Raw genomic sequence first — 56807 nt, 5'->3', positions numbered from 1 at the left:
GCGACAGCGGGGGCGCTGAGCAAGTCGGGCCCCCGGGTGTCGTACGCCGAGGCCACCGACGTGGTCGGCGACCTGCGCCGGCTGACCGACGAGGCGGCCGGTCACGTCGCCGACTACACCGGCCTGCGCGCGCAGGTCGCGCACCCGCCGGTACGCGTGGTCGACCGCCGGGACTGGGCGGCGGCGAACATCGCCGGGCTGCGTGAGGTCGTCTCCCCGCTGGTCGAGCGCCTCTCCGGCGACAAGCGGCCGGGTGCGCTCACCGAGGCGATCGGCTCCCGGGTGACAGGTGTGCAGGCCGGCACCGTGCTGGCGTACCTCTCCGGCCGCGTGCTCGGCCAGTACGAGGTCTTCGCCGGCGACCCCGGCCAGCTGCTGCTGGTGGCGCCGAACATCCTCGAGGTCGAGCGGAAGCTCGGCGCCGACTCGCGCGACTTCCGGCTCTGGGTGTGCCTGCACGAGGTCACCCACCGCACCCAGTTCACCGCCGTGCCGTGGATGCGCGCGTACTTCCTCGGCGAGGTGCAGGCGTTCGTGGACGCCTCCCAGGGCGGCGAGCACCTGCTGGAACGGCTCCGCCGCGGTGTGGCGACGCTCTCCGACGCGGTGAAGGACCCGGAGAGCCGGGCCAGCGTGCTGGACATCGTGCAGACCCCGGCCCAGCGCGCCGTGCTGGACCGGCTGACCGCGCTGATGACGCTGCTGGAAGGCCACGCCGAGTTCGTGATGGACGGCGTCGGCCCGCAGGTCATCCCCAGCGTCGAGTCGATCCGGGCGGCGTTCAACCGCCGCCGCGAGTCCGGCAACCCGCTGGAGAAGGCGATCCGGCGGCTGCTCGGCATCGAGGTCAAGATGCGCCAGTACGCCGAGGGCCGCAAGTTCGTGCACGGCGTCGTCGACCGGGTGGGGATGCAGGGCTTCAACAAGATCTTCTCGTCCCCGCTGACGCTGCCCCGCCTGGACGAGCTGGGCGACCCGGACGCCTGGGTGTCGCGCGTACACGGGCCCGCCGGTGCCACCCCGCCCGTCGGCTGATCCGGCCGGTCCGGCCGGGCCGCTCGATCCGGCTGATTCTGCGGGCTGGGCTGATTCCCCTGGTCCGCTCGGTTCGGCTTCTTCCGCGGGCCGGGCTGATTCCGGCGCTCGGTCGCGCCGCTCGCCGTCGCCCGCTCCCGTCGTCGCCGGGGTGCGGCTCGCCGTCCGCCGGATGCTGACCGGCCTGCCCGGCGGCGGCCCGGTGCTGGTGGCCTGCTCCGGCGGGGCCGACTCGCTCGCGCTCGCCGCCGCCACCGCGTTCGTGGCCCCCCGGCTCGGGCGCCCGGCCGGCCTGGTGACAGTCGACCACGGCCTGCAAGCCGGGTCCGCCGAACGGGCCGAGGCGGTCGCCGGCTGGGCCCGCGCCGCAGGGCTCGACCCGGTCGAGGTGCTTCCGGTACGCGTGGACGGCCGGCCCGGCGGACCCGAGGCGGCCGCCCGCGAGGCCCGGTACGAGGCGCTGGTCGCTGTCGCCCGCCGCTACGACGCAGCCGGGGTGCTGCTCGGGCACACGCGCGACGACCAGGCCGAGACCGTCCTGCTCGCGCTGGCCCGGGGCGCCGGACCGCGCGGGCTGTCCGGGATGCCGGAGCGGCGCGACGTCGACGGGGTATCCCTGCTCCGCCCGCTGCTCGACGTCACGCGCGCCGACACCCGGGCCGCCTGCGCCGCGCTCGGGCTCGACCCGTGGGCGGACCCGCACAACGCCGACCCCGCGTACGCCCGGGCCCGGGTCCGGTCCGACGCGCTGCCGGCACTCGTCGACGCGCTGGGGCCGGGGGTGGTGGCGAACCTGGCCCGTACCGCCGGGCTGCTCGCGGCCGACAACGCCGCGCTCGACGCGCTCGCCGACACCGCGCTCGCCGACGTCCGTACCGCTGACGGTGGGCTGTCCGTAGCCGGGCTCGCCGGGTTGCCGGCCGCCGTCCGTACCCGGGTGCTGCACGCCTGGGCCCGTGAGCTGGGCGCGACGCCGGCCGCGCTGTCGCACAGTCACGTGGCGGCGCTGGACGCCCTGGTCACGGCCTGGCACGGACAGGGCCCGGTGCACCTACCCGGCAACCACAAGGTGCGCCGCCACACAGGCCACCTCCTGCCCTGACCCGCGCGCCCGCCCACCCCGCCCTTGCCCGTCCCCCGTCCCGTTGATCAAGGACTTTTGGTCACTTTCCGGCCCTCTCCAGCCCGCAAACTCCTTGATCACCGCTCCAGGGGGTGGCGGGCGGGGGCGTCGATCATGAAGTTGACCGGGAGGAAACGGGCGGGAAAGTGCGGTCAACTTCATGATCGACGGGGTGGGCCGGGGTGGGCGAGGTCGGCGGGGCGGGGCGGGGCGGGGTGGGTCAGGTGGTCTGGCGGTCTCGGAAAGTGGTGCGGTAGGCCAGCGGGGTGGTGCCCACGCGACGGGTGAAGTGGTGCCGCAGCGCCGCCGCGTCGCCGAAGCCGGCCTGCTCGGCCACGCCCTCCACGCTCAGCGTGGTGTCCTCCAGCAGGTGCCGGGCCAGCAGCACCCGCTGGTTGGTCACCCAGTCGTGCGGAGTGGTGCCGGTCTCGGCGCGGAACCGGCGGGCGAACGTCCGAGGCGCCATCCCGGCGCGCGCCGCCAGCTCGTCCACCGTCACCTGCCGGCGCAGGTGTCCCATCAGCCATTCCAGCACCGGTTCCAGCGTGGGTGCCTCCGGTGCCTTGGGGATCGGCGCCTCGACGTACTGCGACTGGCCGCCGTCGCGGTGCGGCGGCACCACCATCCGGCGGGCCAGCCGGGTCGCCACCGCGGAGCCGTGCTCCTGGCGTACCAGATGCAGGCAGGCGTCGATGCCGGCGGCGGTGCCGGCGCTGGTGAGCAGCCGGTCGTCCTGCACGTAGAGCGAGTCGCACTGGACCCGGGCGGCCGGGAAGCGGCGCTGCAGCTCGTCGGTGTACCGCCAGTGGGTGGTGCAGTCGCGCCCGTCGAGGATGCCCGCCTCGCCGAGGACGAACGCGCCGGCGCAGACGCTGAGCAGCCAGGCGCCCCGGTCGGCGGCGCGGCGCAGCGCGGCGAGCACCGGTTCGGGTACCGGGGTGCCGTCGGCGTGCGCGGGCACCGCCACCAGGTCGGCGTCCTCGACCGCGCCCAGGTCGGCGGTGGGGCTGAGCAGGAACCCGGAGCGGCTGCGGACCGCACCGCCGTCGGCGGTGCAGACGTCGAACCGGTATCCGGGGAAGTCGTCGGCGGTGCGGTCGGTGCCGAAGACCTCGGCGAGCACGCCGAGTTCGAACGCGGCGACCTGGTCCATGGCGATGACGGCGACCGAGCGGAGCATGTGACGAGGGTAACCCGACAGGTGGCAGGAAATCGATGCCCGGTGACATTCCTGCCACTGTCCGGATCGGTCGGTGGCCCGCAGAATCAATGGTGTCCGGTGCGCACCGGCGGCGAAAACAGTCTCAACCATGCGAAAGCGAGCGCCGCCATGACCGTTCTGCTGCTTCTGCTGTTCCTGCTCCTCCTCGTCGGCGCCAGCGCCTTCGGGTTCACCGCCGACACCCGCGACTCGGCCGACTGGAAGCCGAGCGACGACGGGCAGCGCTGGCGCTCCCGTACCTGCTGAGGTGATTTATTCAGTTCGCGCCGAAAATCCCCGGCGGGACCGCGCCAAAAGGGGCGGCCCCGCCGACGGCGGCGCGGGGGCGTACGGCAGGCTAGGAGCATGGCTGACGGCTCCTGGTACGACGCCGACATCGACCACGTGATCATCTCGGAGGCGCAGATCCGCGACAAGACCGCGGAGCTGGCCAAGCAGGTCTCGGCGGACTACGCCCACGTCGAGGACGGCCTGCTGCTCGTGTGTGTGCTCAAGGGAGCGGTCATGTTCATGGCCGACTTCGCCCGCGCGCTGGGCCGCCAGGGCCCGCCCGCCGAGCTGGAGTTCATGGCCGTCTCGTCCTACGGCCAGGGCACCACCTCGTCCGGCGTGGTCCGCATCCTCAAGGACCTGGACCGGGACATCGCCGGCCGCCACGTGGTGGTCGTCGAGGACATCGTCGACTCCGGTCTGACGCTGTCCTGGCTGCTGCGCTACCTGGAGTCGCGCTCCGCGGCCAGCGTCGAGGTGGTCGCGCTGTTCCGCAAGCCGGACGCGGTCAAGGTGCAGGTCCCGGTCAAGTACGTCGGGTTCGACATTCCCACCGAGTTCGTCGTTGGCTACGGGCTCGACTTCGGCGAGCGGTACCGCGAGGTGCCCTACGTCGGGGTGCTCAAGCCCGAGGTGTACGCGCGGGCCTGAGGCTTTGCCGAGCCCTTCGTCAGCTGACATTCAGCGGGCTCTCAGTCTTCCGGTCTACGGTAGGAGTCGGTGACGTGGAGGCACCCTCCACGCCCGGCCCCTCGAACCGCGTGACCGTGCGGTGTGGGCGGGCCGGGTGGGAGCTCCCCGCCACGCCGGCTCGAACCCGGGTTCGCCCTACGCGTAAGTGCCGGGCTCGCAAGCTCACTCGTCGCGCGCGCCGAGGTTCCGGATGTGCGCGACTGCGGGGCTCGCAAGCTCACTCCTCGCGCGCACGGTGTACCGTCGAATGACCGTGGTGCGGCAGTTTGCGTGCCCCGGGGGTCGGGCCGGCCCGCACGGCGGCCCCGGCTGCCGCTCAAGGCGGCGACACCATTCAGACGGTCAGGACGTCGATCAGGAGGATGCGGGCGCCTCGGCACCCGACTACAGCATGGAACGTACGCGTTTCTTCCGCCGACCGGTGGTCTGGATCATCCTGGTCATCCTCGGCGCCGTTGTGCTCAGTCAACTGTTCACCGCTGGTCCCAGCTACCACCGGGTGGACACGTCCGTCGCGCTCGACCAGCTCAACAAGGGTGGCATCGAGAAGGTCGTCTTCCAGGACAAGGAGCAGACGCTCCAGCTCGACCTGAAGGACAAGGCCAAGTTCGACGGCGACACCACCACTGACAAGATCGAGGCGCAGTTCCCGTACGAGGTCGGCGGCCAGGTCTGGAACCAGGTACGCGAGGCCGAGGCGGCGGACCGCATCACCGGCCCGGTCGACACCAAGGTGTCGTCGGACAGCATCTGGGTCAGCCTGCTGGTCAACCTGCTTCCTATCGCGCTGCTCGTGCTCCTGCTGCTGTTCTTCATGTCGCAGATGCAGGGCGGCGGCTCCCGGGTGCTCAACTTCGGCAAGTCCAAGGCGAAGATGATCACCAAGGACACGCCGAAGACCACCTTCGCTGATGTCGCGGGTGCGGACGAGGCCGTCGAGGAACTGCACGAGATCAAGGACTTCCTGCAGAACCCGGCGAAATACCAGGCCCTGGGCGCCAAGATCCCGAAGGGCGTGCTGCTGTTCGGCCCGCCCGGTACCGGCAAGACGCTGCTGGCCCGCGCGGTCGCCGGCGAGGCCGGGGTGCCCTTCTACTCCATCTCCGGCTCCGACTTCGTCGAGATGTTCGTCGGTGTCGGTGCCAGCCGCGTCCGCGACCTGTTCGAGCAGGCCAAGTCGAACGCTCCGGCGATCGTCTTCGTCGACGAGATCGACGCCGTCGGCCGCCACCGCGGCGCCGGCATGGGCGGCGGTCACGACGAGCGGGAGCAGACGCTCAACCAGCTGCTTGTCGAGATGGACGGCTTCGACACCAAGGGCGGCGTCATCCTGATCGCCGCCACCAACCGGCCGGACATCCTCGACCCGGCGCTGCTGCGTCCGGGCCGGTTCGACAGGCAGATCCCGGTCGACGCCCCCGACATGGAGGGCCGCAAGGCCATCCTGCGGGTGCACGCCAAGGGCAAGCCGTTCACGCCCGACGTCGACCTCGACGCGGTCGCCCGGCGTACCCCGGGCTTCAGCGGCGCCGACCTGGCCAACGTGATCAACGAGGCCGCGCTGCTCACCGCTCGTAAGGAGCAGCGGGCGATCACCAACGACTCCCTGGAGGAGTCGATCGACCGGGTGATCGCCGGCCCGCAGCGCCGGACCCGGGTGATGAGCGACCAGGAGAAGAAGATCACCGCGTACCACGAGGGTGGGCACGCGCTGGTCGCCTGGGCGCTGCCGCACGCCGCGCCGGTGCACAAGGTGACCATCCTGTCCCGGGGTCGCTCGCTGGGTCACACGCTCGTGCTCCCCACGGAGGACAAGTACACCCAGACCCGGGCCGAGATGATCGACACCCTGGCGTACGCGCTGGGTGGCCGGGCGGCCGAGGAACTGGTCTTCCACGAGCCGACCACCGGCGCCGGCAACGACATCGAGAAGGCCACGCAGCTGGCCCGCGCGATGATCACGCAGTACGGCATGAGCTCCAAGCTCGGTGCGATCAAGTACGGCACCAGCGGCGACGAGCCGTTCCTCGGCCGCAACATGGGCCACGAGCGGGACTACTCCGACGCGGTGGCGGCCGAGATCGACGGCGAGATGCGTGCGCTGATCGAGCTGGCCCACGACGAGGCCTGGGAGATCCTGGTGGAATACCGGGACGTCCTGGACAACATGGTCCTGGAGCTGATGGAGAAGGAGACGCTCTCCACCGCCGACATGGCCCGGATCTGCGCGCGTGTGGTCAAGCGCCCGCCGATGGCGCCGTACCACGGCTTCGGCAAGCGTCAGCCCTCCACCGAGCCGCCGGTGCTCACCCCGGCCGAGAAGGAGGCGCTGGCCGCGCAGGCCCGCGCCGACGCCGCCGCCTCGATCGGTGGTTCCAGCAACAACTCGGACGGTACGCACTGAACAGCGATCCGACGACGGCCGGTTCCCACCACAGGGAGCCGGCCGTCTCCGCGACCGAGCCCGACGGGGACGACGCGCTCGACTACGTGGCCGCACGCCTGATCAGCGGCAAGCTCACCGGCGGCCCGGTGGAGGACAGCGTCGACCTCGCCCGGATCGAGAAGGCGGTCCGCGAGATCCTCATCGCGGTCGGCGAGGACCCGGACCGCGACGGCCTCCAGCAGACGCCGGCCCGGGTCGCCCGCGCGTACGCCGAACTCTTCGCCGGCCTGCGTGTCGACCCGGCCCAGGTGCTCCGCACCACGTTCGAGGCCAACCACGAGGAACTGGTGCTCGTCCGGGACATCGACGTGATGAGCCTCTGCGAGCACCACCTGCTGCCGTTCCGGGGCAGCGCGCACATCGGTTACATCCCCGGCCCGGACGGCCGGATCACCGGCCTGTCGAAGCTGGCCCGGCTGGTCGAGGTGTTCGCCCGCCGGCCGCAGGTGCAGGAGCGGCTCACCTCGCAGATCGCCGACCTGCTGATGTCCAGCCTCGCCCCGCGCGGTGTGATCGTGGTGCTGGAGTGCGAGCACATGTGCATGGCGATGCGCGGCATCCAGAAGTCGGGCGCGAAGACCATCACGTCCGCCGTGCGCGGCGGCCTGCAGAACGACGCGAAGTCTCGGGCCGAGGCGATGGCGCTGATCATGGCCCGCTGACCCTCGACCGGCACCGACGGCCGCGTACTCCCGCCCGGGAGGCGCGGCCGTCGTCAGTCGGGCAGCATGGCGAGCAGCAGTCCGGCGGCGGTGAGCACCGCCGGGACCAGGCAGACCAGGGCGCCGAATCGGGGCGTCCGGTCCACCCGGTCGGTGGGCCGCGGGCGGAAGATCCGCCCCACCGCGAGCCAGCCCAGCATGAACGCGACAGCCGGCAGCGGCAGCCCCACGAGCAGCGCCAGCACTGTGACCGGCCCCGGGCCGGCGACCGCGTACAGCAGCAGCTGGAGCAGCGGCACCACGAGCGCCAGCGGCCCGTACACGAGCAGGTTGCGGGGCCGGGACGGCCACCGGGCCAGCCGCGGCAGGCCGCGCGCGCTCAACGTGTCGTCCGCCGCGTCCGCCCAGTCCCCGGCCGCGCGCAGCGCCGCCAGCACCGCCGACGGCCCGCCCGCCATCGACCGGGCCGCCTCGGTCACCTCCGGCGGCGTCGGGACCAGCGACATCGCCGGTACGCCCAGATCACGCAGCCGGGACTGCTGCGGCGCCAGCCGTTCCCGTACCGCTGTCAGCTCCTCGCGGGCCGCGGCCACCGACCTCGCCTGCTCCCCGGCGGCGGTGGCCGCCGCGCGGCGTACCCCGTCGAGCGCCCGCGCGGCAGCGACGTACTCCGCCCAGGCCGACTCGGCGGGGTCCGCCACTGTGGTCGGGCCACCCGCGCGGGGTCCCGGTACGGTCGTGCCGGTCTCGCTCATGCGGCCCCCTCCCCGGTGCGGCCCGCCGCCCGCGGGTCCGGCTCGACCCGCGCGGTCGCCACTTCGGCCGTGCCGAAGGGCACGAAGACGGTGCCCTGCTCGTCCGGGCCGTCCCAGAGCACCGCGCGACCGGGGCGGGGCCGCCACCAGACCGGACGGTCGAAGAGCTGCTCCAGCCGGCCGCCCGGCACGTCGGTGACCGCCACGGCGGTGAGCTTGTCCACCTCGCCCTCCGGGCCGAGCAGTCCGGCCAGCGGTGCTGGTGTCCGCCACCAGCCGAGCAGGTGCCGCCCGGCCGGCGGGCCCTCCAGCAGCAGCGTCCGCAGCAGGTCGGGCGGCAGTTCGGTGGCGTCCGGCACGTCCAGCCCGAACACCACCAGGTAGCCCGGCTCGTCCGAGTCCATCGCGGTCCGCAGCCCGGCGGCGTCGACGGTCTCCACCCGGTGCCGTCCGGCAAGATCGGCGGCGAGCACCCCGGCCGGCTCGGCCGAGCCGTTCGCCAGCGGCGCGAGCACGAACCGGGCCGAGCCCGGATGCGCCGCAGCCGCGCTGCGTACCGCAGTGACCAGCAGCCGCTCGGCCTCCTCGTCCCGGCCCAGGACGGCCAGGTTCCGCCCCGCGCCCGGCCCCAGCGGCACCGTCACCGTGGACCGTCGCACGTCCACCGCCCGGCCCAGCAACGCGGCGGGCGCGTGGGTCCGCCCGGCCAGCGCGGCCCGGTGCCGGGGGTCGTTGGCGAGCAGCGGGCGGGCGTACCCGGCGAAGACCACGGGCGGCGTCGCCGACTCGCCCCGCGTCTCCCAGAGCCGTCGCCGCAGGTCGGTCAGGACCTCGGGATCCTCGTACGGATCCGGGAAACGGATCATCCGCTCGTGCCCCCGGGTCGCGCCGCGCGGACCGCCCAGACCACCCGCCGTGTTCACCACCGCGCTGCCCACCGGCAGCCCGGCCGCCGAGTCGTTCGCCGGTTCCAGCACCGCCGAGCCGCCGGGCAGCGCCACCCGCACCGGGAACTGGCCGAGCAGCGGGTCGCGCGGGCCGCCGATGCCCAGGTCACCCTCGCCGGCCAGCACCAGGTGGATCCCGTACGACCGGCCGGCGCGGGCGAGCGCGTCCAGCCGGGCCAGCAGGTCGGCGGCGAGCCGGTCCCGCTCGCGCAGCGCCAGCGGGAAGTTGTCGACCACGCAGACGATCCGGGGGAGCGGCTGGTGCTGCCGCAGCTCGGCGTAACGCTGCCCACCGGCCCGCCGGGACGCCTCCTCGCGCCGGCGCAGCTCCGCCTCCAGTTCGCCGAACAGGTCGGCCACGTACTCCCGGTCGGCGGCCATCCCGGCGGCACGCACCTGCGGCACCCAGGAGCGGTCCCGCTCGGTCTGGAGGAACTCCACGAACGACTCGCCGTCGGCCAGGTCGGCCAGGTAGAGCGCCAGCTCGTCCGGGCCGTACCGGGCGGCGAGGCCGAACAACGCGTCGGTCAGGAACGCCGACCGCCCCGCCTGACCCCGGCCGCTGACCAGCCAGTGCGGGGTCAGCTCGGTGAAGCCCAGGCTGACCGGACGCCCGGCGGCGTCACCCACAGTGGTGCTCAGCCCGTCGGCCGAGCCGGCCGTCCAGAAGCCGTCGGCAGGCAGCAGGTCACGAAGGGAGAGACGGGAGCCGTCCTCGATCTGCCGGGCCAACCGCGCGCAGACAGCGGCGACCAGGTCGGCGGGCGGATCCTCGTCGAGGAACACCGGCGAGTTCAACCCGCCCGGCGGCTCGGCGCCCGGACTGCTGAAGCCGGCGCCGGGCGGGTCACCGACCAGCGCGTACGCGGTGCGAACAGTGACCGCTGTGGCGCGCGGCAGCGGGCCGCCGTCCGGCCAGCCGGCGAGCACCAGATGCAGCCCGGCGCGCGGCCCGCCCTCGGCCAGCCCGGCGAGCCGGTCCAGGTCGGCGGTGGTCGTACCCTCTGGCAGCGCGGCGACTATGAGCAGCAGCGTCCGGTCGTGCCCGCGCTGCCGGGCCGTGCCGGCCGCGACCCACTGCTCCGCCTCGGCCAGCACCGCACGCATCCCGGCGAGGTCGGTGGCGGGCGGGGGCAGCAGGCCGGCGTCGGCGAGCGGCGCGTACCCGGCGAAGGTGTCACCGGAACCGCCGTCCACCGCGCGAGCCAGCAGCGCTCCCGCCGGCGTCGCAGCGAACACACGCAGCAGCAGCGCGCGGAGCAGCCCGGCCACCCGGGCGTCCGAGGCGTCGGCGTCGAGGCTCAGGTGGCCGCTGCCGAGCAGCGGCACCAACGCGGGGAAGCGGGCGTCGTCGAGCGGCGCGGCCGTGCCCACCCGGACCAGCGGCGGCAGGCCGTCACCGGGAGGCGTCGTCGCGCTCAGCGCTTCCAGCGGCCCGCCTGCCCAACCGGGCGCCGCCACGTCGGCCGCCGCTCGCAGGCGCTCGGCCAGCTCGTACTGCCGGTGGTGGTCGGCCGGCGCGGGCCGGATCTCGTCGAGGATGCCCGCCGCCGCCGTCGCGGCGGCCTCGGCCCGGCGGTGCAGCGCGGCGGCCCGGCCGGCGCGCGCCTTCGGAGTCGCCACCGCGTCCACCTCTCTTTCCGAGGCCGACATGTCCTCCCCGAGGTGTGACGGTAACCCAGGCGGCGGCCGTCCACCGGGATGTCGGTCGGCGCGGTGAGCTGGTCGGCGGTGAGCAGCCTCACCCCGCCGCCGGTCGGTGTCCGCCCGGCGGTTCGCCACGATCCGCCGGTTCCAGGCATTGGGTACGCGCGGCGCAGCCGATAGCCTCAGGAGGTGGAATCAGTGCAGCCCCCCGCCGGTTCCCAGGTGTCCCGAGTACCGGCGCAGCGAACCCCGCCGGAGCAGTTGGCGCCCCCCGCGCCTGCTCCCGCACCGGTACGCCAAAAGCGTCCGGTGCGCACAGTGCTCGCTGTCGTCGCGGGTGTGCTGGCGGTGCTGTGCACCGTCGGCGGGGTGGTCGGGTTCGTGCTGTACGACCGCGCAACCGCCCCGGACCGAAGCGCCCCCGACGTCGTCGTTGCCAACTACATCCGGGCCTACCTTATCGACCGGAACGACACGAAGGCCCAGGAATTCACTTGTAACGACAGTGACGGGACCGGTGGCATGCGTGATCTCAGGACCGAGCTTGAGCAGCGCGAGGCCAACTTCGGCGTCTCGATCAAAGTGAGCTGGGGCCCGTTGCTCCAGGACGACAATGGATCGGGCGAATCGGTTACCACGACACTTGCCATCTCCAGCTCGAAGGATGGCCAATCGGTAAGCAGCCGTCGGGAAACGTGGCGATTCGACTTGACGGACAACAAAGACGGCTGGCGCGTCTGCGGTGCGAGTAAGGTCGGCTGAGGCCTACTCCAGCCAGAGCAGGTGCACCGGCACCTCCAACGTGGTCGGTGCCTGGCCGCGCCAGGCCCACCGGTACCACTCCAGTTCCGGGGCCACCCGCACGCAGATGTCGCCGTCCGCGCCGGAGTAGGTCTCGGTGACGGCACGCAGGTCGCGCCGTTCCACGCCGTTGTCCACGTGCACCACGCGCCGCCCGGTCACCGCGTCGGCCTCGAACACCGGTGTGGGCGGCCGGCGTTCCGGCACGTCCAGCGAGACCAGCCGGAGACCCGGGGCGATCGTCCCGGCCGCCGGCTGCCGCTCACCGATGGTCTCCACCCAGACCCGCTCCACAGGTACCAGCGGCGCGAACACCTCCACCTGTTCGGCCTCGGCCCGGTACCACTCGTGTTCCGGGATCACCGGTACGTAGGTGCGGCTGCCCTGCACCACCCGCTCGTCGGCCCGCAGGTCGCCACGCCAGCCGAGGCCGGGCAGGCCCACGAGCACGCGGCGGCCGCGCAGCTCGGTACCGCCGGTGGCGGGCACGGTCTCCACCGGCCGGGGCGGGAGTGGCGCCCAGTCGGGCCGGTCGGCGAACGGGTCGGGCAGGGGGTTGCTCATCCGCCCGGCCTCACCCGGTCTCGCCGAGGGGGGCGCCCCGCTTGCGCATGAAGGGCACCGGGTTCTCCGCCCCGTTGCTGGACCGGTCGCCATTGCGGTGCACCTCGAAGTGCAGGTGCGGGCCGGACGAGTTGCCGCTGCTCCCGGAGAGCCCGATGACCTCGCCCGCCTCGACCGACTGACCCGGCACCACGCGGGGTCGCTCGACCATGTGGCAGTAGCGGGTGATGAATCCGCCGGTGTGCAGGATGTCCACGAACCATCCGCAGCCGCCCTTGTTCGGCCAGCCGTCCCGGTCGCAGTCCCGCCGCCCGGAGCGGTCGGGGTCGCAGCGGGCCACCAGTACCCGGCCCGCCGAGGCGGCGTGGATCGGCGTGCCCTTCGAGGCGGCCAGGTCCACGCCTTGGTGGCTGGGGCGGGCCGTGGTGCGGAAACCGGAGACCACACCGCCGGGCAGCGGCGCGGTCCAGCCGGAGGCGGCGATCCGGTCTCCGGCCGCGGCGTCGCACACCGCCTTGCCGGCGATCTCCACGGTCCGGGCGGCGCCGCCGGCCAGCGCGTCGACGATGGCTCCGGCTAGTTCCTCGTGCTTGGCGTAGGCGTCGGGGTAGGCGCTGACCTGGACTTTCTGGGCGACCACAGTGAGCGGGCGCTGCTGCCAGTTCGGCACCTTCTCCATCTTCTGGTAGAACTTGCGGGCCGCGTACGAGGGCGTCATCCGCTGCTCGACGCTGCCCCATCCGGGCCGCTGCTGGAACAGGCCCAGCGAGTCGTGATCGGCGCCGACCCCTTCGTGCGGCAGCGCCAGCGACGCCGGCACCGTGCTGTTGGCGAGGTTGCGCAGCGCTGATTCCTGCATCGCGGTGGCCAGCGCGATCACCCAGCCGCGCGCGGGGAGCTTCATGTCCTGGCCGACCTTGATGATGACCGCGGCGTTGCGCAGTTGGCGCTCGCCGTACTCGGCGAAGCGCGGCATGTCGCCGGTCAGGTTCACCTGGTAGGTGGGATCGCAGTTCAGGGCCGCGAGCTTCGGGTCGTCCTCGTCGCCGCCGAGTTCGGTGAGAAGGAAGGCGCCGGCACCGCCGACGCAGCAGAGCAGGGCGAGCACGCTCGTGACGGCAGTGGCGACCACGCCCAGGCGCAGCTTCCGGCGGACCTGTCCGGCGACGGCCGGGCCGGCGGTCACGACCGCTCCCAGTCGATCGCGTCCACCAGCCAGGGTCCGTCCGGTGCGACGAGCTCGAGCCGGAGCGTGCCGTTGTCCAGCGGAACCACCGCCTCCACGAAGGACTCGGTACGAGGCCGGAGCGTCGGGGTGCCGGCGGTCCTCCGTGCGGGCACCGTCTCCGGGTCGGCATCAGTCATCTTCTCGGCCAGCGCCGGCGTGGAGAGCGGCCGCAGGCGGGCCTGCCACGCGTCGCCGCTGCTGCCCGGGCCGCTCAGCCACGCGGTGGTGAAGCGGCCGGCGACCTGCTCCGGCGTGTCCTCGCCCGGCCGGGTCTTCGGGGCGACTGCGGTCGGCGGGCTGGCGAGCACGCCGTCGTCACCGGCCTCCGGGTCCGCGGTGCTGATCGGCTGGGTGGGGCGGCTGGTCAGGCCGAGGCCCGGATCGCCGGGGCCGGCGACGAGGCGGGCCGCGCCGATCACCCCGAAGACCAACACGGCGATCACCAGGGCGATGCCGATCCGGGACCGGAGGACCCGGGTGAAGAGGAATTCCAGCGCGCGTCGCACCGGACTCACCGGGCCTCGGAGCGAATGCGCGGCGCCGGCCGGGCCGGTGCGGTGCGGCGGCCCGCCGAGTCCGGCCGGTAGACGGCGTAGGAGGGCGCTTCCTCCGGCACGTCCGGCTCGGTCCAGGTCGACGGTGCGCGCCGGGGGCGGGGAGTGCCGCCGGGACGCTCACCCGGCCGTCCAGTCGCGGGCGCCTCCTCCGGCCGTTCCCGCCCGTCCGGCCGTTCCCGCTCGGCGGGTGTGGCGCTGTGCGCCGGATCCTCGTGCCGGGCCTCCGGCCGGAGACTGCGCTGGTCGGCCGTGACGGTGCGGCGCTTGCCGATCGCCGGCTCGTTGGTGCCGCCGGGCTCCGCCACGTCCAGCCGCGCGGCGATCCGCATGTCCCGGAAGAACCGCCGATGCCAGGAGCCGGCCGAGCTGACCGCCTCGCTGCTGTCCTTGCCGCCGAGCTGGGTGATCCGGCGGTACGGCCGCAGCAGCAACCAGCCGACCACCCCGCAGAGCCAGACCAGGACCACCTGGAGCCAGCCGGGCAGCGTGGCGGTGTTCATGATCAGGTCGACGGCGAAGAGGTAGATGGCCGCGCCGGTGCCGAAGATGGCGATGTTGAAGACGGCGGCGACCACCGCGTTCGCCAGCCGCCGGAGCCCGGCGCTGGCCGGGCGCATCAGGCCGACGGTGCCGAGGATCGGCGCGGCGATCACCGCCCATCGGAAGATCAGGAAGCCGAGCAGCACCAGCAGTGACGCGGTGAGGTCGAACATGGCGAACAGCACCGAGGCCAGCACCGCGATGAACCCGGCGCCGATCCGGTCCATGTCCCGGGTGCCCTGGAGGTACTCGTACGCCTCCGGGTCCTCGGTCTTGATCTGCTCGGCGACCTTGGCCCACTGCTGCTGCTTGGCCTTGATGACCACGTCGCGGGTGGCCGGGTTGGACCGGATCGACGCGGCTTCGTCCCAGGTGAGCGACTTCGCGTCGTAGAGCGCTTGGCCGTACTTCTTCGCGGTCTCGCTGTCGGCCGAGCCGAGCACACCGCGCAGCCAGTTCCGGTAGAGCATCGTCTCGGTCGCCGTATCACTCGCGCGTACGGCAGGAGGACGATGATCCTTGCACGCCTGCGGATTCGGGTCGTCACATTGGCCAGGCGGCGTGTCCTTGGTGGATGGGCCGACCGCGTCGTGCACGACGCCCAGCGTGGTGATCAGCGTGTTGTCGGCGATGTTCGCGGACTTGACCGGCCAGGCGGCCAGCGCGGTCACCGCCACCATCACCAGCAGCGCCCAGCCCGCGGTGGTCATCGCGTTGCTCATGTCCGACTGGCGGGACCGCCAGAGGAGGTAGAGGCCGACCACGCAGACGGTGATGATGCCGAAGACGCTGAACACCTTCTGGTAGACGGCCTTCGTGGCCTGCTCCACCAGCGGGTCGGCCCAGCTCCACATCGTGCGCGGGTCCCAGGCGCGCTCGCGCAGCGCGTTCGAGGCGCCGATCACCGCGTTGGCGAACATGAACTCGCCGTTGGCGACCATAGTCGTGAAGCGGTAGTCCGGATGCAGCACCGAGGAGGCGCAGCCGCCGTCCACGTCGTACGTGTTGTAGCTGTACCCGGCGTACCCGTAGTCGCTGTAGAGGCCCTTCGGGCCGGGCTCCTTCGCCGAGTCGGGCCGGGACGCGAACCAGCCGGCCAGGCCTGAGTCCGGCGCGGCGGGCACCGGCGCGTTGCGGCACTCGACCTGGTCCTCGCTGACCGCCTTGAGCTTGCCGACGCAGGACCGGAAGTCGGCCTGCCACTCCTTGGTGCTGCACAGCTCGGCGCGCGCCTGGGTGACCGGCGCGGCGGCGTACGCGGGTGTGGCCGCTCCGATCACCGGCCAGGAGATCGTGGCCCCGGCGAGTACGCCGAGCGCGAGGAGGAGCGCCGCGATCCGTGCCCGGGCCCTCGCCATGTCACGCCTCCAGATCAGCCAGGACGGTCGGCAGTATCCCGGCGGCCTGGGCGACCGCGGCGGGGGTGGTGTCCAGGTGCTCCAGCAGCCCGTCGACGTACGACACGTCGACCCGGACCTTCTGCACGCGTCCGTCGACGTCGCGCATGACGAACTCGCGGAAACCGAGCCGGTTGGCCGATCCGCTGTCCGCCTGGGAGAGCGAGGCGAGTGTCGCCTCGTAACCGTCGTCGACAGGTACCCGCAGCAGGCGCAGCGCCTCGGAGGCGATCTCACTGTCCTCGGCGATCCGGCCGACGAAGACGGTGGAGACGAGGTTCTGCACGTCGAGGCCGAGGATGTCCTTGGGGTTCTGCGAGGCGACGAGCGCGGCGAGGTTCCACTTGCGGGAGTCGCGGGCGAGCCGGACCAGGAACGAGCGCCCGGACCGCCAGCCCTCCATGAAGTGCGCCTCGTCGAGGCCGACCAGTTTCCGGGAGGACATCGAGCCGCCGTAGCAGCGGCGTACGGCGAGCCGGTGCGCGGTGTGCAGCATCGGCAGCGCGAGCGCCTCCTCGGCCGACCAGTACTCCCGCTCGATCTTGAGGTCGGGGAGCCGCAGACCGGCCATGGTGATGACGGTGAGAGCGGCGTCGGCGCCGAGCAGCCCCTCCGGCGGCCGGCCGAAGAAGAGCATGGCCAGCGGCATCTCGGCGGTGTCGAGGAGGAGGTGCGCCAGTTCGCGCCCGGCGTCGTCGTCGAGCCCTTGGAGGCAGGTCACCACGTCGTCGAGCGTGGAGGTCTCCTCGGCGGGCACCTGGCGTACGGCGTGCCGGAACAGCGTGGCGGTGGACGCCTCCCGGGCCACCTGCGGCGGCACCAGCATCATGCAGATGTCCTGCACCAGCATCCGGCGCTCGGCGCGGGCGTTCGACACGGCGATCTCGAACTCGCGGTCGCCCGCCGGGCCGGCGCCGAACTCGCTGCGTAGCGGTGTCGGGATCAGCGCGTACGGCGCGAGCGTGCCCTGCTCCGAACCGGTCAGGTTGAGCACCCGGGAGTACGGCGCCAGCTCGGGCATGGCGCAGAGCCGGGCCAGCGGGCCGGACGGGTCGAGCAGCGTCACCTGCACGCCGCGGCGGGCGGCCAGGTAGCCGAGCGCGCCGAGCAGCGTGGACTTGCCACCGCCCGGTTCGGCGACGAAGACGGCGAGGCCGGAGCGCTCGCGTACCTCCATCGGGAAGTGCAGGTCGAGGAAGACCGGCCGGCGGCAGGTGCCGGCGGTGCGCCCGATCAGGTCGCCGCGCCGGTCGCCGACTGTGGACGCGGCCTGCGGCAGCGCGGCGGCGAGCAGGTTGACCGGCATCCGCCGGACGTAGCCGGTGTTGGCGATCGGCTCGCCGGGGATGAACTCGCGGGCCAGCCAGTCCTGGTTCTTCGGGTGCTGGAGCGAGATCCGCAGCTCGCGGGAGTAGAGCTGGATGAGCCGCCGGGCCCGTTCCAGGCACTCCTCCCGGGTACGGCCACCGACCGCGATCCGGTGCCAGCCGTGTGCCCGGGCCGAGTCGACGGGCAGGCCGGTGGTCATCTCGTCGCCGATCACCAGCGCGCGCTTGGCCAGTCGTTCCAGCTCCGGCGGCGCGTCGATGCCGTGCTCGGCGTAGTCGAGCTGTTGGGAGCGGATCATCCGGAGCCGGTGTTCGAGGTTCCGGAAGGAGTCGTTGGGGCCGAGGATGTCGACCCGGGTGGACAGCTCCATCGGCCACGGCAGCCGCTCGTGGAAGTGCAGCCAGGGCTCGTGCCGCTCGGGGATCTCCAGCGGCTCCATCCGGCCGACCGCGAGCACGGCGACGTGGCGTTCCTCGCCGGTCATCCGGTTGACCAGCTTCACCGTCGAGCCGTACGGGGTGCGGTAGCGCTCGACCTGCTCGGTGAGGGCCAGCAGGTCGCCGCGTTCCCACCGGCCGTTGGTGATCGGGGACAGGACGCCGGGCGGCGCCATGCACAGCGCCACCGAGCGGTAGAGCAGCCATTCCAGTTCGGGCGCGGTGACCCGGCGCCCGCGCATGCCGAACGCGCCGAGGACCTCGTCGAACTGCTCGACGGTACGGCTCAGCCGGCGCCGCTCGCCGTCGGCGGTGCCCCGGCCGAACGTGCGCAGGAGCCGTTCGGTGAGCGAGTCGCCGAGCGACCGGCGGGCGAAGGTGACACCGAGGTAGGTCTGGCCCTCGGCGTGGTTGACCGCCATCAGGTGCCGCTGTGCGGCGACCAGGTGGTCGGCCCAGCCGGTGGTGCCCGGTACGTCGGGCAGCGGGGCGGCGGTGTGCGCGTCGATGGTGCGGGCCCACTCGTCGGCCGGGAAGGGCCGGGTGGTGCGGCGCAGGTGCAGCCGGAACCCGGCGAGTCCGGCGTACTGCTCGGAGATCGCCGAGAGCAGCGCCTCGCGTTCGGCGTCCGGCCGGAACGCCCATCGCACCTCGGGCAGCCAGTACCAGGCGGTGACGGTGTTCGGGGTGAAGGTGAGGTGGCCGGCGATCTCGGTGATGGCCAGCTCGACCGACGGGTCCCGGTCACCGAACTTGATCTTCGGGGCGCGGACCCGGACCGGCTTGGTCGGCCGGTTGCGGCGTTCCGGCGTGCGCTGCCGGGGCGGTGCCACCTCGCGGTGCGCCGGGCGGCCGACCTCACGCGACGGTGCCGCGCCGGTCGCGATCGGCTCCGCCGGAGTGACATCCGGTTCCCGGTGGTCGGCGGGAGCGGGAGCGGGGATCGGCGGGGGAGGCGGGAGTGCCGGCTCGGGCTCGGCCGGGGGGCGGAGCGCCGGCAGCCGGTCACCGGCCTGCTGCGGCACCCGGCTCCGGGACGGCGGCGGGGCGAGCGCGGCGGGCGGGTCGGGCAGGGCGGGCTCGACCGGCGGCGGTGCGGGCTCGGGCCGGGGGCGGCCGACCGCGCGTACCCCAGGGGTCTGTTCGCGGATCGGCGGTTCCGGCTCGGCCCGGGGCGCCGACTCGACCGGCACGGCGGGCTGGTGCGGGATCGGCAGCGGCTCCCGGCCGACGCCACGACGCGGCGGCGCCACCACCGGCTCGACCGGCGCGGGCGGCGTGGACGCGGCGGGCCGCCGCCGGGGCTGCGCGCCGCCGAACAGGTCGAGGAAGGGCGAGTCGATGTCGCCGTCGGGGCGTACCGGCTCGCGCGGAGTGAGCGGGCGCGGCGGCTGGAAGACGCCGACGCGGCCGTGCCCGGGGCTGGTGACGAGCGCGCTGTCGAGGACGACCTCGTCCAGATCCTCGTCCGGTGGGTAGTCGAACGATCGCGCACGGTTACCGTTGGGCCCGGCCGGGCGTCCGGCCGGGGAACCCGGCATGGAAGAGCGACTCATGCGACCGCCTCACCCGCGTCGTTCGTCTGCACGGTTGTCGTACGCCCGGTCATGCCAGTTCCTCCCGGATCCTGATCCGGCTCGCGACGAGCCGCGGATCCCGCTGCTCGGTGGCCGGTTCCCGGGTGCGTCGCCAGTCGGTCAGCGCGGTCCGGATGACCATGCGCGCGGGCCGGTCCGGGTCGACGTACCGGAAGATGAACGAGGTCGTCACGATCGCCAGCGAGATCTCCCAGGCGGGGAACAGCTCGACCTGGAGCGTGAACAACCAGTGGATGAACATGTAGAGGGGTACGAGCAGCATGAACAGGCCGTACTGGGCGTACGGCAGGTGGACGGGAAGGGTGTACCCGGGCGGCCCCAGGTAGACGAGGCGTGCCCGGTAGATGTCGTCGTCGGTGCGCAGCCGCATCGTCGCCCAGCGCCCTACTCGAAGATCAGGTTGATCAGGTAGTCGCCGACGAAGAAGAGTGTTGCCGCTCCGGCGATGAAGGCCAGGCCGATGATGGCGATGGCCGAGCTGGTCAGCACCTTGGAGATCTCACCCCGGCTGGCCCGGCCGATGAAGATCACTCCGAGGACCGCGAGCAGGATCGGCGCGATCTTGCTGGCGAAGAAGGTGACGACGTTGTCGGTGTCGATGCCCTTCGGTGCCGGCTCGGCGAGTGGAGTCGACGCCAGGGTGTGGAGCGCGTGGTCCACGGCACTGGACGCCGTTGCCATGAGCTCGATGGCGATCACTGGAAACCTCCCCAAGGTCGCGGCCGGCGGCGCCGCGTTGGTGCAAGTAGGCAAGCCTGGCGGGATGGTGCTCGTCAGAGACAGCGCCGTCAACGCTGAGTCCGTCACCCACCACGCAGAGTGGTGAGTTTTGGGGGGATTCTTCCCGCTTCGGCCCTCCCTCCAGGCTTCGCCATCTCGATGCTGGGCAATTCCAAAGCGTACGGCCCGGCCACCTTTGCGACAAGCCGTGAAGAGTCGACCTCCGACGGCCCGGATGACCGACCGTACACCTGTTCCAATGCGCACGTCAGGGGTGCCACGTCGCGCGCTCGCCCGGTGGCCGGAAGCCCTGTCGGCGAACGGTACTGTCGGGTCCGTGACCGATCTGGTACGGGCGGAGGCCCCGGTGGTGATGGGCGTCCTCAACGTCACGCCCGACTCCTTCTCCGACGGCGGCAGATACGCCGATCTGGACGCGGCAGTCGCACACGGGGTGCGACTGCGCTCCGACGGCGCCGACCTGATCGACGTGGGTGGCGAGTCCACCCGGCCCGGCGCCGAGCGGGTCGATGCGGAGACGGAGACCGCCCGGGTGCTGCCCGTGGTCCGCGAGCTGAGCGCCGCCGGCATCCGCGTCAGCATCGACACCAGTCGCGCCCGGGTCGCCGAGGCCGTCCTCGCCGCCGGCGCGTACGTGGTGAACGACGTCTCCGGCGGCCTCGCCGACCCGGACATGGCCCGGGTGGTCCGCGACGCCGGCTGCCCATGGGTGCTCATGCACTGGCGGGGGCACTCGCGGGGGATGCGGGAGCTGGCCACGTACACCGACGTGGTGGCCGAGGTCCGGGACGAGCTGAGCCGGCGCGTCGACGCCGCGCTCGCCGCCGGGGTGGCCGCCGACCGGATCATCGTGGACCCGGGCCTGGGCTTCGCGAAGACCGCCGCGCACAACTGGGCGCTGAGCGCCCGCCTGCCCGAGCTGGTCGACCTGGGCTTCCCGGTGCTGTTCGGGGCCAGCCGTAAGTCCTACCTGGGCCGGCTGCTCGCCGACCCGGCCGGCGAACCCCGGCCCCCCGCCGGGCGGGAGGCCGCGACCGTCGCGACGAGCGTGCTCGCCGTCGCGGCCGGCGCCTGGGGGGTACGCGTGCACGACGTCCGCGCCACCGCCGACGCGCTCGCCGTCTGGCGCGCCACCGGCGGCCCTCGGCTCGCCACCGCGACCGGCACACGGCGTACGGAAGCGTCCACCGGCACGGGCGGAGGCGACAGATGAGCGACCGGATCGAGCTGACCGGCCTGCGGGCGCACGGCCGCCACGGCGTCTACGACTTCGAGCGCGCCCAGGGGCAGGAGTTCGTGGTCGACGCGGTGCTCGAACTGGACCTGGGCCCGGCCGCGCGCTCGGACGAGGTGACCGACACCGTGCACTACGGCGAACTCGCCGAACGTCTGGTCGCGGTGATCACCGGCGAGCCGGTGAACCTCATCGAGACACTCGCCGACCGGCTGCTCGCGGTCTGCCTGGCCGAGCCGCTGGTAGCCGCCGCGACGGTGACCGTGCACAAGCCGGAGGCCCCGATCCCGCACGCCTTCCGGGACGTCGCAGTCACGATGAGGCGTACCCGGTGACCCGGGCCGTGTTGTCGATCGGCAGCAACCTGGGCGACCGGCTCGGCCACCTGCGCGGCGCGGTGGCCGCGCTCGGCGACCGGGTGCTCGTGGTCTCCGGCGTCTACGAGACTCCACCGTGGGGGGACGCCGACCAGCCCGCGTACCTGAACGCCGCGGTGATGGTCGCGGACCCGGCGGCGGCGCCGGAGGACTGGCTGGCCCGCGCCCGGGCCGCGGAGGCGGCGGCCGGGCGCGACCGCGACCCGCAACGACGGTACGGGCCGCGCACGCTCGACGTGGACGTGATCGCGGTCTGGGACGACGCCGGCGAGCCGGTGCTCCGCGACGACCCCGAGCTGATCCTGCCGCACCCCCGGGCCCACCTGCGCGCCTTCGTGCTGCGCCCGTGGATCGACATCGAGCCGCACGGCCGGCTGCCCGGGCACGGCTGGCTGACCGATCTGCTCAACGCCGAGCCGCTCGCCGGGGACGCCCTGGAACTGAGCCCGCGACCCGATCTGGCGCTAGAGTCGGACACATGACCCGGTGGATCGTGGCCCGGCAGTGGCGAGCTGAGGAGGTGCGGTGAGCACCGACCGCTCCCCGCAGGGGCCCGACCGCTTCCGGATGGGGCCGACCCGGGCCTCCACCCTCGTGGTGGCCGGCCTGGCCGCCGCCGCGGTGGCCTGGCTGCTGATCAGCGGCTTCTACTACGACTTCGCGCCCGACCTGCCCTGGCTGCCGGTGATCACGCTGGCCGGGCTGGCCGTGCTGGAGGGCTACGCGGCGGTGAACACCCGGGGCCGGATCGAGCGGCGGCCCGGCCGGGAGCCGGTCAACCCGCTGCTGGTCGCCCGGTTCGTGGTGCTGGCCAAGGCGTCGGCGCTGGCCGGGGCCATCTTCGCCGGCTTCTACGCCGGGCTGACCGGCTGGCTGTTCGTGGAACGCACGAACGCCGCGGTGGGCGATCGACCGGCCGCGCTCGGCGGCCTCATCGCCGCGCTGGCGCTGGTCGCGGCCGCGCTCTGGCTGGAACGCTCCTGCCGCGTCCCGGAGCAGGAGGACGACGAGGACCGCGAGCCCGGTGACCGGGAGACGCCCCGCGGGCGTCTCTGAGGGTTCCCCCCACCCCGGCCCGGCGGTACCGTCCCTGGCGACCGGAGAGCGACGGCCGCCACCGGTCCGCCCGCCCGTGGGCCGGACGCGGCCACCTGGGGGAGGCGCGAGCCAATGGCGTACGACGATGCGGGCCGGACAGCGCCGCCGGAGACGTCGTCCGGGGTGCCCGCTGCCGTACTGGAGAACGTCTTCGACGACCCGGCCCACGGCGAACCCGGCCGGGACCGGATCGCGGTGCACGTCTTCTGGGAGTTCGTGCTGCTCGCCGGCCTGGTCGCGATGGCCTGGATGCTCTGGCGGGAGGACTCGGACGCGCTGCGCGGCGGCGCCCTGAAGACGTTGCTCGTCGACGTGGCGGCGCTCGGCCTGCTCACCCTCGCCGCCGGCCTGAGCCTGCGGGCCGGCGCGGTGAACCTGGCGCTCGGGCCGGTCGCGCTGGCCGCCGCGCTGCACTTCGCCGAGCAGGGCGACCGGGGCATGCGGGAGGCGCTGCTGCCGGCGCTGGCGATCGCGGCCGCGGCCGGGCTGGCGCTCGCCCTGGCCGTGGTGGTGCTGCACGTGCCCGGATGGGCGGCGAGCCTGGCCGGGGCGGCCGGAGTGATCGTCTACCTGGAACGGCGGACCGCGCCGGTGACGGTGCAGGGCGACTACGACCCGCGCGGCAGCGCGCTGTACTTCTTCGTCGGCTTCGCCGCGGTCGCCGTCCTCGGTGGCCTGTTCGCCGCGATGAAACCGGTACGCCGGCTGATCGGCCGGTTCCGTCCGGTCGCCGACCCGGCCCGGCGGCGCGGCGTGGCGGCCGCCACGGTGACCGCGCTGGCGCTCGTCGGGTCCACCGTGCTGGCGATGCTGGGCGGCGTGCTGATCGCGGCGAACGGGGACGGCCAGGTCGCGCCCGGCACCGGGCTGGACTGGACCGTGCTGGCGGTCGGCACCGTGATGCTCGCCGGCACCAGCGCGTACGGGCGGCGCGGCGGCATCTTCGGCACCCTGTTCGCGGTCTGCCTGGTGGTGGTGTTCCTGGCCTGGACCGTGCCGCACGGCTGGACGGTCAGCCGGTGGGCGCTCGGCGGCGCCGTGCTCGGCGTCGGCCTGCTCGTCACCCGGCTGGTCGAGACGTTCGGCCGTCCCCGCCCGGCACCGCCGGGTCCGCTCGGCCCGGTCCGCCCGGCCCGGGACGGCGCGCTGAGCGGCGGCTGGACGATGACCCCGCCGCCCGAACCGGCCGACGCCTGGCCCTCGGTGCTCCCGGTACGCGAGCACGACACCCCGGTGGAGGCGTGGGAGGCCCCGCGCTGGGACAACGAACCCCGGCGCTGGGACGCCGACGACCGCTGACCCCGGCGGTGGCCGTGCGTCCGGCGCGCCCGGACTGATCTCTCCGGTTAGGCTCGGCGGCATGACCGATACTCCTGCCCCCGGCGGCCGCACCTTCGACGAGCTCGACAAGCTCTCCACCGAGGAGCTGCGCGAGCAGGCGTTCAACCTGGCGCGCGACCGCCGCGACGTGGGCTTCTTCTGGTCGGTCCTGCGGCACCTGCCCAACGCCGACGAGGCTGCCGCGCTGGACGGCGCGCCGAACTCGATCGGCCCGACCATCGACGAGGCGAACGCGCTCTGGCGTGAGCTGACCGGGCACGGCTATGACGAGTCCGCGCCGCTGCTGCGCGCCGCCTTCATCGACTACCTGATGAAGCACTGAGGTCGATGACTGCCCGTCGGCCGACGGCGGCCGACCGGTTGCGCAGGTTTGCCCGGCGGGACCGGCCGGGAACTGACCGCCGCATGGCTCTGAGCAACCGCCCCCGCACCGTCCCCCGGTACGGCACGGCCGCCGGCACCGGCACGCTCGCCGCGTTCCTGCTCGTCGCCGTCGGCGGCAGTCCGATGTACGTGGACTGGGCGCAGCGCGGCACCGACCCGACCGGCGCGGGTGGCTGGTTCCTGCGGCTGCTCGCCTGGCCGTCCTGGCGGTGGCAGGCCGACGAGGGCGTGTTCGCCACCAACCTGCGGGCGATCCTGCTGCTCGTGCTGGCCGCGGCACTGCTGTACCTGCTGCCCGGCCCGCAGGTCGACCGGGTGACGTCCTCGGGCAGCCAGTTCCTCTCCGGCTGGGGTGCGTACGCGCTCGCGGGCGGGCTCAGTGCCCTCCTCGCCACACTCCTCGGCCCGCACGGCTCGCTGTTCGCCGCGTTCCAGGCCGCGAGCACCGGCGTCACGTACGGCTTCTTCGCGGGCTGGATCGTCGGGCTGGCCAGCCTCGGCGGCCGGGCCTGACCTCAGTCCACAGCACCGAGCGCCAGCACCCGGGTGCGGGTGAGCAGCCCCACCGCCCGGCCCTCCTCGGTCACCACCGCGTGCTCGGCGCCGGAGGTGAGCAGCGCGCCGAGCGCTTCGTACGCCGAGTCGCCGAGCGCCACAGTGGGCAGGCCGGTGCCGCCGTCGGCCGGGAGCGGGTCGAGCACCGCGCGGGTCACCGGCGTGACCGCGAGCCGCCGGATGCCCCGGTCGGCGCCGACGAACTCGCGGACGAAGTCCGAGGCGGGCGAGCCGAGCAGCGCGGCGGGTGTGTCGTACTGCTCCAGCCGGCCGCCCTCGGACAGCACCGCGATCCGGTCGCCCAGCCGGACCGCCTCGTCGAGGTCGTGGGTGACCAGCACGATCGTCTTGCGTACCTCGGCCTGCAGCCGCAGGAACTCCTCCTGCAGGCGGGTCCGGACGATCGGGTCCACCGCCGAGAACGGCTCGTCCATCAGCAGCACCACCGGGTCGGCGGCGAGCGCCCGGGCCACGCCGACCCGCTGCCGCTGCCCGCCGGACAGCTCGTGCGGGTACCGCCTGCCGAACTGCGCCGGGTCCAGACCGACGAGTTCCAGCAACTCGCCGACCCGGTCCCGGGTCCGCTGCTTCGGCCAGCCCAGCAACCCCGGCACGGTCGCCACGTTCGCGGCGACGGTCTGGTGCGGGAACAGTCCGACGTTCTGGATGACGTACCCGATGCGGCGGCGCAGCGCCACCGGGTCGACCCGCGTGACGTCGTCGTCCCCGAGCAGGATCCGCCCGTCGGTCGGCTCGATCAGTCGGTTGATCATGCGCAGCACCGTCGACTTGCCGCAGCCGGACGGGCCGATCAGCACCACCAGTTCGCCGGCCGCGACCTCCAGGCTCAGCTCGCGTACCGCCTCGGTGCCGTCCGGGTAGCGCTTGCGGATGCGCTCCAGCGTGATCGACGCCGCGCCGCCTCCGGCGGCGCTTCCCGGGGTACCGTCCACGTGTGTCCCTCCACCTGAGCTACCGGGCCGACCCGGGTAATCCGTGGTTCTCCTGGCAGTACGTGCGGGACAACTCTGACACGATCCTCGCCGCGCTGCGGGAGCACACCTGGCTGACCGCCCGCGCCGTGGTGATCGCCGCGCTGGTGGCGTTGCCGCTCGCGGTGCTCGCGTACTGGTTCCGGTCGTTGTCGGCGCCCATCCTGGCGGTGACCGGGGTGCTCTACACCGTCCCGTCGCTGGCGTTGTTCGCGTTCCTCGCGCCATACCTGGGCATCGGCGCGATCACCGTGCTCACCGTCGTCGCGCTGTACGCGCTGCTGGTGATCGTGCGTAACGCGCTGGCCGGGCTGAACCAGGTGCCGCCCGAGGTCCGCGAGGCCGCCGAGGGCATGGGGTACGGCAGGTGGGGCCGGCTGTTCCGGATCGAGCTGCCGCTGGCGCTGCCCGGCATCCTCACCGGCGTACGGCTGGCGACCGTGTCCACTGTCGCGCTCGTCACCGTCGGCGTGGTGGTCGGCCGGGGCGGGCTCGGGCAGCTCATCTTCGCGGGCTTCCAGAACAACTTCTACAAGGCGCAGATCATGGCCGGCACGGTGCTGTGCGTGCTGCTGGCGCTGGTGCTCGACCTGGTGCTGGCGGGCGTGGGCCGCCTGCTCACCCCCTGGCTGCGCGGGAGGTCCGCCCGGTGAACCCCGTCGAGCAGGCAGTGGTCTGGCTGAACGACCCGCTGAACTGGACCAACCCCGGCGGCGTGCTGGACCGCCTCGGCGAGCACCTGAGCATGTCCGCGCTGGCGGTGCTGCTGGGCTGCCTGGTGGCCTGGCCGATCGGGCTCTGGCTCGGGCACAGCGGCCGGGGCGGGGGGCTGGTCCTGCTGGTCTCCAACGTCACACTGGCGATCCCGACGCTGGCGCTGCTGACCATCCTGCCGCTGACGTTCCTCGGCTTCGGCCGCCCGGCCGTGGTGGTGGCGCTCGCGGTCTTCGCGATTCCGCCGCTGCTGGCGAACGCGTTCACCGGTGTGCGGCAGGCCGACCCGGAGGCCCGGGACGCGGCCCGGGGGATGGGCCTGTCCGGCGGGCAGGTGCTGCGCCGGGTGGAGCTGCCGCTCGCGGTGCCCTACCTGGCGGCCGGCTTCCGCACCGCGGCGGTGCAGGTGGTAGCCACCGCCGCGCTCGCCTCGTTCGTCAACGGCGGTGGGCTGGGCCAGATCATCCGGGCCGGGTTCGGGCTCGACATCGCCGCCGGCGGCGGCCAGATCATCGCCGGCGGTGTGCTGGTGGCCGGGTTGGCGCTGCTCGTCGAGGGGGTGCTCGCGCTGGTGGAGCGGGTGGTCACGCCCCGCCCGCTGCGCCGGGAGCGCCGGCGGGCGAACCGCCGCGCGACGGCGGCGACGACCGGCAGTTGAGCCGTCGGTGACGATCGGATGACGAAAACCGCTCCGAGTTTGTCGGTCGGGTCTGGAGGATATTGGCTGGAGTCGCGGGTGGCCGTCCGGATCGCCCGTCGGACACGCGGCCGGCCCGAGGGGGTCGCGCCGGGACACGGAAGGCGGGCACTGATGCGCGCGCGTACGACACTGGCCGCGGGGGCGCTCGGCGCACTCACCGCGGCTGTTCTCCTCACCGGCTGCGGCGACGCCGGCTCGTCCGGCACCGACGCGCCCGAGCAGGGCGCCTCGGGGGCGGGCTGCGCTCCGGTGGCCGGTGACCAGCTCGTCGTCCTGACCGACGACAAGAAGCTCCAGAACACCGACAACGTCATCCCGGCGATCAACGCGAAGGCGGCCACGCCGCAGCTCGTCGCCGCGCTGGACAAGGTCTCCGCGAAGCTCGACACCCCGAAGCTGATCCAGCTCAACCGGGCGGTCGACGTCGACCGCAAGACGCCCCAGGTCGCGGCGCAGGAGTTCGCCTCCGCAAACGGCGTGACCGACGGGATCGAGAAGGGCCCGGGCGGTCAGATCACGGTCGGCGCCGGCAACTTCAGCGAGAGCCAGACCATCGCCGAGCTGTACAAGATCGCGCTCACCGCGGCCGGCTACCAGGTCAAGGTGCAGACCATCGGCAACCGGGAGCTCTACGCGCCGGCCCTGGAGAAGGGCCAGATCCAGGTCGTCCCGGAGTACGCCGCCACCATGGCGGAGTTCCTCAACACCAAGGCGAACGGCAAGGACGCCCAGCCCGTCTCCTCGCCGGAGCTGGACAAGACCGTCGCGGCGCTGAAGACCGAGGGTGACAAGGCCGGCCTGGTCTTCGGCCAGCCGTCCCAGGCACAGGACCAGAACGCGTTCGCGGTCACCAAGGCGTTCGCCGACAAGTACGGCGTGTCCACGCTCTCCGAGCTGGCCGCCAAGTGCTCCGGCCAGGCCACCGTGCTGGCCGGGCCGCCGGAGTGCCCGCAGCGGCCGAAGTGCCAGGCCGGTCTGGTCGAGGTGTACGACTTCAAGGCCGGCTCGTTCAGCTCGCTGGACGCGGGCGGTCCGCAGACCAAGAACGCGCTGAAGACCGGCTCGGCGAGCGTCGGCCTGGTCTTCTCCTCCGACGCGGCGCTGGCCACGAGCTGACGCGGCACCGCCGGCCGGCGCCACGCGTGCCGGCCGGCGGCACGGGCAGCCCGTTCGGCGGGCCGCTCATCGAGTGGCGCCGACCCGTTCCCCTCGGGTGGAACTCTCGGTACTCTGCTCAGCCATGCCAGCCTCGGTCGCGCCCGCCGACAAGAGCACGCCCGCCCTGCTCAACGTCCTGTTCTGGGTCGGTGTGGGGCTGGCGCCCCTGGCCGCGCTCATCCTGCTGATCGCCGACGGCAACGGCTCGCTCCGGTTCGGCGCGGTCCTGGCGATCCTCGCGGTCGTGCTCATCGGCCTGTCCATCGCCCTGCGGCCGGATGGCGCTTCCGGAGGTGCGGAGGCCGAGGAACTGCGCGAGGAGTTGGCGCAGCTCCGTCGGGAGTTGCGAGCCGAGATCGTGGCGGCGGCCCAGCGTGGCAACCAGGCGCTCGACCAGGCACGGCGTGCGGAGGAGGCGGCCGGCGCGGTCCGGCAGCGGCTCGACGCGGCCGCTGCCGGGCTGGCCTCCGCGCCCGCGTCCGCTGCCTCGGCGCCGGAGCGCCCGAGCGGTGCGGCCCGGGTGCCGGTCACCGGCACGGCCGCTGCGGGACGGGCGCACCCGGCCGGCCGGGACGAGGACGAACCGGCCCGGGCCGCGTACTCCGGCGGCCGCTACGGAACCGACCACGACGCCGACCTGCCCCGCGCGGGCGGCTACGACTCCGAGGTGTCCCGGGCGGGCCGTCACGACATCGATCCGCCCCGGACAGGCCGCTACGACGCCGAGCCCTCCCGAGCGAGTCGCTACGACGCCGAGCCGCTCCAGGCGGGCCGCTACGACCTCGACCCGCCCCGAGCCGACCACTTCGACGCCGAGCCGCCCCGGGCCGGCCACTACGACGCGGACCCGGCACGGACCGGCCGGCACGACGCCGAGCCGGCGCGGGCGACCGTGCGTCCGGAGCGGCCCGCGAGCGGGGTGTACGGCGCGGCGCGGGTGTCCGAGCCGGTGGCCCGGCCGGAGACCCGCCCGGTGGGCGTGGTCCACCACACCGAGACGGTGCACGTCACCACCCGGCACACGATCGTCGGTGGGGGTGAGCCGGCCGGAACCCGGTACGGCGGATTCCCCGGTGGCTGGTCGGACGAGGACCGGCCCCGGGGCACGGACCCGGCCGACCACTGGCGTGCGGGACACCGCGAACCGGGCGACCGGCCGGGCCGTCGCGCCGGGTCGGACGAGGAGGGCTGGGGCGCCGGGTCGGGCGACGACGGGCACTCGTGGACCGACGCCGGGCGTCCGGGCACCGAACATCCGTGGGCGGGCGTCGGCCGGACCGCCGACGGCGAACAGGGCTGGTCCGGGCGTACCGCCGGGGAACCGGGCTGGTCCGGGCGTACCTCCGGGGGTGGCTGGTCGGGCGACCGGAGCCGGACGGCGGCGGAGGAGCAGCGGCAGTGGCCCGGCGGTGGTGACGACCGGGCCGGCCGGGCGGCGAGCACCTGGCCGGCGGCGGGCGCACCGGACACCCCGGGCGGCCGGGCGGGTACCGACGGCGACCAGTGGTCCGAGATGCGTGCCGGCAACCGGTGGGCGGCGGTCCGCGACGACGGTGACGGCCGGGAGGTCCGGCTCGGGGAACGGCGGGCCGCAGTGCACGCCGACGGTGGCGGTACCGAGTACCGGGTCGAGGACCGGTGGGCATCGGTGCGCGCCGGGCGGCCGGACGCGAGCGCGGCGGACGGAACCGACGACCGCTGGTCCGGGGAGAGCCACCCGGCGCTGCCGGCCGGCGGGGTGCCGGTGCCGGACGAGTGGCGGCCGCCGACGCAGCGCAGCGGCCAGCCGGAGTGGCGCCAACCGCCCCCGGAATGGCGTCAGCCCGAACCCGAGTGGCGTCAGCCGGAACCGGAGTGGCGCCAAGCGGAACCGGAGCGGCACCAGGCCGAGCCCCACTGGCGTCAGCCGGAGACTCGGCAGACCGAGTCGCAGTGGCGTCGGCCCGAGCCGGAATGGCGGCCGGCAGAGCCGGAGTGGCGCAGCCCGGAGCACGGCGGACACGGCCGGCCGCACCGGGACACCGCCGCCGACCGCTGGCGCTGACCGCGCCCGTTCGCCGCCGCCGGCCGCCCCCGATCACTTGTCGATGTCGCCCACCACGAAGAACATCGAGCCGAGGATGGCGATCAGGTCCGGCACCAGGCAGCCGGGCAGCAGCGACGACAGCGCCTGCACGTTCGCGTACGAGGCGGTGCGCAGCTTCATCCGCCACGGCGTCTTCTCGCCCCGGGACACCAGGTAGTAGCCGTTGATGCCGAGCGGGTTCTCGGTCCAGGCGTACGTGTGCCCCTCGGGCGCCTTCAGCACCTTGGGCAGCCGCGTGTTCACCGGCCCGCTGATCCGGTCCACCCGGTCCAGGCACTGCTCGGCGAGGTCGAGCGAGGCGTACACCTGGTCGAGCAGCACCTCGAAGCGGGCGTGACAGTCACCGGCGGTCTTCGTCACCACGGGCACGTCGAGCTGGTCGTAGGCCAGGTACGGCTCGTCGCGGCGCAGGTCGAGGTCGAGCCCGGAGGCGCGGGCGACCGGCCCGGACGCGCCGAACGCGGCGGCGTCGGCGGCGGAGAGCACGCCGACCCCGACGGTACGGGCCAGGAAGATCTCGTTGCGCCGGATCAGGTTGTCCAGGTCGGGCATCCGGCGGCGTACCTCGGCGATGGCGGCGCGGGCGCGTCCGGTCCAGCCGGACGGCACCTCCTCCTTCAGGCCGCCGACCCGGTTGAACATGTAGTGGATCCGGCCGCCGGAGACCTCCTCCATCACGGCCTGGATGGTCTCCCGTTCCCGGAACGCGTAGAACATCGGCGTGATCGCGCCGATCTCCAGCGGGTACGAGCCGAGGAACATCAGGTGGTTGAGCACCCGGTTCAGTTCGGCCAGCGCCATCCGCAGCCAGGTGGCGCGTTCCGGCACCTCCATGCCCATCAGCCGCTCGACCGCGAGTACCACGCCCAGCTCGTTGGAGAACGCCGACAGCCAGTCGTGCCGGTTCGCCAGCACGATGATCTGCCGGTAGTCGCGTACCTCGAAGAGCTTCTCCGCCCCCCGGTGCATGTAACCGACGATCGGTTCGGCGGCGACCACCCGCTCCCCGTCGAGCACCAGCTTCAGCCGCAGCACGCCGTGCGTCGAGGGGTGTTGCGGCCCGATGTTGAGCACCATGTCGGTGCCGAGCTGCTCACCGCCGGCGCCGGTACCGACTGTCAGCTCGCGGAGGTCGGCGGCGTCCGTGGTCATGCCCGTCATCGTGCCACGACCGCGTCGAGCGCGACGCCGACCGGCTGCCGCAGCCACAGGTGCCCGCCGAGCCCGGCCGGGTCGGTCAGTTCGGCCGCCGCCGAGGCCGTGGCCAGCGCCCGCAGGTAGCCGGCCGGGTCGCGGGAGGCCAGGCTCAGCGGCGGTCGCCCGCCGTCGGCCCCGAGCGCCCGCAGCGCCTCCCGCTGAGAGACCAGGGAGTACGCGCACCGCGCGACCCGCTCACCGGCGGAGGCGACCGAGTCCATGGCGACGTGCGCCGTCACGTCGCACGACCCGTCCGGGACCGGCGGCACCTGCCGCCCACCCCGATACCCGGTCAACGTCCCGTCCAGGGGACGCGAGTCCCGCAGATGCCCGTAGTCCACCGCAAGCGCCACCCCCCGCGCCACCTTCCCCACAGCCCCGGCCCAGGCCAGATCCCGTCCCGACCCGATCTCCGCCCTCCCACCGACCCCACCCTCGCCCTCGCTCCCGCCCACGCCCACGCCCTCGGCGTTGATCAAGGAGTTCGTGTCCTGATCCAGGCCCCCCGCCGCCGCAAACTCCTTGATCAACGGGGTGGGCGGCGGGGTGGGGGCCGGGGGCCACCAGTGGGCCAGCCAGGTGATTTCGGTGCGGGAGGGGGCGGGACCCACCGTCTCCTCGCCGGTTTTCGGGTTCACCAGGAGGAGGCGCCAGCCTGCCCGGGTGTGGACCGCCACGTCCACCGGGACGTTGTCCAGCCACTCGGTGGCCAGGAGCAGGCCGGTTATCCCGTCGGGGATGTCGGCCTGCCAGTCGATCTCCGGCGGCAGATCGGCCGGGCGGGGCGACAGCTCCACTGCCACCGGGTGGAGCCGGGCGGCCAGTTCGGGTGCGGCCTGGGACAGCAGGGCCCGGAGGAGTTCGCCCCGGCCCGCGCCCACGTCCACCACGTCCAGCCGGGCCGGGTGCCCCAGCGCCGCGTCCACCGTCTCGAGCTGCCGCAGCATGCAGGCGGCGAATACGGGTGAGGCGTGCACGCTCGTGCGGAAGTGCGCGGCGGGCCCGGCGCCGGAGACGAAGAAGCCGTCCGGCCCGTACAGCGCCCGCTCCATCGCGTCGCGCCAGCGCAGCGGGGTGGTCACCGGGCCGACCCTACGGGACGTACCCGAAAGGGCGGTTTGCCCGCCACCGCAGCAGCCGCTTCCGGCGGTCGGTGAAGGTTTTCACACCTTCTTGTTCCGGGTCTGTCACCCGGGCGCATACTTGCCATCGACCGGTACCCCCTTCGAGGACTGGATCGCTGCCATGAGCGCACCGCTGCGCCCCCGGGCCACCGCTGCCCCGCTCGTCTTCCCGCGTACCCTCGCCGTCGGCGTCCTCGGCGCCGGCCGGGTCGGCGCCGTGCTGGGCGCGGCCCTCGCCGCCGCCGGCCACCGGATGGTCGCCGCGTCCGGCGCCTCGGGCGCGACACGGGCCCGGCTGGCGCTGCTGCTGCCGCAGACCCCGCACCGCACCGCGTCCGAGGTGGCGCGTGCCGCCACTGACCTGCTGATCGTCGCGGTCCCGGACGACGCGCTGGCGGGCGTGATCGCCGACCTGGCCGCGAGCGGCGCGCTGCTCCCCGGCCAGGTGGTGGCGCACACGTCCGGCGCGCACGGGCTCGCCGCGCTGGCCCCGGCCGTCGAGGCGGGCGCCCGGCCGCTCGCGCTGCACCCCGCGATGACCTTCACCGGTACGCCGGACGACCTGTCCCGCCTGCCGGGCATCTCCTACGGGGTGACCGCCCCGGCCGAGCTGCGCCCGTTCGCGGCCCGGCTGGTGGCGGACCTGGGCGGCGTACCGGAGTGGGTCGGTGAGAACGACCGGCCGCTCTACCACGCGGCGCTCGCGCACGGCGCGAACCACCTGGTGACGCTCATCAACGAGGCCGCCGACCGGCTGCGTGACGCCGGGGTGGAGCGGCCGGAGAAGGTGCTCGCCCCGCTGCTGCGGGCCGCGCTGGAGAACGCGCTGCGGCTGGGCGACGACGCCCTCACCGGCCCGGTGTCGCGCGGTGACGCGGGCACCGTACGCCGGCATCTGGACCGGCTGGCGCGGACCGCGCCGGAATCCGTACCCGCGTATCTGGCGTTGGCACGACGGACGGCTGATCGTGCCGTCGCGGTCGGCCGCCTCCGCCCGGCGGACGCGGCCGCGCTGCGCAACGTGCTCGACGGAATCGAGGTGGCGGCCTGATGGCCGAGGTGCTGCACACGCGCAAGGAACTGGCGGCCGCGCGCGAGGCGATGGCCGGCCCGGTCGGCGTGGTGATGACCATGGGCGCGCTGCACGCCGGGCACGAGGCACTGCTGCGGGCCGCCCGTGAGCGCGCCGGCCACGTCATCGTCACGATCTTCGTGAACCCGCTGCAGTTCGGCCCGAACGAGGACTTCGACCGCTACCCGCGCACGCTCGACTCCGACCTGGAGATCTGCCGCCGGGCCGGGGTGGACGTGGTGTTCGCGCCCTCGGTGACCGAGATGTACCCGGAGGGCCGCCCGAGCGTGCGGCTCGACCCGGGTCCGCTCGGCGAGGACCTGGAGGGCCTGAGCCGCCCCGGCTTCTTCCACGGCGTGCTCACCGTGGTCATGAAGCTGCTCCAGCTCACCCGCCCCGACCTGGCGTTCTTCGGCGAGAAGGACTACCAGCAGCTCACCCTGGTCCGCCGGATGGTCCGTGACCTCGACGTGCCGACCGAGATCGTCGGCGTGCCGACCGTACGGGAACCGGACGGGCTGGCCATGTCCAGCCGCAACCGGTACCTGTCGGCGGCCGAGCGGGAGACCGCGCTGAGCCTGTCCGCCGCGTTGCGGGCCGGCGCGACGGCGGCCGAGCGGGGTGAGGACGCGGGCGAGGTGCTGGCCGCCGCGCACCGGGCCTTCGACGCGCCGGACGCCCGCCTGGACTACCTGGTGCTCACCGACACCGAGCTGGAACCCGGCCCGGTCGCCGGCCCGGCCCGGCTGCTGATCGCGGCCTGGGTCGGCGCCACCCGCCTGATCGACAACACGGCGATCCACCTCGCGCCGCGTCCCTGAACCCCACCACGAATGCGGAAAGGCACCCCGATGCTGCGGACCATGCTCAAGTCGAAGATCCATCGGGCCACCGTGACCCAGGCCGACCTGCACTACGTCGGCTCGGTGACTGTGGACGAGGATCTGCTCGACGCGGCGGACCTGATCCCCGGCGAGCAGGTGGCGATCGTGGACATCACAAACGGCGCCCGGCTGGAGACGTACGTGATCCCGGGGCGGCGGGGCAGCGGCGTGATCGGCATCAACGGCGCCGCCGCGCACCTCGTGCACCCCGGTGACCTGGTCATCCTGATCTCGTACGGGCAGATGGACGACGCCGAGGCCCGCACGTACCGCCCGAAGGTGGTGCACGTGGACGCCGACAACAAGGTCGTCGACCTGACCGCCGACCCGACCACGGCGGCCCCCGGCACCGCCGGCGCCCCCATCCCCAACCCCCTGGCCGCCGCCCGCAGCTGACCCTCCCGGGTCGCCCCCCCGCTCGCCGTTGATCTTGCACTTTCGGCCCTCGGCGCGGGCGGTTCGCCCCTTTCGCCGGGGCGGCAAGCGCAAGATCGGCGGGGGGAGAGAGGGCGGGAGGGGGCGAGGGCGGGCCGGACGGGCGGGGAACGCGGTCTGTCACCGGAAGGTCATTTTCGGCTACCCTGGGCGGACCGTCGGGGATCGACGGTCGTCGGCTGGGGGAGGCCGCGATGCGCCGTGCGATGAGCTTCCTGGTCGCCGCGATTGTCGCGAGCGCCGCCCTGACCGGCTGTGCGGGCACCGGCGGGCTGGACGGCGACCTCACCGACGACTGGGCCGCGATGGCCGCACCCGGGCCGTTCACCCCGGCGGCCGGGGTCTGCCAGGTCGCCGACTTCACCCCGAGCATCGGCCTGGCCGCGTACGCGCCGGTCGGCTGCGAGCTGCCGCACCGGGTGGAGACCGTGCACGTCGGGGCGTTCACCGCCGACCGGCCCACCCCGCCGCCGCTCGCCTCGCCCGAGCTGCGTACCGCGTTCGCCGACTGCGACAAGCGGGCCGCCGGGTACGTGGGTGACGACTGGCGCGCCGGGCGGCTCCGGCTGGCGGTGGCGGTGCCGACGGGCACCGGCTGGACGGCGGGCTCCCGCTGGTACCGGTGCGACCTCACCGAGCTGACCACCGTCGAGGCGGCGGCCACCGTGGTCACCCGGGCGGGCAGCCTGCGCGACGCGCTCAAGACGCCCTCCCCGCTGCGGCTGGGCTGCCAGCGCACCGGGCGGGACGCGGGCCGCGTGCAGCGGCTCACCCCGGTCGACTGCGCTGTCGCACACGACGCCGAGTTCGTCGGCGTGTGGGCCGCGCCGGACCGCCCGTACCCGAAGAAGCCGGAGGACTGGGTGCCGCTCTACGACGGCTGCTTCGGCGTGATCGCCCGCTACGCCGGGGTGCCCGCCGACGCGTTCCTGCGTTACCGCAGCGACGTGGTGGTCCGCCCGCCCGCCGCCGGTCGCTGGGCGGTCGGCGACCGGGGCGTGCGCTGCTACCTGTGGCTCAGCAACCGGACGGTGACCACCTCACTGAAGGGCGCCGGACCGGCCGCCCTCCCGCGCCGGACGAGGTAGCCGAGGGCACTCGTCACGCCCCCCGCGCCCGAGTCGAGTTCGCTTCGGGTTGACTGTGCTCATGGACCTACCGACCGTCGACCTGCCGGCGCTGCCCCGGCTGCTCGCCGCGCCCGCCCCCGGCTGGGTGGAGACGACAGACGTGATCGTGGTCGGATCCGGCGTGGCCGGGCTGACCGCCGCGCTGCACCTGCGTGAGGCCGGCCTGCACGTCACGGTGGTCACCAAGGTCGACATGGACGAGGGCTCGACCCGCTGGGCGCAGGGCGGGATCGCCGCCGTGCTGGACCCGGCGGACACGCCGGACGCGCACGCGTACGACACGGAGGTCGCCGGCGTCGGCCTGTGCGACCCGGCGGCGGTCCGCGCACTGGTGGCCGAGGGCCCGACCCGGCTGCGCGAGCTGATGCGGATCGGGGCGGAGTTCGACCGCAACCCGGACGGTTCGCTGATGCTGACCCGGGAGGGCGGCCACCGGGCCGACCGGATCGTGCACGCGGGCGGTGACGCCACCGGCGCGGAGGTGCAGCGGGCGCTGCACGACGCGGTCCGCCGCGACCCGTGGATCCGGCTGGTCGAGCACGCGCTGGTGCTGGACCTGCTGCGCGCACCCGGCGACGGACCGGACGGGCTCGGCCCGGCCTGCGGCATCACGCTGCACGTGCTCGGTGAGGGAAGCGAGGACGGCGTCGGCGCGATCCTCGGCCGCGCGGTGGTGCTCGCCACCGGCGGCATGGGGCAGGTCTTCGCCGCCACCACGAACCCGGCGGTCTCCACCGGGGACGGCGTGGCGCTGGCGTTGCGCGCGGGCGCTGCCGTCACCGACGTGGAGTTCGTCCAGTTCCACCCGACTGCGCTCATCGTGCCGGCGGGCGGCCCGGGCGCGGGGCTGGCCCAGCAGCCGCTGGTCTCCGAGGCGCTGCGCGGCGAGGGCGCCCACCTGGTCGACGGCGACGGCAAGCGGTTCATGGTCGGCCAGCACGAACTGGCTGAGCTGGCACCCCGGGACGTGGTCGCGAAGGGCATCCACCGGGTGCTCCTCGCGTCCGGCGCGGACCACGTGTTCCTGGACGCCCGGCACCTGGGCGGCGACTTCCTGGCCCGGCGGTTCCCCACCATCGTGGCGTCCTGCCTGGCCATCGGCGTGGACCCGGCGACCGACCTGATCCCGGTCGCGCCGGCCGCGCACTACGCCTCCGGCGGCGTCCGGACCGACCTGCGAGGCCGTACCTCCATCCCCGGCCTGTACGCCTGCGGCGAGGTCGCCTGCACCGGCGTGCACGGCGCGAACCGGCTGGCCAGCAACTCGCTGCTGGAAGGGCTGGTCTTCTCCCGCCGGATCGCCGAGGACATCGCCGCCGGGCTGCCCGAGCAGGCCCGCCCGGCGGAGACCGGCGCCTGGGTGGGCGGTCCGGGCGCGCTGGTGCCGGCGTCCGGCACGGCGGAGCTGCAACGGGCGATGACGCGGGGCGCCGGCGTGCTCCGCTCGGCGGACACGCTGGAAGCCACCGCCGCCACGCTCACCGGGCTGGGCGCGGGCCGGGGCGTGCCGCGTACCGCCGACTGGGAGGCGACGAACCTGCTCACCGTGGCGTCGACGCTTGTCGCGGCCGCGTACGCGCGCCAGGAGACGCGGGGCTGCCACTGGCGGGAGGACTTCCCGACGGCAGACGAGCGGTGGCTGGGCCACCTGGTGGCCGAGGTGGGCACGGACGGCATGGTGGCCGAGCGCTGGGAGGAGAAGCACTCATGAGGGAGTCGACGGAGCGGGCGTTGCGGGACGGCGGCCTGGACCCGGAGTGGGTCCGGCACGTCGTCGTCGACACGCTGCACGAGGATCTCGGACCCGACTTCCTCGACGTGACGAGCGTGGCCACCATCCCGGACGAGCAGCACGACACGGCCGACCTGGTGGCGCGCGCCGACGGCGTGGTGGCCGGGCTGCCCGTCGCCGCCGCCGTGTTCGAGCTGGTCGGCGAGGTGACCGGCGCGGGGCGTACGGTCGAGGTCTCGCTCGTGGCTCACGACGGGCAGCGGGTGGCGCGCGGCGACGTGCTGGCGACAGTGACCGGGCCGACCCGGCTGCTGCTGACCGCCGAGCGGACGGCGCTGAACCTGCTGTCCCGCATGTCCGGGGTGGCGACGCACACCCGGGCCTGGGCCGACGCGCTGGCCGGCACGAAGGCGATGGTGCTGGACACCCGCAAGACCACGCCGGGCCTGCGGGCGCTGGAGAAGTACGCGGTCCGGGCCGGTGGCGGCACCAACAAGCGGATGGGCCTGTACGACGTCGCCATGATCAAGGACAACCACAAGGTCGCGGCGGGCGGGATCGCTGCCGCGTTCCGCCGGGTCCGGGAGGCGTTCCCCGACGTCGCGGTGCAGGTGGAGGTGGACACGCCGGCCGAGGCGGTGGAGGCGGTCGAGGCGGGCGCCCGGTTCCTGCTGCTGGACAACATGACCCCGGCGCAGCTGCGCGAGGTGGTGGCGTCGGTGGGCGACCGGGCGGAGCTGGAGGCCACCGGAGGGCTGACGCTGCCGATGGCCGCCGAGTACGGCGCGACGGGCGTCGACTTCCTCTCCGTCGGCGCGCTCACCCACTCCTCGCCGATCCTGGACATCGCCCTCGACCTGCGTGACGTCTAGGCTGCCGCTGTGCTGCTCTGCATCGACATCGGAAACACGAACACCGTGCTGGCGACCTTCGACGGCGACAAGCTGGTGCATTCGTGGCGGATCAAGACCGACGCCCGTTCCACAGCGGACGAGCTGGGTCTGATGTTCCGCGGCCTGCTCGCCGGGGACGCCGTGGAGATCACCGGCGTGGCCGCCTGCTCGACCGTGCCGGCCGCGCTGCGCTCGCTGCGCACCATGCTCGACAGGTACTACGCCGATTTGCCCAGTGTGATCGTGGAGCCGGGTGTGCGGACCGGCGTACAGCTCGCCATCGACAACCCGAAGGAGGTGGGCGCGGACCGGGTGGTGAACACGCTGGCCGCGTACACGCTCTACGGCGGGCCGTCGATCGTCGTGGACTTCGGCACCACCACCAACTTCGACCTGGTCAGCAGCCGGGGGGAGTTCCTCGGCGGTGCGTTCGCGCCCGGCATCGAGATCTCCTTCGACGCGCTCGCCGCCCGCGCCGCTCAGCTGCGCAAGGTGGAGGCGACCCGCCCGCGTTCGGTGATCGGCAAGAACACCGTCGAGTGCCTCCAGGCCGGGCTCTACTTCGGCTTCGCCGGCCAGGTGGACCGGATCGTCGAGCGGATGTCCGAGGAACTGGGCGGCGTGAAGGCGGTCATCGCCACCGGCGGCCTGGCCTCGCTGGTGCTCGGCGAGTGCCACACCATCACCCACCACGAGCCGATGATCACGCTGATCGGCCTGCGGATGGTCTACGACCGCAACGTCTGAGGTCAGCGGCGGCGGGCGCGGAGCACGAACGTGCGGTAGGGCAGCTCGACGGTCTCCCGCCCGGCCAGGTCGGGGTGGGAGGCGAACAGCTCCGCCAGCTCCGCGTCGACCCGCCGCCGCTCGTCCGCGTCGGCGGTCAGCCAGAACGAGCGGGTGTGCAGCATGCCCACCACCTCGTCCGGCGTCAGCGTGGTGGCGTGCGCGAACTCGCCCACCTCGACCTCGGTGAAGGCGGCACCGAAGTCCGCGTACCGCTGGGTCACGTCGCCCGCGTTGTCGCCGAGGTGGGCGATCCGGGTCACCTCCGCCACCCAGCCGACCCGCTCGTCCCGGATGTTCCAGACCGGCGCGAACGTGCCGCCCGGGCGCAGCACGCGGGCCACCTCGGCGTGCGCCCGTTCCCTGTCGAACCAGTGGTAGGCCTGCCCGACCAGCACCGCGTCCGCCGACCCGTCCGGCAGCGGCACCGCCTCGGCGCTGCCGGCGAGCGCCGTCGCGCCGGGCGTCGCGGCGGCCAGTTGCGCCCGCATCCCCGGATCAGGTTCCACGGGTACGACCTGAGCCACCGGCCCGGTCAGCGCCAGGAGCCCGCGGGTGAGGATGCCGGTGCCGGCGCCGAGATCGACCACCCGGGCGTCGTGCAGCCCGTCCAGCGCCCAGCGCAGCGCGGCCTCCGGATAGCGGGGGCGGAACCGGTCGTAATCGGCCGCGGCGGCGCCGAACGAGAGGGCCGCAGTGGGGTCGGTCATGGCGGGCAGGTTATCCCGTAACGGCCGCCACGGCGCTTGAGTACGCTCATGTGCTGACCCCGCCGATGTCCCCAAGGCCTGAGGAAGCGTGCCGTGACCGAGCAGAACGCCCTGCCAACAGACCCCGCCGACGACCTTCCGGAGCAGATGAAGGTCCGCCGGGAGAAGCGGGACCGGATGCTCGCCGAGGGCGTCGAGCCGTACCCGGTGGGTTTCCCGCGCACCACGACGCTCGCGCGGCTGCGCGAGCGCTACGGCGACCTGCCCACCGACACCGCCACCGGCGACCGGGTCTCGGTCACCGGCCGGGTGATCTTCATCCGCAACACCGGCAAGCTCTGCTTCGCGACGCTGCGGGACGGTGACGGCACCGAGGTCCAGGCGATGCTCTCGCTGGACCGGGTCGGCGCGGAGCGGCTGGGGGACTGGAAGCGCCTGGTCGACCTCGGCGACCACGTCGGCGTGACCGGCGAGGTGATCACCAGTCGGCGCGGCGAGCTGTCCGTTCTCGCCGAGGAGTGGGCGGTGACCGCCAAGGCGCTGCGCCCGCTGCCGGTGGCGCACAAGCCGCTCAGCGAGGAGTCCCGGGTCCGCCAGCGCTACGTGGACCTGGTGGTCCGGCCGCAGGCCCGGCAGATGGTCCGTACCCGGGCCACCGCCGTCCGCAGCCTGCGCGACACCCTGCACGGGCTGGACTTCATCGAGGTCGAGACGCCGATGCTGCAACTGCTGCACGGCGGCGCGGCGGCACGCCCATTCGTGACCCACAGCAATGCGCTCGACACGGATCTGTATCTGCGAATCGCGCCGGAACTGTTTCTCAAGCGCGCGGTGGTCGGTGGCGTGGACCGCGTCTTCGAGATCAACCGCAACTTCCGTAATGAGGGCATCGACTCTTCGCACTCGCCCGAGTTCGCGATGCTGGAGGCGTACCAGGCGTACGGCGACTACCACACGATGGCGGAGCTGACCCGAAATCTCGTACAGCAGGCCGCAGTGGCGGTCGCCGGCTCGACCGTGGTGACGCACGCCGACGGCCGTGAGTTCGATCTGGGCGGCGAGTGGCGGTCGGTGTCGCTGTTCGGTGTTCTTTCCGAAGCGCTCGGTGAGGAGGTCACCGTCCGCACCGAAAGGGCACGCCTGGTCGAGTACGCGGACAAGGTCGGTCTCTCCGTCGACCCGAAGTGGGGACCGGGCAAGCTGGCCGAGGAGTTGTTCGAGGAACTGGTCGTGCCGTCGCTTCAGGCGCCGACGTTCGTCATGGACTACCCGGAGGAGACCAGCCCGCTGACCCGGGCCCACCGCAGCGAGCCGGGCCTGGCCGAGAAGTGGGACCTCTATGTGCTCGGATTCGAGCTGGGCACCGCGTACTCGGAGCTGGTCGACCCGGTCGTGCAGCGGGAGCGGCTGGTGGCCCAGGCGCAGCTCGCGGCGCGCGGGGACGACGAGGCGATGCGACTGGACGAGGATTTTCTCCGAGCGATGGAGTATGGAATGCCACCGTCCGGTGGCATGGGAATGGGAATCGACCGGCTGCTGATGGCACTGACCGGGCTCGGAATTCGGGAAACGATCCTGTTCCCGTTGGTCCGGCCCGAGTAGACGCTCGCCCCCGCAAGCCTTCTCCGGCTCGTTACCCGGTCCTATTGACGGAACAAGCGCCGGACGGGTTATTGTGCTCGGAGTATTGCAGGAGTACAACCCTGCTCGAAAGGAATGTGGGACGTGGCCAAGCAGATCATTCACAAGCTGGTCGATGACCTGGACGGCGGGGACGCTGACGAGACCGTCAAGTTCGCGCTCGACGGTGTGCAGTACGAGATCGACCTCTCCGCATCCAACGCCGGTAAATTGCGTGACGTATTCGCGCCGTACATCGCGAACGGAACGAAGGTCGGTCGCGGGGGTGTGGTCGTGGGTGGCCGGGCCGCTCGGGGCCGGGGCGGCGCGACCGCCGACCGCGAGCAGAACCGGGCCATCCGCGAATGGGCCAAGAAGGCCGGCAAGGACATCTCCGACCGGGGCCGGATCCCGCAGGAGATCGTGGACGAGTACCACGCGAAGGCGGGGCACTGACCTCACCCTCGTCACGGGCGACGCGACGCCGGACCGGAGTGCGACTCCGGGCCGGCGTCGCCGTTTCCGGTCCGCTGTCACGGCTGCGCCACCGCGTCCCGGTCCTGTCGCCCGGTGCCGGATGTCCGGTCCGGCCCACCGTGCCGGGCTCGGTCGCGGCGGCCGGGAAGAAAACCCCGCCGGGGACGGTTGTCCACAGGCGGTGGAGACTTCATCCACAGGCTGTGGACGACCCGGCGGACGCATCTGTTGCCGCCTCCGGTCCACTCGACCGGCCGTTCGGGTGCCGGTCGAATTTCGCTCTGCGCGTACAGGCAGGGGCCCCGGAACACCTCCTGAGCGTGGACGGTTGTCAGAAACGACGTCGGAACGGTCATTCGCGAGGGCACACGACCTCAGCGGAGACGGTCCGCGGCGATAGAGTAAGGAGGCACGGACGCCCGTCCCGGACGTCCGCGCACCGGCCCCGCCGAGATCTGACCATCAAGGCGCACGGCACGTGAGGAGCACGAGGGCATGTTCGAGCGGTTCACCGACCGAGCGCGACGGGTTGTCGTCCTGGCCCAAGAAGAGGCCCGGATGCTCAACCACAACTACATCGGTACGGAACACATCCTGCTGGGCCTGATCCATGAGGGTGAGGGTGTCGCGGCAAAGGCCCTGGAGAGCCTCGGCATCTCCCTGGAGGGCGTGCGTCAGCAGGTCGAGGAGATCATCGGCCAGGGCCAGCAGGCGCCGAGCGGGCACATCCCGTTCACGCCGCGGGCCAAGAAGGTGCTGGAGCTGTCGCTGCGCGAGGCGCTGCAGCTCGGCCACAACTACATCGGCACCGAGCACATCCTGCTCGGCCTGATCCGCGAGGGCGAGGGCGTCGCCGCCCAGGTCCTGGTGAAGCTGGGCGCCGACCTGAACCGGGTCCGCCAGCAGGTCATCCAGCTGCTCTCCGGCTACCAGGGCAAGGAGCCGGCCGCCGCCGGTGCCGCGCCGGGTGAGGCCGCGCCGTCGACCAGCCTCGTGCTGGACCAGTTCGGCCGCAACCTGACCCAGGCCGCCCGCGAGGGCAAGCTCGACCCGGTCATCGGGCGCGAGAAGGAGATCGAGCGGGTCATGCAGGTGCTGTCCCGCCGCACCAAGAACAACCCGGTGCTGATCGGCGAGCCCGGCGTCGGCAAGACCGCCGTGGTGGAGGGCCTGTCCCAGAAGATCATCAAGGGCGAGGTGCCCGAGACGCTGAAGGACAAGCAGCTCTACACGCTCGACCTCGGTGCCCTGGTCGCCGGTTCCCGCTACCGCGGTGACTTCGAGGAGCGCCTGAAGAAGGTGCTCAAGGAGATCCGCACCCGCGGCGACATCATCCTGTTCATCGACGAGATCCACACGCTCGTCGGTGCGGGCGCGGCCGAGGGCGCGATCGACGCCGCCAGCATCCTCAAGCCGATGCTGGCCCGTGGTGAGCTGCAGACCATCGGCGCCACCACGCTCGACGAGTACCGCAAGCACCTGGAGAAGGACGCCGCTCTGGAGCGTCGTTTCCAGCCGATCCAGGTGGGTGAGCCGTCGCTGGCCCACACCATCGAGATCCTCAAGGGCCTGCGGGACCGCTACGAGGCGCACCACCGCGTCTCCATCACCGACGCCGCCCTGGTCGCCGCCGCGACGCTCGCCGACCGATACATCTCCGACCGGTTCCTGCCGGACAAGGCGATCGACCTGATCGACGAGGCGGGCGCCCGGATGCGGATCCGCCGGATGACCGCGCCGCCGGACCTGCGCGACTTCGACGAGCGCATCGCCCAGGTGCGCCGCGACAAGGAGTCCGCGATCGACGCGCAGGACTTCGAGCGGGCCGCGCAGCTGCGTGACACCGAGAAGCAGCTGCTGGGCCAGAAGGCGCAGCGGGAGAAGGAGTGGAAGGCCGGTGACCTGGACGTCGTCAGCGAGGTCGACGACGAGCAGATCGCCGAGGTGCTCGGCAACTGGACCGGCATCCCGGTCTACAAGCTGACCGAGGAGGAGACCTCGCGCCTGCTGCGCATGGAGGACGAGCTGCACAAGCGCGTCATCGGCCAGGAGGACGCGGTCAAGGCGGTCTCGAAGGCGATCCGGCGTACCCGGGCCGGCCTGAAGGACCCGAAGCGCCCGTCCGGCTCGTTTATCTTCGCCGGCCCGTCCGGCGTCGGTAAGACCGAGCTGTCCAAGGCGCTCGCCGAGTTCCTGTTCGGCAGCGAGGACGCCCTCATTCAGCTCGACATGTCGGAGTTCCACGACCGGTACACGGTGTCCCGGCTCGTCGGTGCCCCTCCCGGCTACGTCGGCTACGACGAGGGCGGGCAGCTGACCGAGAAGGTGCGTCGCCGGCCGTTCTCGGTAGTCCTCTTCGACGAGATCGAGAAGGCCCACCCGGACGTGTTCAACACGCTCCTCCAGATCCTGGAGGACGGGCGCCTCACCGACGGCCAGGGCCGGATCGTGGACTTCAAGAACACGGTCATCATCCTGACCACCAACCTCGGTACGCGCGACGTCGCCAAGGCGGTTTCGCTGGGCTTCCAGGCCTCTGAGGACTCCGAGTCGAACTACGACCGGATGAAGCAGAAGGTCAACGACGAGCTCAAGCAGCACTTCCGGCCCGAGTTCCTGAACCGGATCGACGACACCATCGTCTTCCACCAGCTGCGCGAGACCGAGATCCTCTCGATCGTCGACATCATGATCCAGCGCATCGAGACCCAGCTGCGCAACAAGGACATGGGCCTGGAGCTGACCGACAACGCGAAGAAGTACCTCGCGAAGAAGGGCTTCGACCCGGTGCTGGGCGCGCGGCCGCTGCGTCGCACGATCCAGCGCGACATCGAGGACAACCTGTCCGAGCGGATCCTGTTCAACGAGCTGACCCCGGGTCAGATCGTGGTCGTGGACTGCGAGGGCGACCCGGAGAACATCGACAAGTCCAAGCTCGTCTTCCGGGGCGCGGACCGGCCGGACGCCGTGCCGGACGCGGTCCCGGCGGACCTCGGCGGCACCGCCGCCACGGGCGCTGACGACGCCGCGTAAGTCCGCACAGTTCGAGGGCGACGGCCCCGGTAGGCGAAAGCCACCGGGGCCGTCGCCTTCCCCCCGCCCACCCCCGCCCACCCACCGCGCCCTCCCCGCCCTCCCCGCCCGCCCTTGCCGTGGTCGATCATGAGGTTGACCGCACTTGGCGCCCCATTTGTCGCCGCCAACTTCATGATCAACGGGGCGAGCCGAGGGCGAGCCGAGGGCGGGCGGAGGGCGGGGTCGGGGTGGGGTGGGGTTGGGTGGGGGCCGTCAGGGGAGGGGGACGGCGGGGCCGTCGCCGGCCAGGCGGAAGAACGCCTCGCCCACCGGTTCCACCAGGCCGTCGGTGACCAGGCCGGCCAGCGCTCGCGCCCGCTGCACGTCGTCGTGCCACACCTGATCCAGCCGCTGGTGCGGCACCGGGCCGGTGGACTCCCGCAGCACCGCGAGCAGCAGTCCGCGTACCTGCCGGTCGGTGCCGGCATAGCGCTGCGTCCGGCGGGTCGGTCCCTCAGGCGCGGCCTGCCCGGAGGCCCGCCAGGCGCAGCTCGACTCGACCGGGCAGATCGCGCAGCGTGGCGCGCGGGCGGTGCAGACGACGGCGCCGAGTTCCATGAACGCGGCGCTGGCGAGCGCGGCGGCGGCCGGCTCGGCCGGCAGCAGTTCCTCGGTGGCGACCAGGTCGGCCGGGCGGGTGGTGGGGCCGGCGTCGGGTTCACCGGCGATCGCCCGGCACACCACGCGCCGGACGTTGGTGTCGACCACCGGGTGCCGCTGCCCGTACGCGAACGCGGCGACCGCGCGGGCCGTGTACGTGCCGACGCCGGGTAGCGCCAGCAACTGGTCGAGCCGGTCGGGCACCACGCCGCCGTGGCGTTCCACGATCGCCACCGCGCACTCGCGCAGGCGTACCGCCCGGCGGGGGTAGCCGAGCCGTCCCCACATCCGGATCGCCTCGGCCGGGGTGTCCTCGGCGAGCGCGCGTGGTTCGGGCCAGCGGGCCAGCCACGCCTCCCAGGCGGGCACCACCCGGACCACAGGGGTCTGCTGGAGCATGACCTCGCTGACCAGGATCGCCCAGGCACCGATGCCGGGCTTGCGCCAGGGCAGGTCGCGGGCGTTGCGCTCGTACCACCGGCTGACCTGGGTGGCGAATGTGGGATCGGACATCGCGCCGCCGATCATGTCACGGCTGTCTTTCCCGCAGGTTGGGCGGGCCGGGTGGCCGGTCGCGATCGATCATGGACGACGGGGCAGAATGTCCGAATGAACGAGCTCGCGATCACCGTCATCGGCCGGGACCGGCCGGGCATCGTGGCCGACGTCGCGGAGGTCCTCGCCCGCCTCGGCGCGAACCTCACCGACTCCACGATGACCCGGCTGCGTGGACACTTCGCGATGACCCTGATCTGCGTGGGCCCGGCCGCCGCCGACGTCGAGGCCGAGCTGGCCCCGCTCGCTGCCGACGGGCACCTGCTGGCGACCGTACGCGCGGTCACGCCCGACGGCGGCAGCGAGCCCACCGGGGAGCCGTACGTGCTCGCGGTGCACGGCGCCGACCGGATGGGCATCGTCGCGGCCATGACCCGGGTGCTGACCGACGCGGGCGGGAACGTGACCGACCTGAGCACCCGGCTGACCGGTTCGCTGTACGTGGTGGTCGCCGAGGTCGAGTTGCCGCCGGGCGTGTCGGACGAGGTGGCCGGCCGGCTCACCCGCGTCGCCGCGGAGCTGGGTGTGGGGGTCAGCCTCCGCCCGGCGGACACGGATCTGCTGTGACCGGGCCGGAGTACGCGGGCCTGGGCGGCTGGACCCCGGAGAAGCTCGGCGTCCCCGGTGCGGTACGCCCGGTGGTCACCGCCCCGGAGCCGGTGCTGAGCCAACCTGGTCCGGAGGTCGACCCGACGTCTGCCGAGGTGGTGCGGCTCGCCGCCGACCTGGTGGCCACGATGCGCGTCTCGCCCGGTTGCGTGGGCCTGGCTGCGCCGCAGGTCGGGGTGAGCGCGCAGGTGTTCGCGGTGGACGTGACGGGGCATCCGAAGGCGGTCACCGTGCACGGCACGTTCGTGCTCTGCAACGCCCGCGTGGTCGAGGCGTCCCGGTGGAAGGCCGGCCGGGAGGGCTGCATGTCGGTGCCGGACCTGACCGGCGACGTGAAGCGGGCCAGCCGGCTGGTGGTCGAGGGCGCGCTTCCCGGCAGCGGCGAGCCGGTCCGGCTGGTGACCGACGGCTTCGAGGCGCGGGCGCTCCAGCACGAGATCGACCACTGCGCCGGGCTGCTCTTCCTCGACCGGGTGGCCGGCGCGCACGCGATCTACCAGCGCAAGGTCTACCTCTGACGGTGGCCGTCGGAATCCGTTGTGGACGAGCGTGGCCGTACGGCGGCGGGTCCTCGGCGCGTCGGACCGGCGAGCCGTGCGCCGCGCGGCTACGGTAGGCGCATCATGCGTCTGACGGTCGGCCCCCTGCCCCCTGCCGTGTACTGGCGGCGTCGTGCCGTCGTGCTCGGAGCGGGGCTGCTCTTCCTGATTGTCCTGTTGTATTCCTGCACCGGTACGGACCGCAACACCGGCGCGCCGGGCACCGACCCGTCGCCGAGCGGCTCCGCCGGCGCTCAGCCCGACCCGTCCGGCTCGGTGCTCACCCCGCAGTCGGGCAGTCCGTCACCGACGGCGGGTGACGCCGGTGGCGGTGGCGCGAACAACGGCGGCACCGGACCCGGCGGTACCGGCGACGGCGGCGGGAACACCGGCGGGGGCGGGAACGACGGGGGCGGCACCGGCAACGACGGCGCGACCGGTCAGCCGGTCTCCGACGACGGCACCTGCACCGACTCCGAGCTGCTGGTGACCCCGGTGGCGGTTCCTGCCACCGCCCAGCGGGGCACTGTGGTCACGCTGCGCCTCAAGGTCAAGAACGTGTCGAACCGTACGTGCAGCCGGGACGTCGGCGCCGACCTCCAGGAGCTGTACGTCAAGTCGGGCGCGGAGAAGATCTGGTCGTCGGACACCTGCGGCACCGGCAAGGGCTCGGACGTTCAGTCGTTCACGCCGAACTTCGAGCGCTCCTACGAGCTGGGCTGGAACGGCCGGCTGGACAACAAGTGCGCGAACGGGCTGGCGAGCGGTGAGTTCGCCGCGATCGGCGCGTACCAGGTCTTCGCCCGGGTCGGCACCAAGATCAGCGAGCCGGTGAAGCTGACCGTCACCGGCTGAGCGGTCGGTCAGACGTACCGTTCGAGGATGCTGGCCTCGGCGAGCCGGGACAGGCCCTCGCGGACGCCGCGGGCGCGGGCGTCGCCCACGCCCTCGACCGCCTGGAGGTCTTCCACTGTCGCGCCGAGCAGCCGCTGGAGGCTGCCGAAGTGCACCACCAGCCGGTCGACCACGGCGACCGGCAGCCGGGGCACCTTCGCCAGCAGGCGGAACCCGCGCGGGCTGACCGCGGCGTCGAGCGCGTCGGAGGCGGACGGGTAGCCGATCGCCTTCGCCACCGCCACGAGGTCGATGAGCTCGGTGGCGCTGAGCAGGTCGAGTTCGACGAGCGCCTCGTCGAGCGTGCGCGACTTGCGGCCGGTCGGCAGGTAGTCGCGGATGACGAGGGTGCGGTCGGCGTCCACGCCGGCCATCAGCTCGTCGAGCTGAAGGGCCAGCAGACGGCCGTCGGTGCCCAGCTCCACCACGTAGCCGGCGATCTCGTCGGCGATCCGCCGGACCATCTCCAGCCGCTGCACCACAGCCACCGCGTCGCGGACGGTGACCAGATCCTCGATCTCCAGCGCGGAGAGCGTGCCGGAGACCTCGTCCAGCCGCAGCTTGTAGCGCTCCAGCGTGGCGAGCGCCTGGTTGGCGCGGGACAGGATGGCCGCCGAGTCGTCCAGCACGTGCCGCTGGCCGTTGACGTAGAGGCTGATGATCCGCATCGACTGGCTGACCGAGATGACCGGATAGCCGGTCTGCCGGGCCACCCGCTCGGCGGTGCGGTGCCGGGTGCCGGACTCCTCGGTGGGGATGGACGGGTCGGGCATCAGGTGTGCGCCGGCCTGCACGATCCGGGTGCCGTCGCTGGACAGCACCACAGCGCCATCCATCTTGCACAGCTCCCGGACCCGGGTGGCAGAGAACTCCACGTCCATCGGGAAGCCGCCGGTGCAGATCTGCTCGACCACCTTGTCGTAGCCGAGCACGATCAGCGCGCCGGTGCGGCCGCGCAGGATCCGTTCCAGGCCGTCCCGCAGGGCGGTGCCCGGAGCCATCAGGGCGAGGTTGGCGCGCAGCGGATCGGCGCCGGCCCCGGTGCCGACGCTTCCGTTGACGCTCACGCTGATGGCACGAGCGGGGTTGCCGGTCACGGCGCCGGTACGGGCGTGCGGCGTCGCCGTTGCGGGCTTGGTGGCATCGCGGTCGATCGGCACGGGCACAGTCTACGGACTGCCATGCGGTGGGTGCTCTCGTGGTTACTGTGATGTGTCACGATGCCCGGCTCGGGCGGGTCGGTGCGGCCTGCGTGGCCTGCCCGGAAACGCCCACCGTGTCACTCCGCCGACGCGCGTGCGGCCGCCTGGAGGGCGGCCCGCACGTCGGTGACCTCGATCACGCGCATGTTCTCCGGCCCGGCACCGCTGCTCTCCGGCCCGCACCCGGGCGGTACGAGGGCCAGCCGGAAGCCGAGCCGGGCGGCCTCGGCCAGCCGGCGGGGTACCGCGCCGACCCGGCGGACCTCACCGGTCAGGCCCACCTCGCCGATCGCCACCAGGTGCGGGTTGAGCGCCAGGTTGAGCCCGCCGGAGGCGACAGCGAGCGCCACCGCCAGGTCGGCTGCCGGCTCCACCACCCGGATGCCGCCGACGGTGGCGGCGAAGACCTCCCGGTCGTGCAGCGTGAGCCGCTCGGTGCGGCGCTGGAGCACCGCGAGGACCATCGCGAGCCGGGCGCTGTCGAGGCCGGAGACGGTACGCCGCGGCGAGCCGGCGACGGTGGCGCCGATCAGTGCCTGCACCTCGGTCACCAGCGCCCGGCGCCCCTCCATCGCCACCGTCACGCAGGTGCCCGGCACCGGTTCGGAGTAGCGGGTCAGGAACAGGCCGGACGGGTCGGCCAGGCTGCTGATGCCGCCCTCGTGCATCTCGAAGCAGCCCACCTCGTCGGCCGCGCCGAAGCGGTTCTTCACGCCGCGCACCATGCGCAGCGAGGAGTGCTTGTCGCCCTCGAAGTGCAGCACCACGTCGACCAGGTGCTCCAGCACCCGGGGGCCGGCCACCTGGCCGTCCTTGGTGACGTGCCCGACCAGCACGGTGGCGATGCCGCGCTCCTTGGCGACCGCGACGAGGGCGGCGGTGACCGCGCGGACCTGGGTGACGCCGCCGGGCACGCCCTCGGTGCCGGTGGTCGAGATGGTCTGCACCGAGTCGAGCACCAGCAGGCCCGGCTTGACCGCGTCGAGGTGGCCGAGCACCGCCGACAGATCGCTCTCGGCGGCCAGGTAGAGCTGGTCGTGCAGGGCGCCCATCCGCTCGGCGCGCAGCCGCACCTGGCTGACCGACTCCTCGCCGCTGACCACCAGCGAAGGGCTGCCGGCCCCGGCCGCCCACTGCTGGGCCACGTCGAGCAGCAGCGTCGACTTGCCCACGCCGGGCTCACCGGCGAGCAGCACCACCGCGCCGGGGACCAGCCCGCCGCCGAGCACCCGGTCGAGCTCGCTCACGCCGGTGGGACGCGCACGGGCGGGCGCGGCGCTGATCGTGGCGATCGGCCGGGCTGGCTCGGCCGGCATCCGCGAGCTGACCACCCGGCCGGAGACCATCGGGCCGGTGACGGTGCACTCGACCACCGAGCCCCATTCGCCGCACTCGGGGCACCGGCCCACCCACTTCGGGGGCTGGTGGCCGCAGGCGTCGCACTCGTAGGCCGGTCGGGGTTCGCGGGTCGCGGCGCGACCGCGGCCGGCGCCGGCACGGGAGGGGGTCGATCGGGGCGAGGTCACCACCGGACGCTAACCGGCCCGTACGACGAAAGCCCACCCGAAACGGCGACACCGCCGGCGTGGCGCTGGCCACGGCGGCGGTGCCGACGGAAGGAGGGAGAGGTCAGTGGCCGCCCTCGGCGCCGCCGTCCTCACCGGCGTGCTCACGCGGGTTCACGATCTTCGACGGCGTGGCCTCCGCGGTCAGCGGGATGCCGATCGGCGCCGGGGTCTTGACGACCCTGCCGTCGCCGAAGTCGAAGGTCAGGTTGACCTGCTGGCCGACGAGCAGCTTCTCGTTCAGGCCGACGAGCTGGAGGAACCGCGGGTTGCCGGCGTTGAGCTGGGCGTAGCTGAGCGCCGGGATCTCGATCCGGGCCGGCTGACCGGCGGGCGCGGACTCGCTCTCGCTCGGCGACGGGCTGGCCGACGGCGACCCGGTCACCTCCAGCGACTGGCTCGGCGACGCGCTCGGGTCGGACGCGGTCGGCGAGGTGGTGACCTGCTCGGTGGGCGAACCCGTCGGGGTGGCCGCGCCGCTCTCGCCCGCGCCGGAACCGGTGAGCACGATCTCCCGCGCGCTGTCGGTCGTGACCGTCACGGTCACCGGCTTCTCGCTGTCGTTGTAGATCACCACGTTGACCGGCGCGTTCGACCCGGCCTCGTAGCCCTTCGGGCCCGGGAACTGCACGTAGAGCCCGCGCACCTTGAAGAGGTTGTCGGAGGTCTGGACGTTGACGCCCTGTACCGACGGGATCTTGTTGGCGGTCTCGGAAATCTGCCCGGCGCCGCACCCGGACAGCAGCAGGCTCGCCGCCGCCGCCGTGCCGGCCAGCAGCAGGGCCGGCCCCCGGGAACCCCTGATCGAGCGCGTCACGTCGGTCCTCCTCGTCACGATCCCCGCCCGGTCGACCACCGGGCACGGGGTGGCCATACCCGCGCAGACCGCGCTCCAGGGTAGTTGGAGCTGATCGAGGCCCGCACGCGGACCCGGCAATACCACCTCGGGAGGGACCGCTCAGACCACCCGGCCGCTCGTCACCAGCAGCACCACATCGATGAGCGCCACCACCAGCACCGCCCGGAAGGCGGTCGCCGAGCGGCCGGCGGCCGCGCGTCCCGCGTACCAGCCGACCGCCGGCACGGCCACGGCGGCGGCGACCGCCGACAGGCCGGCCCACGACGGCGGCCCGGGCGGGCCGAAGACCAGCGCGACGGTGGCCGCGAGCAGCAGCCCGGCGGCGGCCAGCCGGCTGCCCACCGGCCCGAGCCGGTGCGGCAGGCCGTGCACCCCGGTCCGGGCGTCGTCGGCCAGGTCCGGCAGCACGTTCGCGAAGTGCGCGCCGGCGCCGAGCAGCGCGGCGGCGGCCACCAGCCACGTCGGGGGCATCGGCGAGCCGGGCAGCGCCAGCACCACGAACGCGGGCAGCGCGCCGAACGAGACCGCGTAGGGCAGCACCGACACCGGCGTCGACTTCAGCGGCCGGTTGTAGAGCAGCGCGGAGACCAGGCCCAGCGTGGCGCAGGCCGCCGCGGCCGGGCCGCCGGCCAGCGCGAGCACCGGCACGGCGACGGCGGCCACCGCGGTGGCCGCGGCCAGCGCCGGCCGGGCGACCTCGCCGGTGGTCACCGGTTTGTCGGTACGCCCCACCGCGGCGTCCCGGTCGGCGTCGATGAGATCGTTGCTCCACCCGACGGCGAGCTGGCTGGCCAGCACCGTCAACGCCACCGCGGCGACACCCGCCGCGGAGTGCCCGGCACCGGCGGCGAGCAGCGCGGCGACCACTGTGACCGCCGCCGCGGGCTCCGGATGGCTCGCCCTGACCAGCCCTAACACCCGCGTCGACATAAGAGAAGTCTGGTCGTTACCGGGCAGTCGTGCCACGCTCGACGCATGCCCGACGCGTCGCCGGTGTCCACTCCGTACCGGGTGCTGCCGCCGAACGACCCCCGGCAGTACGACGACCTGGCCGGCGAGTGGTGGCGGCCGGACGGCGCGTTCGCGATGCTGCACTGGCTGGCCCGGGCCCGGGCGGCGCTGGTACCGGCGGCGTCCACGCCGGACGATCTGCTCGTCGACCTGGGCTGCGGCGCCGGGCTGCTGGCGCCGCACCTGGCCGGCAAGGGCTACCACCACGTCGGGGTGGACCTGACCCGCTCCGCGCTCGACCAGGCCGCCGCGCACGGCGTGACGGTGGTCCGGGCCGACGCCACGGCGGTGCCGCTGGCCGACGGCTGCGCGGCGGTGGTCTCCGCCGGTGAGCTGCTGGAACACGTACCGGACTGGCGGCGGGCGGTAGCCGAGGCGTGCCGGCTGCTGCGCCCGGGTGGCCTGCTGGTGCTGGACACGCTCAACGACACGTTGCTGGCGCGGCTCGTCGCCGTGGAACTGGGCGAACGGCTGCCCACGGTGCCGCGCGGCATCCACGATCCGCGGTTGTTCGTCGACGCCCGCGCACTGGTCGCCGAGTGCGCCCGGCACGGCGTGTCGCTGACGGTGCGCGGGGTCCGCCCGCAGTTGGGCGGCACGCTTGCCTGGCTGCTGCGCCGTATGCGCGGCGGCGCCGACCGTCCGGGCAGGACCGAACCGCGCATCGTGCCGACCCGGTCGACAGCGGTGCTGTACCAGGGCTGGGGGCGCCGGGGCGGGTAGCCGGGGCCGCCCGGGGTAAAGGACGCCGAGAAGGGGGCGACATGACTGTGCACGCGCTGGAGGCGGCCCGCCGGTTGGCGCCGCGACTGGCCGCCCGCGCGGCCGAGCACGACCGCGACGGCTCGTTCCCCGTGGACGACTTCGCGGACCTGCGGGAAGCAGGGCTGTTCGGCCTGATGGTGCCCCCCGAGTTGGGCGGTACGGGCGCGAGCTTCGCCGAGTACGCCGCCGTCGCCACCGAACTGGCCCGGGGCAACGGCGCCACAGCGCTGGTGTTCAACATGCACGCCTCGGTCACCGGGGCGCTGGGCGCGGTCACCGAGGAACTGGCCGAGGCGCTCGGCGTACCGGACGAGGCCCTGGCGGCGCGGGACCGGCTGCTGCGCGCGGCGGCGGACGGCGCCTGGTACGCGGTGGCGATGAGCGAACGCGGCGCCGGCGCCCGGTTGTCGCAGCTCAGCACCGTCTACGAGCCGGTCGGCGGCGGCTGGCACATCAAGGGCAGCAAGACGTTCTGTTCCGGCGCCGGGCACCCGGACGGCTACCTGGTGGCCGCCCGCAGCGCCGCCGACCAGTCCGTGGTGTCGCAGTTCCTGATCCCGGCCGGGGACGGGATCACCGTCGAGCCCACCTGGGACTCGCTCGGCATGCGGGCCACCTCCTCGCACGACGTGCACCTGGACGTGACGGTCCCGGCCGACCGGCTGCTCGGCGGCGTCGAAGGGCTGGCCCTGGTCGTCGCCCAGCTCATGCCGCACTGGCTGGTGGCGAGCTACGCGGCGGTCTACGTCGGCGTGGCCCGGGCCGCCGTCGACGCGGCGGCCGAGCACCTCAACGCCCGCAACCTCGCCGGGCTGCCCGCGGTGCGGGCCCGCCTGGGCCGGGCCGACGCGGCCACCGCCGCCGCCGAACTGGTGGTCGCCGAGGCGGCCCGCCGGGTCGACGAGGCGCCCGGCGACGCCGAGACGAACCGCTGGGTGTGGCGGGCCAAGCTGCTCGCCGGCACCACCGCCGCCGAGGTCGCGGCCTCCATGCTGGAGGCGGCTGGTACGTCGGCGACCCGGCGCGGGCATCCGCTGGAGCGGCTCTACCGGGACGCCCGCTGCGGCTCGCTGCATCCGGCCACGTCCGACGTGTGCGCCGACTGGCTCGGCATCGCCGCGCTGGGCGGCGACCCGGACCGGGACAGCGCGCTCCCTCGTTGGTGAAGCGCGAGGAGCGAGCCGGTTTTGCGAGCCCCGCAGTCGCGAACGAAAGGCTGCCGGGTGACCAGGGTTGGTGCGAGAGATGAGGGAGGGGTGGGGGACGTGGGCATGCCGGTGATAGCGGGTCTGGGTACGGCGCAACCGCCGGCCGCGATGCAGGACGAACTGTGGACGGGCTTCTTCGCGAAGCACTTCCAGGGGAACACCAGGGCGCTGGCCGAGCGGATCTTCGCGAACTCGGGCGTCACCCGGCGGCAGGCGGCGGTCAACCCGCTGCTGGAGGACGTCTCGGAGTGGCCGACCGAGCGCCGGATGCGCCGCTACCAGGTCGAGGCGCTGCCGCTGGGCAAGGAGGCGGTCAGCCGGGCACTCACCGCCGCCGGCCTGGACGCCTCCGACATCGGGCTGTTCATCGTCTGCTCCTGCACCGGGTACGCCACCCCGGGGCTGGACATCCTGCTCGCCCGGGACCTGGGCATGTCCCCGAGCACCCAGCGCATGTTCGTCGGGCACATGGGCTGCTACGCGGCCCTGCCCGGGCTGGGCGCGGCGAGCGACTTCGTCACCGCCCGCGGGCGGCCCGCGCTGCTGCTCTGTGCGGAGCTGACCAGCCTGCACATCCAGCCGCCGGGTGCCCGGGTGGACACCCAGCAGATCGTCTCCCACGCGCTGTTCTCGGACGCCGCGGTCGCCGCCGTGGTCGTCCCCGGCGGCCGGGGGTACGCGCTGCGCGAGGTCACCTCGGTCACCGACACCTCCACCGCCGACCACATGACCTGGGACGTCACCGACACCGGTTTCCGGATGGGGCTGTCGCCGAAGGTGCCGCAGGTCCTGTCCCGGCACGTGCAAAACCTGGTCGACGACCTGCTGGCGCGGCACGGGTGCGAGCGCTCCGACGTGGACGGCTGGGCGGTGCACCCGGGCGGGCCGCGGATCCTCAACGTGGTGGAGCGTGAGCTGGCCCTGCCGCCGGACGGGCTCGCCGCGTCCCGGGGGACGCTCGCCGAGCACGGCAACTGCTCGTCCCCGACCGTGCTGCTGATCCTGGACCGGCTGTGGCGTACGGAGCCGTCGCCGCCGCGCTGGGTGGTGATGCTCGCGTTCGGACCGGGCCTGACGCTCTACGCGGTGCTGCTGGAACGGGTGGGCTGACGGCTCGCCCCGCCCGGGCCGCGCGGATACGCTGCCGTCATGGCCTCCGACGAGCGGGACGGGCGGGTACCGCTGACCGTCCTGACCGTTCTGGCACTGGCGGCCGGCGCGGCCTGGTGGCGGG

At 73.5% G+C, this 56807-nt stretch carries 53 protein-coding genes and 1 pseudogene (2 of these 54 running past the window's edge); 35 read left to right on the top strand and 19 right to left on the bottom strand.

What is annotated here, in order from left to right; genetic code table 11:
• Both SM452_RS04515 and tilS read left to right on the top strand, forming a co-directional pair.
• Window positions 1-1035, top strand: partial view of a zinc-dependent metalloprotease gene (locus tag SM452_RS04515; protein ID WP_120574100.1) — the 3' portion only. Its footprint begins 33 nt before the window's first position; the window shows 1035 of its 1068 coding nt (coding positions 34-1068); its start codon lies off the left edge, out of view; the stop codon is at window positions 1033-1035.
• Window positions 1036-1207: 172 nt separating this feature from the next.
• Complete coding sequence (gene tilS / locus SM452_RS04510) at window positions 1208-2137, top strand: tRNA lysidine(34) synthetase TilS (RefSeq protein ID WP_463839390.1); 930 nt, start codon at window positions 1208-1210, stop codon at window positions 2135-2137.
• Between the two features lie 241 nt (window positions 2138-2378).
• Here the strand turns inward: tilS and SM452_RS04505 are convergent, their stop codons facing one another.
• On the bottom strand, window positions 2379-3338 hold the full coding sequence (locus SM452_RS04505; RefSeq protein WP_355511575.1) for a GlxA family transcriptional regulator: 960 nt from the start codon (window positions 3336-3338) through the stop codon (window positions 2379-2381).
• Between the two features lie 150 nt (window positions 3339-3488).
• Between SM452_RS04505 and SM452_RS04500 the strand changes: the two genes are divergently transcribed.
• The 4 genes from SM452_RS04500 to folE all read left to right on the top strand — a co-directional run bounded on the left by SM452_RS04500 (window position 3489) and on the right by folE (window position 7451).
• Window positions 3489-3626 (top strand): hypothetical protein, encoded by a 138-nt coding sequence (locus SM452_RS04500; RefSeq protein ID WP_018786602.1) that lies wholly within the window; start codon window positions 3489-3491, stop codon window positions 3624-3626.
• Window positions 3627-3725: 99 nt separating this feature from the next.
• Window positions 3726-4301, top strand: a complete 576-nt coding sequence (gene hpt / locus SM452_RS04495; protein WP_013288988.1) for a hypoxanthine phosphoribosyltransferase — start codon at window positions 3726-3728, stop codon at window positions 4299-4301.
• Between the two features lie 433 nt (window positions 4302-4734).
• The gene (gene ftsH, locus SM452_RS04490) at window positions 4735-6747 is read left to right on the top strand and encodes an ATP-dependent zinc metalloprotease FtsH (RefSeq protein WP_135242355.1); all 2013 of its coding nucleotides are present in this window, start codon (window positions 4735-4737) and stop codon (window positions 6745-6747) included.
• Between the two features lie 86 nt (window positions 6748-6833).
• The gene (gene folE, locus SM452_RS04485) at window positions 6834-7451 is read left to right on the top strand and encodes a GTP cyclohydrolase I FolE (protein ID WP_013288986.1); all 618 of its coding nucleotides are present in this window, start codon (window positions 6834-6836) and stop codon (window positions 7449-7451) included.
• 53 nt (window positions 7452-7504) lie between these two features.
• Here folE and SM452_RS04480 read toward each other — a convergent pair whose 3' ends face one another.
• Complete coding sequence (locus SM452_RS04480; RefSeq protein WP_355511578.1) at window positions 7505-8206, bottom strand: hypothetical protein; 702 nt, start codon at window positions 8204-8206, stop codon at window positions 7505-7507.
• Window positions 8203-10785 (bottom strand): FtsK/SpoIIIE domain-containing protein, encoded by a 2583-nt coding sequence (locus SM452_RS04475; RefSeq protein WP_463839389.1) that lies wholly within the window; start codon window positions 10783-10785, stop codon window positions 8203-8205. The genes SM452_RS04480 and SM452_RS04475 overlap by 4 nt, the downstream gene beginning before the upstream one ends.
• Window positions 10786-10998: 213 nt before the next feature.
• Here SM452_RS04475 and SM452_RS04470 point away from each other — a divergent pair, with 213 nt between their 5' ends.
• Complete coding sequence (locus tag SM452_RS04470; RefSeq protein ID WP_463839388.1) at window positions 10999-11562, top strand: hypothetical protein; 564 nt, start codon at window positions 10999-11001, stop codon at window positions 11560-11562.
• Between the two features lie 3 nt (window positions 11563-11565).
• On the opposite strand, the gene SM452_RS04465 is transcribed toward SM452_RS04470, so the two are convergent.
• From SM452_RS04465 to SM452_RS04435, 7 genes and pseudogenes are all read right to left on the bottom strand, one after another.
• A complete protein-coding gene (locus SM452_RS04465; RefSeq protein WP_463839332.1) occupies window positions 11566-12165 on the bottom strand; it encodes a hypothetical protein in 600 nt (199 codons plus the stop codon).
• A 10-nt stretch (window positions 12166-12175) separates the two neighbouring features.
• The gene (locus tag SM452_RS04460; RefSeq protein ID WP_463839331.1) at window positions 12176-13351 is read right to left on the bottom strand and encodes a M23 family metallopeptidase; all 1176 of its coding nucleotides are present in this window, start codon (window positions 13349-13351) and stop codon (window positions 12176-12178) included.
• Window positions 13348-13908 (bottom strand): hypothetical protein, encoded by a 561-nt coding sequence (locus SM452_RS04455; RefSeq protein ID WP_357209507.1) that lies wholly within the window; start codon window positions 13906-13908, stop codon window positions 13348-13350. The genes SM452_RS04460 and SM452_RS04455 overlap by 4 nt, the downstream gene beginning before the upstream one ends.
• The gene (locus tag SM452_RS04450) at window positions 13905-15848 is read right to left on the bottom strand and encodes an MFS transporter (RefSeq protein WP_463839330.1); all 1944 of its coding nucleotides are present in this window, start codon (window positions 15846-15848) and stop codon (window positions 13905-13907) included. The genes SM452_RS04455 and SM452_RS04450 overlap by 4 nt, the downstream gene beginning before the upstream one ends.
• A 1-nt stretch (window position 15849) precedes the next feature.
• A pseudogene (locus SM452_RS04445) lies at window positions 15850-18684 on the bottom strand (ATP-binding protein); the annotation flags it as partial.
• Between the two features lie 574 nt (window positions 18685-19258).
• Window positions 19259-19621 carry a hypothetical protein gene (locus SM452_RS04440; RefSeq protein WP_013288977.1) on the bottom strand — a complete coding sequence of 121 codons (363 nt, stop codon included), beginning with the start codon at window positions 19619-19621 and terminating at the stop codon, window positions 19259-19261.
• A gap of 14 nt (window positions 19622-19635) precedes the next feature.
• Window positions 19636-19950: a hypothetical protein gene (locus tag SM452_RS04435; protein WP_013288976.1), complete on the bottom strand. Its 315-nt coding sequence runs from the start codon at window positions 19948-19950 to the stop codon at window positions 19636-19638.
• 358 nt (window positions 19951-20308) lie between these two features.
• Between SM452_RS04435 and folP the strand changes: the two genes are divergently transcribed.
• The 7 genes from folP (at window position 20309) to SM452_RS04400 (ending at window position 24939) form a co-directional block, all read left to right on the top strand.
• Window positions 20309-21205, top strand: coding sequence for a dihydropteroate synthase (gene folP, locus SM452_RS04430; RefSeq protein WP_357209509.1), 897 nt, complete (start codon window positions 20309-20311; stop codon window positions 21203-21205).
• Complete coding sequence (gene folB / locus SM452_RS04425; protein WP_013288974.1) at window positions 21202-21561, top strand: dihydroneopterin aldolase; 360 nt, start codon at window positions 21202-21204, stop codon at window positions 21559-21561. Before folP ends, folB begins: the two co-directional genes overlap by 4 nt.
• Window positions 21558-22085, top strand: a complete 528-nt coding sequence (folK, locus tag SM452_RS04420) for a 2-amino-4-hydroxy-6-hydroxymethyldihydropteridine diphosphokinase (RefSeq protein ID WP_030273727.1) — start codon at window positions 21558-21560, stop codon at window positions 22083-22085. Before folB ends, folK begins: the two co-directional genes overlap by 4 nt.
• A gap of 85 nt (window positions 22086-22170) precedes the next feature.
• Window positions 22171-22659, top strand: coding sequence for a DUF3180 domain-containing protein (locus SM452_RS04415; protein WP_120574102.1), 489 nt, complete (start codon window positions 22171-22173; stop codon window positions 22657-22659).
• Window positions 22660-22773: 114 nt separating this feature from the next.
• Complete coding sequence (locus tag SM452_RS04410) at window positions 22774-24000, top strand: ABC transporter permease (RefSeq protein WP_262013398.1); 1227 nt, start codon at window positions 22774-22776, stop codon at window positions 23998-24000.
• A gap of 61 nt (window positions 24001-24061) precedes the next feature.
• Window positions 24062-24364 (top strand): hypothetical protein, encoded by a 303-nt coding sequence (locus tag SM452_RS04405; RefSeq protein WP_135242344.1) that lies wholly within the window; start codon window positions 24062-24064, stop codon window positions 24362-24364.
• Between the two features lie 83 nt (window positions 24365-24447).
• The gene (locus SM452_RS04400; protein WP_013288969.1) at window positions 24448-24939 is read left to right on the top strand and encodes a hypothetical protein; all 492 of its coding nucleotides are present in this window, start codon (window positions 24448-24450) and stop codon (window positions 24937-24939) included.
• Between the two features lie 2 nt (window positions 24940-24941).
• Here the strand turns inward: SM452_RS04400 and SM452_RS04395 are convergent, their stop codons facing one another.
• Window positions 24942-25934: an ABC transporter ATP-binding protein gene (locus tag SM452_RS04395; protein ID WP_463839329.1), complete on the bottom strand. Its 993-nt coding sequence runs from the start codon at window positions 25932-25934 to the stop codon at window positions 24942-24944.
• A 2-nt stretch (window positions 25935-25936) separates the two neighbouring features.
• Here SM452_RS04395 and SM452_RS04390 point away from each other — a divergent pair, with 2 nt between their 5' ends.
• The 4 genes from SM452_RS04390 to SM452_RS04375 all read left to right on the top strand — a co-directional run bounded on the left by SM452_RS04390 (window position 25937) and on the right by SM452_RS04375 (window position 30589).
• A complete protein-coding gene (locus tag SM452_RS04390) occupies window positions 25937-26626 on the top strand; it encodes an ABC transporter permease (protein ID WP_013288967.1) in 690 nt (229 codons plus the stop codon).
• Complete coding sequence (locus tag SM452_RS04385) at window positions 26623-27345, top strand: ABC transporter permease (RefSeq protein ID WP_194801950.1); 723 nt, start codon at window positions 26623-26625, stop codon at window positions 27343-27345. Before SM452_RS04390 ends, SM452_RS04385 begins: the two co-directional genes overlap by 4 nt.
• Window positions 27346-27498: 153 nt before the next feature.
• A complete protein-coding gene (locus SM452_RS04380; RefSeq protein ID WP_355511596.1) occupies window positions 27499-28503 on the top strand; it encodes a glycine betaine ABC transporter substrate-binding protein in 1005 nt (334 codons plus the stop codon).
• A gap of 124 nt (window positions 28504-28627) precedes the next feature.
• Window positions 28628-30589, top strand: coding sequence for a hypothetical protein (locus SM452_RS04375; protein ID WP_402813645.1), 1962 nt, complete (start codon window positions 28628-28630; stop codon window positions 30587-30589).
• Between the two features lie 33 nt (window positions 30590-30622).
• Here the strand turns inward: SM452_RS04375 and SM452_RS04370 are convergent, their stop codons facing one another.
• Together SM452_RS04370 and SM452_RS04365 are read right to left on the bottom strand one after the other, a co-directional pair.
• Window positions 30623-31792, bottom strand: a complete 1170-nt coding sequence (locus SM452_RS04370; RefSeq protein ID WP_355511600.1) for an NADH-quinone oxidoreductase subunit D — start codon at window positions 31790-31792, stop codon at window positions 30623-30625.
• Complete coding sequence (locus SM452_RS04365; protein ID WP_463839387.1) at window positions 31789-32880, bottom strand: SAM-dependent methyltransferase; 1092 nt, start codon at window positions 32878-32880, stop codon at window positions 31789-31791. Before SM452_RS04365 ends, SM452_RS04370 begins: the two co-directional genes overlap by 4 nt.
• 193 nt (window positions 32881-33073) lie before the next feature.
• Here SM452_RS04365 and SM452_RS04360 point away from each other — a divergent pair, with 193 nt between their 5' ends.
• From SM452_RS04360 to SM452_RS04330, 7 genes are all read left to right on the top strand, one after another.
• Window positions 33074-34003: a Rossmann-like and DUF2520 domain-containing protein gene (locus tag SM452_RS04360; protein ID WP_463839328.1), complete on the top strand. Its 930-nt coding sequence runs from the start codon at window positions 33074-33076 to the stop codon at window positions 34001-34003.
• Window positions 34003-34845 (top strand): pantoate--beta-alanine ligase, encoded by an 843-nt coding sequence (gene panC / locus SM452_RS04355; RefSeq protein WP_355511604.1) that lies wholly within the window; start codon window positions 34003-34005, stop codon window positions 34843-34845. Before SM452_RS04360 ends, panC begins: the two co-directional genes overlap by 1 nt.
• Before the next feature lie 30 nt (window positions 34846-34875).
• Window positions 34876-35304, top strand: a complete 429-nt coding sequence (gene panD, locus SM452_RS04350; RefSeq protein ID WP_262013392.1) for an aspartate 1-decarboxylase — start codon at window positions 34876-34878, stop codon at window positions 35302-35304.
• Between the two features lie 233 nt (window positions 35305-35537).
• Window positions 35538-36431 (top strand): septum formation family protein, encoded by an 894-nt coding sequence (locus SM452_RS04345; RefSeq protein ID WP_355511606.1) that lies wholly within the window; start codon window positions 35538-35540, stop codon window positions 36429-36431.
• Between the two features lie 61 nt (window positions 36432-36492).
• Entirely contained in the window at window positions 36493-38184 is a 1692-nt protein-coding gene (locus SM452_RS04340; protein WP_262013390.1) for an L-aspartate oxidase, read from the top strand.
• Window positions 38181-39077 (top strand): carboxylating nicotinate-nucleotide diphosphorylase, encoded by an 897-nt coding sequence (nadC, locus tag SM452_RS04335; protein ID WP_355511610.1) that lies wholly within the window; start codon window positions 38181-38183, stop codon window positions 39075-39077. The genes SM452_RS04340 and nadC overlap by 4 nt, the downstream gene beginning before the upstream one ends.
• 9 nt (window positions 39078-39086) lie before the next feature.
• Entirely contained in the window at window positions 39087-39845 is a 759-nt protein-coding gene (locus SM452_RS04330; protein ID WP_013288955.1) for a type III pantothenate kinase, read from the top strand.
• 2 nt (window positions 39846-39847) lie between these two features.
• Here SM452_RS04330 and SM452_RS04325 read toward each other — a convergent pair whose 3' ends face one another.
• Window positions 39848-40594 (bottom strand): class I SAM-dependent methyltransferase, encoded by a 747-nt coding sequence (locus tag SM452_RS04325; RefSeq protein ID WP_262013388.1) that lies wholly within the window; start codon window positions 40592-40594, stop codon window positions 39848-39850.
• Between the two features lie 93 nt (window positions 40595-40687).
• Between SM452_RS04325 and lysS the strand changes: the two genes are divergently transcribed.
• From lysS to SM452_RS04310, 3 genes are all read left to right on the top strand, one after another.
• Window positions 40688-42196, top strand: a complete 1509-nt coding sequence (gene lysS / locus SM452_RS04320) for a lysine--tRNA ligase (RefSeq protein WP_262013387.1) — start codon at window positions 40688-40690, stop codon at window positions 42194-42196.
• Between the two features lie 123 nt (window positions 42197-42319).
• Window positions 42320-42670: a histone-like nucleoid-structuring protein Lsr2 gene (locus tag SM452_RS04315; protein ID WP_013288952.1), complete on the top strand. Its 351-nt coding sequence runs from the start codon at window positions 42320-42322 to the stop codon at window positions 42668-42670.
• Between the two features lie 516 nt (window positions 42671-43186).
• Window positions 43187-45724, top strand: a complete 2538-nt coding sequence (locus SM452_RS04310) for an ATP-dependent Clp protease ATP-binding subunit (RefSeq protein WP_064446770.1) — start codon at window positions 43187-43189, stop codon at window positions 45722-45724.
• Between the two features lie 255 nt (window positions 45725-45979).
• Here the strand turns inward: SM452_RS04310 and SM452_RS04305 are convergent, their stop codons facing one another.
• Entirely contained in the window at window positions 45980-46879 is a 900-nt protein-coding gene (locus SM452_RS04305; protein WP_262013386.1) for an HhH-GPD family protein, read from the bottom strand.
• Window positions 46880-46975: 96 nt separating this feature from the next.
• Between SM452_RS04305 and SM452_RS04300 the strand changes: the two genes are divergently transcribed.
• From SM452_RS04300 to SM452_RS04290, 3 genes are all read left to right on the top strand, one after another.
• Window positions 46976-47488 (top strand): glycine cleavage system transcriptional repressor, encoded by a 513-nt coding sequence (locus tag SM452_RS04300; RefSeq protein ID WP_262013385.1) that lies wholly within the window; start codon window positions 46976-46978, stop codon window positions 47486-47488.
• On the top strand, window positions 47485-48048 hold the full coding sequence (locus tag SM452_RS04295) for a peptide deformylase (RefSeq protein WP_269703668.1): 564 nt from the start codon (window positions 47485-47487) through the stop codon (window positions 48046-48048). Before SM452_RS04300 ends, SM452_RS04295 begins: the two co-directional genes overlap by 4 nt.
• A 105-nt stretch (window positions 48049-48153) precedes the next feature.
• Window positions 48154-48924 carry a hypothetical protein gene (locus tag SM452_RS04290; protein WP_463839327.1) on the top strand — a complete coding sequence of 257 codons (771 nt, stop codon included), beginning with the start codon at window positions 48154-48156 and terminating at the stop codon, window positions 48922-48924.
• A gap of 8 nt (window positions 48925-48932) precedes the next feature.
• Here SM452_RS04290 and disA read toward each other — a convergent pair whose 3' ends face one another.
• The 4 genes from disA to SM452_RS04270 all read right to left on the bottom strand — a co-directional run bounded on the left by disA (window position 48933) and on the right by SM452_RS04270 (window position 53519).
• Window positions 48933-50123 carry a DNA integrity scanning diadenylate cyclase DisA gene (gene disA, locus SM452_RS04285; protein WP_262013383.1) on the bottom strand — a complete coding sequence of 397 codons (1191 nt, stop codon included), beginning with the start codon at window positions 50121-50123 and terminating at the stop codon, window positions 48933-48935.
• Window positions 50124-50242: 119 nt separating this feature from the next.
• The gene (gene radA, locus SM452_RS04280; RefSeq protein WP_436798928.1) at window positions 50243-51694 is read right to left on the bottom strand and encodes a DNA repair protein RadA; all 1452 of its coding nucleotides are present in this window, start codon (window positions 51692-51694) and stop codon (window positions 50243-50245) included.
• Window positions 51695-51794: 100 nt separating this feature from the next.
• Entirely contained in the window at window positions 51795-52547 is a 753-nt protein-coding gene (locus SM452_RS04275; RefSeq protein WP_463839326.1) for a hypothetical protein, read from the bottom strand.
• Window positions 52548-52688: 141 nt separating this feature from the next.
• A complete protein-coding gene (locus SM452_RS04270; RefSeq protein WP_463839325.1) occupies window positions 52689-53519 on the bottom strand; it encodes a UbiA family prenyltransferase in 831 nt (276 codons plus the stop codon).
• A 45-nt stretch (window positions 53520-53564) separates the two neighbouring features.
• Here SM452_RS04270 and SM452_RS04265 point away from each other — a divergent pair, with 45 nt between their 5' ends.
• The 4 genes from SM452_RS04265 to SM452_RS04250 form a co-directional block, all read left to right on the top strand.
• The gene (locus SM452_RS04265; RefSeq protein WP_262013379.1) at window positions 53565-54323 is read left to right on the top strand and encodes a methyltransferase domain-containing protein; all 759 of its coding nucleotides are present in this window, start codon (window positions 53565-53567) and stop codon (window positions 54321-54323) included.
• 41 nt (window positions 54324-54364) lie between these two features.
• Complete coding sequence (locus SM452_RS04260; protein ID WP_262013378.1) at window positions 54365-55531, top strand: acyl-CoA dehydrogenase family protein; 1167 nt, start codon at window positions 54365-54367, stop codon at window positions 55529-55531.
• Window positions 55532-55630: 99 nt separating this feature from the next.
• Window positions 55631-56683 (top strand): type III polyketide synthase, encoded by a 1053-nt coding sequence (locus SM452_RS04255; RefSeq protein WP_463839324.1) that lies wholly within the window; start codon window positions 55631-55633, stop codon window positions 56681-56683.
• Between the two features lie 39 nt (window positions 56684-56722).
• Window positions 56723-56807 carry the 5' portion of a hypothetical protein gene (locus SM452_RS04250; RefSeq protein ID WP_402813681.1) on the top strand. The gene runs 518 nt beyond the window's last position, so the window shows 85 of its 603 coding nt (coding positions 1-85); the start codon lies at window positions 56723-56725; the stop codon falls past the right edge of the window.

It is taken from the genome of Micromonospora sp. SYSU B005 (assembly GCF_055362685.1).
This window is presented reverse-complemented; position numbering and strand designations above follow the sequence as displayed.

What these genes read in the sequence shown, in the direction of transcription:
- SM452_RS04450 (WP_463839330.1), bottom strand. Translation starts at nt 15,848, where the DNA reads ATGGCGAGGGCCCGGGCACGGATCGCGGCGCTCCTCCTCGCGCTCGGC.
- SM452_RS04465 (WP_463839332.1), bottom strand. Translation starts at nt 12,165, where the DNA reads ATGAGCAACCCCCTGCCCGACCCGTTCGCCGACCGGCCCGACTGGGCG.
- SM452_RS04400 (WP_013288969.1), top strand. Translation starts at nt 24,448, where the DNA reads ATGGCTCTGAGCAACCGCCCCCGCACCGTCCCCCGGTACGGCACGGCC.
- folB (WP_013288974.1), top strand. Translation starts at nt 21,202, where the DNA reads ATGAGCGACCGGATCGAGCTGACCGGCCTGCGGGCGCACGGCCGCCAC.
- SM452_RS04405 (WP_135242344.1), top strand. Translation starts at nt 24,062, where the DNA reads ATGACCGATACTCCTGCCCCCGGCGGCCGCACCTTCGACGAGCTCGAC.
- SM452_RS04310 (WP_064446770.1), top strand. Translation starts at nt 43,187, where the DNA reads ATGTTCGAGCGGTTCACCGACCGAGCGCGACGGGTTGTCGTCCTGGCC.
- SM452_RS04370 (WP_355511600.1), bottom strand. Translation starts at nt 31,792, where the DNA reads ATGACGGGCATGACCACGGACGCCGCCGACCTCCGCGAGCTGACAGTC.
- SM452_RS04440 (WP_013288977.1), bottom strand. Translation starts at nt 19,621, where the DNA reads ATGCGGCTGCGCACCGACGACGACATCTACCGGGCACGCCTCGTCTAC.
- SM452_RS04345 (WP_355511606.1), top strand. Translation starts at nt 35,538, where the DNA reads ATGCGCCGTGCGATGAGCTTCCTGGTCGCCGCGATTGTCGCGAGCGCC.
- panD (WP_262013392.1), top strand. Translation starts at nt 34,876, where the DNA reads ATGCTGCGGACCATGCTCAAGTCGAAGATCCATCGGGCCACCGTGACC.
- SM452_RS04260 (WP_262013378.1), top strand. Translation starts at nt 54,365, where the DNA reads ATGACTGTGCACGCGCTGGAGGCGGCCCGCCGGTTGGCGCCGCGACTG.
- nadC (WP_355511610.1), top strand. Translation starts at nt 38,181, where the DNA reads ATGAGGGAGTCGACGGAGCGGGCGTTGCGGGACGGCGGCCTGGACCCG.
- panC (WP_355511604.1), top strand. Translation starts at nt 34,003, where the DNA reads ATGGCCGAGGTGCTGCACACGCGCAAGGAACTGGCGGCCGCGCGCGAG.
- SM452_RS04375 (WP_402813645.1), top strand. Translation starts at nt 28,628, where the DNA reads ATGCCAGCCTCGGTCGCGCCCGCCGACAAGAGCACGCCCGCCCTGCTC.
- SM452_RS04305 (WP_262013386.1), bottom strand. Translation starts at nt 46,879, where the DNA reads ATGTCCGATCCCACATTCGCCACCCAGGTCAGCCGGTGGTACGAGCGC.
- SM452_RS04505 (WP_355511575.1), bottom strand. Translation starts at nt 3,338, where the DNA reads ATGCTCCGCTCGGTCGCCGTCATCGCCATGGACCAGGTCGCCGCGTTC.
- SM452_RS04300 (WP_262013385.1), top strand. Translation starts at nt 46,976, where the DNA reads ATGAACGAGCTCGCGATCACCGTCATCGGCCGGGACCGGCCGGGCATC.
- SM452_RS04410 (WP_262013398.1), top strand. Translation starts at nt 22,774, where the DNA reads ATGGCGTACGACGATGCGGGCCGGACAGCGCCGCCGGAGACGTCGTCC.
- SM452_RS04360 (WP_463839328.1), top strand. Translation starts at nt 33,074, where the DNA reads ATGAGCGCACCGCTGCGCCCCCGGGCCACCGCTGCCCCGCTCGTCTTC.
- tilS (WP_463839390.1), top strand. Translation starts at nt 1,208, where the DNA reads ATGCTGACCGGCCTGCCCGGCGGCGGCCCGGTGCTGGTGGCCTGCTCC.
- SM452_RS04325 (WP_262013388.1), bottom strand. Translation starts at nt 40,594, where the DNA reads ATGACCGACCCCACTGCGGCCCTCTCGTTCGGCGCCGCCGCGGCCGAT.
- ftsH (WP_135242355.1), top strand. Translation starts at nt 4,735, where the DNA reads ATGGAACGTACGCGTTTCTTCCGCCGACCGGTGGTCTGGATCATCCTG.
- SM452_RS04265 (WP_262013379.1), top strand. Translation starts at nt 53,565, where the DNA reads ATGCCCGACGCGTCGCCGGTGTCCACTCCGTACCGGGTGCTGCCGCCG.
- hpt (WP_013288988.1), top strand. Translation starts at nt 3,726, where the DNA reads ATGGCTGACGGCTCCTGGTACGACGCCGACATCGACCACGTGATCATC.
- SM452_RS04270 (WP_463839325.1), bottom strand. Translation starts at nt 53,519, where the DNA reads ATGTCGACGCGGGTGTTAGGGCTGGTCAGGGCGAGCCATCCGGAGCCC.
- SM452_RS04380 (WP_355511596.1), top strand. Translation starts at nt 27,499, where the DNA reads ATGCGCGCGCGTACGACACTGGCCGCGGGGGCGCTCGGCGCACTCACC.
- SM452_RS04415 (WP_120574102.1), top strand. Translation starts at nt 22,171, where the DNA reads ATGGGGCCGACCCGGGCCTCCACCCTCGTGGTGGCCGGCCTGGCCGCC.
- SM452_RS04365 (WP_463839387.1), bottom strand. Translation starts at nt 32,880, where the DNA reads ATGGAGCGGGCGCTGTACGGGCCGGACGGCTTCTTCGTCTCCGGCGCC.
- SM452_RS04500 (WP_018786602.1), top strand. Translation starts at nt 3,489, where the DNA reads ATGACCGTTCTGCTGCTTCTGCTGTTCCTGCTCCTCCTCGTCGGCGCC.
- SM452_RS04480 (WP_355511578.1), bottom strand. Translation starts at nt 8,206, where the DNA reads ATGAGCGAGACCGGCACGACCGTACCGGGACCCCGCGCGGGTGGCCCG.
- SM452_RS04340 (WP_262013390.1), top strand. Translation starts at nt 36,493, where the DNA reads ATGGACCTACCGACCGTCGACCTGCCGGCGCTGCCCCGGCTGCTCGCC.
- SM452_RS04290 (WP_463839327.1), top strand. Translation starts at nt 48,154, where the DNA reads ATGCGTCTGACGGTCGGCCCCCTGCCCCCTGCCGTGTACTGGCGGCGT.